The organism is Clostridium perfringens, from assembly GCF_016027375.1.
Taxonomy (GTDB): Bacteria; Bacillota; Clostridia; order Clostridiales; family Clostridiaceae; genus Sarcina; species Sarcina perfringens.
Genome location: NZ_CP065681.1, coordinates 115,343 through 173,013, shown reverse-complemented (window position 1 = coordinate 173,013; position 57,671 = coordinate 115,343). Strand labels below are relative to the sequence as shown.

The window sequence follows — 57,671 nt, the reverse complement described above, 5'->3', positions numbered from 1 at the left end:
TTAGAAATAGAAAACTTAAATATATCAGAATTCTTAAATGCTTGTTCATTAGTTATAATGGAGCACTGTGGTGGAGCATCAGGTCCAATATGGGGATCAGCTTTCAGAGCAGCAAGCAAAAATGTTATAAACAAAGATGAATTAACAGTTAAAGATTTTGCAGAGATGATGCAAGAAGCAGTATTAGGAATTCAAAAAACTGGAGAGCGTTCATTTGGAAGAGGAGCTGTAGTTGGTGATAAAACATTAATAGATGCTTTAGTACCTTGTGCAGATTCTTGGACAAATAGTGCTGAAGAAGGATTAAGTTTCAAAGAAGCATTTAAAAATGGAGCAGAAGCAGCAGTTTTAGGAGCTAAGAAAACAGAAGAAATAGTAGCTCGTATGGGTAGAGCTGGTACAGTAGGTGAAAGAAGTATTGGTTATCCAGATGCAGGAGCATATGGTTTAGGTGTAATCTTCACTGAAATATCAAATGATATTAAATAAATTAAGATATGTTATATAGTTAAATAATTCAAACAGTTTTATAGAGTAAAAGAATGTATTAAAGGATTAAGCTTGTTATGATAAGCATCTCACATTTGCCTTTAATACATTCTTTTTTTTATTTTCTTATTAAGGTAGGCAAGACAAATCTCATAATTTTTATTAAAAATAAATTTATTAGATAATTTATTTTTAATATATATTTTTAAATAAAGTTATGTAAAGAAATATTTATATTAAGTAATTTATTATTTAATAGGGTATTTTTAATATTTTATATATTAAGCTAATTAAGTCATTAATAAAAAAATTAATAAAAGGATATATAATATAGGTAAAATTATGAGAGGAGAATAGTGTATGGAACATGTAGTGAAAAAGGGCGAAAATACACAAGAGGTTAAATATAATAAATGGGCTATATTATTTTGTGTAGTTACTATGACCTTCATGTCTTGCATAGATGGTAGCATAGTAAATGTAGCTTTGCCTAAAATTTCATATGATTTAAATAAGCCTATATTAGATACTCAATGGATTGTAACTACTTATCTTATGGTTATATCAGCCTTAGTATTACTTTGTGGAAGAATTGGTGACATAAAGGGTAAATGTAAGGTTTTTAAAGTCGGCGTTTTAATTTTTACAATAGGTTCATTCTTTAGTGGGTTATCAAAGACATTGCCTCTTCTTATAGTGTCTAGAGCAATTCAAGGGGTTGGAGGCTCCTGTGCAATGGCAACTGGTATGGGAATAATAACAGCTTTCTTTAATGAAAAAGAGAGAGGAAAGGCAATGGGGTTATCAGCTAGTGCAGTAGCTATGGGAGTAATGGTTGGACCTGCATTAGGTGGTATTTTAGTCTCTATAAGATGGGATCTTATATTTTGGATTAATGTACCTATTGGAATAATTGCTTTTTTACTTTCAATGGTTTATCTTCCTAAGATGGAGACAAATTCAAAGGAAAAGATAGATATAAGAGGAACAATAGTATTTGCAATATTTATAGTATCAAGCATGTTATCTATAACAAAAGGGGAAGTTTTAGGTTATACAGATAAATATATAATGTTAGGATTTATAGTATCTATAGTTTCTTTTACAGTATTTATATATTTGCAAAAGACAGTGGAATCACCAGTTTTAGATTTAAATTTATTTAAGACTAAACTATTTTCTCTAAGTATAGTGTGTTCAGCACTTTCATTTTTAGCTATAAGCAGCATGAATATAATAATTCCACTTTATTTAGAACAAGCATTACAAATGAGTTCTTTACATGCAGGATTATTTTTAATGATTTACCCACTATGTCTATCAATAGTTGCTCCACTTAGTAGTTCTCTTTCTGATAGATTTAATGGAAGATTGATTTCATTAATAGGAATATCTTTATTAACAGTAGCTCTTTTCTTTATGGGAAGAATAAATATAAATAGTACTTTAATTTATTTAGGAACTTGCTGTGCTATTATGGGGGTTGGCAATGGAATATTTAAATCAACAAACAACGCTCTTGTTATGGAAAAAGTGCCTAAGCATAGACTAGGTATTGCAGGAAGTGTTAACTCATTAGTTTCAAATTTAGCTATGGCCTATGGGTTTACATTTGCAACAACAATCTTATATGGAAGAATGAGTTATAGACTAGGGTATAAGGTCACAAATTATATACCAGGCCATGAAGAGGCATTTTTATATGGATTAGATTGTGTATTTTTTTCAGCTACAATAATGTGTTTAATCGCATCAGTAGTAGCATTTATTAGATATAGAAGAAAAGATATATAGGTTAAATTAATATATACAGAAGGAATTTTTATAATATTATGTAGAAAAAGCTTTAATCTATTTTTTATTTTAATAATATAAAAAAATAATTAGTTTGTTTTATGTAATTTTATCCATAAAATAGTGATAAATTTTAAGTAGACAATGCTTAAATTGATAAAATAATAATTATTATAAAGAAGTGTTTATTTATCTTTCTAAGAGTGATATAATTAAATTGCAAACAATGTTAACAAAATGTTCATTAATTATGTTTGTTTTTAGGAGGGTTATAAAATGAGTAAAAAAGTAGAAGAATTAAAAAATGAAGTTATGGCTGATGTAGAAAAATCTTGCGTAGAAGACATAAAAGCTCATATGATTGATAAAATAGAAGAGGATGTAAAAGTTCTTGATGAAGATAGCAAAGCTTACAAAGAAGATGAAAAAGAAGCTGCTAAATTAGGAAAAGCTATCAATAAAGAATTAGATAGAGAAATAAAAGAAGAAGCTGAAAATGCTAAAGAATTTGCTAAAGAATTAAAAGCTGATATAGAATCAAGAGAATAATATTTTAAATAATTAAATAAAATTTTCACATTACTTTTGATGTAAAAAGACTGTATGTAATATCCCGAAAGTGCATATAGTCTTTTTATTTTGCTTAATTTTAGTTTTAATAAATAGTAATAAAAAAAGTATAATACAATAAAAATATTGTATTATACTCTTTTTTTATTATTAAAAGGGTTATGTAATTAAGGAATATAAATTTGTTAGCTTTGATGCTAATTAATATTCAAAATTTATTTGAACATTAATTAATTTCAAATACTTAATAAATGTAATGGAAAGTTTAAATAAAAATATTTATTTAAACATTAATTAATCTTAAAGCTTAGAGTATAGTTTGAATTTTTATTTTAAACTTCAGGTGTAAGTAAATTAAAGCTTACACCTGAAAGTTTATGCTAATCTAATTCAGAATTAGCTATATGACCTTTTAAAATTTCGGCTGATTTTATTAGGTTTTCTTTTTCTTCATTTGATATAGGGACATCTAGAATTTGTCTAGCTCCACTTCTATCAACTATAGTAGGCATTGCTAAATAAACATTATCAATTCCGTATTGGCCTTCAAATAGAGAAGAAACAGTTAAAATAGCATTTTCATCACGAAGGATTGCTTCAACTATTCTTGTAACGGCAAGAGCTACAGCATAGTTTGTATATCCTTTGCTATTTATTATTTCATAAGCTGCATTTTTAACTTTTTCAGGAAGTTCCTTTTTAAAGGAGCCATCGCAGTTAGCGCAAACTGTTTTACAATATTCTTCAACATTTGCTCCAGCAATATTAGTTAAGCTCCAAGCTGTTATTTCTGAGTCTCCATGTTCTCCAATTATATATGTGTGAACATTTCTAGCGTCTATATCAAAATGTTCTGAAAGCATATATTTTAATCTTGAAGTATCTAAGACAGTTCCAGATCCAATAACACGTTCTTTAGGGAATCCAGAAAGCTTGTAAGTTATATAAGTTAAAATATCAACTGGGTTTGATACTACTAAAAGTATTGAGTTTGGGCTATATTTAACAACCTCAGGTACTATACTTTGGAAGATTTTTAAGTTTTTATTTATAATATCTAATCTTGTTTCGCCTGGCTTTGGACCAACCCCAGCAGTTATTATAACTATGTCAGAGTCTTTTGTATCTGCATAGTCTCCTGATTTTATATCAACAGATTTAACAAATGCCGCACCTTGTGCTAGGTCCATAGCTTCAGCATGTGCCTTATCCTTATTTATATCAACAATTACTATTTCGGATGCTAATCCATCTTGCATTAATGCGAAGGCTGTTGTTGAACCAACGAATCCTGCACCTATTATTGAGATTTTATTAGTTTTTTCTCTTATCATATATATCATCTCCTAAACTAATTCCTAGTTAATTATATAACAAATAATTATTATTATCAAGTAGTTTTTCTATTATTTTCTATGTTTAGAGTATTTAAGTAGGTATTTATTCTTATAATCTAAAAATCTTTATAAAAATATTCTTTCTAAATAGAAGGATATTTATACTTGTAAGAGAATATAAGTATTGAAGAAAATATATTTAAGAGTGTAAAGATTTGATAATTAATAAGTAATAAATTTGTGGGCTTTAGGATAAAGAAAAATATCTTTAAAAACTTAAATATATTTTATTAGAAATATTATTTATAGGGAAAGAAGAGTTAAATTAAAAAAGAAAATGGGGCTTAAAGTTTTTTATTTAACTCTTATAAGAATTAAGAGGTTGTATCAAAATAATTTATAATATAAAGCTTAAAATTAGTAATTTAATTTATTAATTTTTTTAAAAAATAAGTTTTATATTAAAGTTTTGATGCAACTTCTTAGTTTAAATAAATATTTAAGTGAAAATATATAATTATAAAGTGATATTTTGGGAAAAATAGTATATAATTGAATAGTAATAAAGAGAAATATTATTATTTTAAAGGGGTGAGCATCTTTGATAAAAATAAAAAAAAATATCAATAAAGATGCCGAAAAAAAATATGAATATAGATTTTATAGGTACTTGGGCTTAGTTTTAATTATTCTTTTTTCCTGTATAGTTACTGTAAGTAATTTAATAAATCCAGGAGAAACGAAGAAATTAATTTCAGAGCTAGTTAGAAAGGACTATAGTGATTTTTTTCAGTACGAATTACAAAATAGTGATAAATCACTTCAAGAGATATATGATTCATATTCAAAGAATGAAAATATAGAAGTTTATAAGCTCATGGCCTTAAATACTATATATTTTGGTGGAGATAGAAATAGGTATTTAGAGCCCTATATAAGACCCTACATAGATAAGTATAATTTATCACAAAATGATAGATTGAAATTATATGAAGATGTAAATAAAGAAATAAAAAATATTGAAAATAAGTATATCTTTAAGTTAATTGTTAAGAGATTTTCACCATACATACTTGCTATTGCTTTTGTAACTTTAATAATGGGAAGTGCTTCATTTATTAGAAAGAGAAATAATGTTGAAAGAATTATAATTAATATTTTAATATTTTTAGCTGGAATATATATATGTTATTTATCTAGTATAAGTGTGAAGCATGGAATATGGATTAATTTAGCTATTATGCTGGCTCTAGCAGAGTTTATTATAGAAAATAAAACTAAGTTATTAGAATATATTGGAGGATCTATTATACTAATTATTTTAGTTTTAAGTATATTAGGTAAATTTGAGTATAAGTCAAATGAATTAGATAAATATGATGTAAATAAATTAGTTTTAGTAAATAATTTTCAAGGAGCTAATTTTGCTAATGAAGAGCATGATATTCAAAGAAGTGGACGAGCTTTATATTCTGAAATTAAAAAAGAGAATATGATATTAATAGATAATTCTAATGAAAATATAAATAATTTAATTGAAAATAAAGAGAAAATCATATTTAATAATAAAGAAAATAATAAACCTGTATTTTATATGTGTTTATATAATAATATTCCAGTATATAGATTAGCCTTAGTTAAGGAAGGCCAAATAGTAAAGATATATGAGGGAGTATTAAATCCTTATATGAGAAGTACACTTATGAAGTTAGAAAGAGGAAAAGGGCATAAGAAAAACAAAGTATGCAATATAGAGATGCTTAAAACAATAAATTAAGCTTTAAATTTTATGTGAATTAACATTAAAAAAATCATAATGATATATTAAGAGGAATATTTATATACTAAGGACAAATTTAATTATATTTAGTTCTTAGTATATTTTTTTAGGCAGAATGTTGTTTTATGGAGTGATTTCAGTGGAGTACAAAAAAGAGCAATTCAATGAAAAGGTTTTAACTAATCATATTACTAAGGAACAATGGATTGATATTTTGAAAAATAGTAATTTAATTGGATTAAGAGATATGAAAATATTGCTTAATTTATATGGTAGCAATGGACAGCCCCTTAAGACTTCTTTAATAGGAGAGCATTTAGAATTTGGAGATATTAGTGCTAGAATTCAAAAGATGTGTAAAAGAATAGAAGAAGAATTAGGAATAGGTTTAGATGAAAAAAGCGAAATAGGAAGTTGGAAATATAAATTTAGACATTGGTTTATTATGCTAAATGGATCAAAGATATATGATGAAAAGGAAGAAAAAAATTATTTCACCTGGACATTAAAAAATGAGCTTAAAGAAGCTATAGATTTTTTATTAGGAAAAGAATAGTATGACTTAAAGAAGTATTGTATAAAATAAGATAATAAAACTTATGCTTATTAATAAAGCAAGTTGTTTAAAAGATTAGTGTTTTATTATTTGTTTTTTATACAATACTTTTTTTAAAATTATAAATGCAATTTGAAGAGTTTGACAGTAAGAGCCTTATGAGGTTAATATCTTATTAGCTTAACATAAGAAAGGAGGGAGATAGTATGAATAGAAAAGAGATAAAAAGTATTGCTAAATCTAAGTTAAAGGGAAGATGGTTTAATATTGTCTTATTAACTTTAATCATAGCAATAATTGAATTTGGAGCAAGTGAGATTATTGGAAGAACCGCAGGAATAACTTCTAATATTTTAAACATAGCTAATAACTTTTTATTAATGCCAGCCATAACGGCTTCAGGGATTATATACACAATTAAATTTGTTAAGAGTAATGAAGTAGTAGCTTTAAATTATGCTATTCCAAGCGTTAAAACTTGGGGAAGATTTATAATGAGTATGATAGTTACTATGATCTTTAGTATTCCTATACTTTTAGTTGTGTTTTTAGGAAATATATTTTTAGTGTTATCTATAACATCATTACATAGTGCAATGCTTACTGGCCAAATATCTATGAATCCTATGATAGGAGTTTGGGGAGTAGTATTTTTAATAGTTATATTAGTATTAATTTTAGCTGCTATAGTAGGAATTTTATTATTCCCATTACCATATTTAATGGCTGAAGATACCTGTGGAATATGGGAAGCTGTTAAAAGAAGCTTTAAAATAATGAATGGTCATAAATGGGAACTATTTATTATGGGACTTAGCTTCTTAGGATGGTTAATATTATCAGCATTAACTCTTGGAATAGGATTATTATGGCTTCTACCATATATCCAAGTTACTTTAAGAATATATTATCTTTCAATTACAGGAAGAGAAAGTGAAATAAATTAAAGTTAGGACTGTATCCTCAATGGGTACAGTCATTTTTTTAAGTTTACAGAATTGACATAAATTTGATATGATGTTAATCTTTTATTAAAAATAGAAGGAAGTGATTATTTTATGACCAGAAAAGAAATAAAAAGTTTATCACAAGATAAGCTAAGAGGAAGATGGACAAACTTTCTTTTACTTGTATTAATAGTTTTAGGAGTACAAGGACTAGTTACGTATTTCATATCGAATGTAGAAAGTATAGGGCTAAGTTCAATTTTGAATTTAGGAAATAGCTTTTTATTAGGACCTTTTCTTGAATCTTTACTTGTAGTTTTTGTAATTAAATTAGTTGATAGAGATGATAAGGTTGGATTAAAAGAATCTATTCCTTCATGTAAAGTATGGAGAAATTTTATTAAGAAGTTCCTTGCTTTAATATTATTTGAGCTTCCAATATCACTTATAGCATCAATAATTGCTGTGGTATCATTTATTAGTATAATATCAAATCATTTTTATGAGTATTTATTTATGGCTTCTATGAATTATGAAGATATATTAAGTCAATATATAGGTATCTTTATTATAATAATATTAATAGTAGCTACTTATAATATTATAGTTTCATTATTCTTTTTCCCTGTTAAATATATTATAGTTGAAGAGCCAGAACTTGGTATATGGGAAGCTGTAGGAAAGGCTTTTAAAATGATGAAAGGTCATAAATGGGAGCTTTTCGTATTAATTTTAAGTTTTATAGGATGGGCAATACTAGCTGTTTTACCTATAGTATTAGGAAGTATAATTATTGTTTTAATGAACTTAAGTGTAAAGATATTACCTATTTTCTCTATAGGATTAATATGGTTCTTTGTATATAGAGATACTATATATAGAGTTTATTATCTTTCAATTTCAGAAAGAGCATTAGAAATAGGAAAAGATGAGTTAAATCAGGATATTGAAGTTGAAGAAGAGGACTTCGAATTTAGAGATTAGTTTAAATGCCTAAGAAATACAATTAAATGTGTTTCTTAGGCATTTTTATTTTAGAAAAATATATTACTATTTAATTTTTTAGTGTAATGAATTTACTAATAGAAATTACTTTAACTTAATACTAATTAAAAATATTTACTTAAGGGGCTCCATTACCCTGTCTAAGATATTATTAATTTCTGCAATTGATGTACCAAAGTTTGTTATAGGAACTAAGGCATCATCACATATTCCTATTCTATTCATTATTTCAGCTTTGTTAAACATGCATCCTCCACAATGAATTACAAGGGCATATTCATTAAGATTCTTAGGAAAGTCCTTACCAGAGCAATTATGAACTATTATTCCAGGACAAGTTTCTTCTAACCAAGTAGGTAGTTTTTCTCTTGCTATATCACCTTTTAATTGATGGTGAGTACAAGCTTCTGCTATTAAAACTTTATCACCTGCTTTAAGATTCTTTATTGCTTTGGCTCCTGAATAGAACTTATCTAAATCACCCTTGTATCTAGCCATAAGTATTGAGAAGGAAGTAAGAGGAACACTTCTATCTAATTTTGCATTAACTTGTTTAAATACTTGAGAGTCAGTTATTACTAAGTCAGGCTTACCATTAAAAATTCTTAATCCTTCATCTAATTTATCTAATGTAACCATAGTTGGTATTCCACCATAATCTAATATATCTCTTAATACTTGAACTTGAGGAAGTATAAGTCTTCCTTTAGGAGCTTGTATATCTTGAGGAGCTACTAAAAGAATTTTATCTCCAGCTTTGATTTTATCACCTATTATTGGGCTTTCAGTTATTGAAGAGGGTGATACATTGACAAGTTCTTTTTTTAATTCATTTATGTTTAAATTATTTTTAGCACTTATGGCAACACAAGGTATTCCTAATAATTCACCAATTTCTTTTAAAGAATTATTTAAATTACTATCAACAAAGCAATCTTTATTAGATAAAGTTGTTTTATCAATATCCTTTAAATCAATTTTAGACTCAATTAGTTTATTAGGAACTAAATCACACTTGTTAATAACTAGTATAGCTGGTTTCTTAGCCTTTTTTAATTTATTAAGCCATAATATTTCCTTAGAAAGCATGTCTTTAAATTCTATATTTGATTTTATTGCCTCTAGTATTTCAGAAAGGGAAAGGGTTATAAGAGCCACATCAGTCTTTCCTACAACCTCTTCAGTTTTTTCAACTCTAAGCTTACCTATTTCTCCTTCATCATCAAAACCAGCTGTATCAACGAAAACAACAGGTCCTAGGGGTAAAAGTTCCATTGCCTTATAAACAGGGTCAGTTGTTGTTCCCTTAAAGTCTGATACTAGAGAAATGTTTTGACCTGTTAGGGCATTTATTATGCTAGATTTCCCAGAGTTTGTTTTACCAAAAAGAGAAATATGAATTCTACTTCCTCTAGGAGTTTCATTAAAATTACTCATAAATTTTTCTACTATTGCAAGATGTAAATAGTAGAATTGCACCTCCTTGCATTAATTCTTGTGTGAAAATATTTTCAATTGTGAATAAACCTGTGGATAACTTTTTTAATGAATTTTTACTTTCAAATTCTAGTTAAATAATGAAAATAAGCCTTTAAAAAAGTAAAAAAATTACAGTTAAGAATGGCTTAATATAGCCATTTACAGGAGTTTTTATCTTTTGAAAAAATTACTTTTTTAAATAGTAAACTTTATTAAAAGATAATAGGAAAATAGTATAATTTTTTCGTTTCTAAACAAGTTATCCACATAGGGGTGTGGATAACTTTAAGGTTATTCACAATATATAGTTGTGTAATATTTAAATACATACTAAATATTGATAAGGGAAAAAATGTAATTAAATATATTGAAAATTTTGGGTATAAAAACTATGAATAAAAATTTGTATATAAGTAATAAAAATACAATATTTAGTACAAATAAAGCTTTGTTTCTTTAAATTTAATTTAAAATAAGCTTAATATATAGAAATTTTAGCTTAAAAACAGTATGAAATAATAAAAGAATAATTAATATTTTACTAAAAGCTATTATAAAATCTGTGATTTGGTATATGTTTTTAGTAAATAAAATTATAAAAATTATTCAAGAATAATTATATAATTTTGAGTATGAGATTAGAAGGGTATTTTAATCAAATAATATAAAACTAAAAAAGGACAACTCTTAAGGAAAGAAGTTGTCCATAATAATCAAATTATTAATTTTAGTGATGAGGCACTAAAACTACCTCACTACAATCTTCGAAGTTTAAAGAATTTTCATCTATATCTTTTATAGTTAATAAGAAATCATTAGCATTTATTTTTAATAGTGGATAATCTCCAATATTGTTTTTTGTATCATTGCATCTATAGCCTTCATTTTGAAGGTGAGTTATAACTGCATATTTTAAAGACTCCATAGAAGAAAAGCCTTTCTCTAAAGTTAAAACTATCTTGTGTATATTACAACAAGTTCTTCTTTCTAATGAATTTTGATCTACTGCCATAAAAAAACCTCCCTCACAATAAGTTAAACTCTCAAATCATTCCTAATATTTACATAATGTTTAATTATATTTTACAACCTTTACATTTAATAGTCAAATTTTTAACAATGTATTTTAAGGTGTATTATTATGAAAATATTTAGGAATAGGTTGAAAAAATAAGAAAATAAGAGAAATTTAAAGAAAAAATGATTTTCATTAAAATTTTTAAATTAACAATATGAATATGATAAAGATTGATATGCACAACATTGTAGATAATATAACAGTGTTGTTTATGAGTTTTTCATATTCTGGACAATGTTTACCTAGTTACTACAAATTTAATACTTTTTTTAGTATATTCCTTATTGAACCTTAAGGTGAATCCAATTATAAATATATAAGTTTAACCTAAAGTTTCTAATATAAAAACTATACAAAAAAGAGTAGTATAAGAGGATCCAAAAGATGGTAGCTAAAATTTTCACAAAAAAAGCCAGCTTACGCTGGCTATATATTAATTATAAATTGATTTTTAGTTTTGATTTTGATTGTTAGTTTGTACCCATATGAAAGATATAAATTTTAATATGGAGTTAAAGTCATAATTTTTCATACAGGTTTTGCATGAATAAATAATCATTAACTTTAATTAATTAAAGCTAGTGAATTAATGTGATATAAAAAGTTACAATATATTTAATTAACTAGAATCTTAAATCTCTAGTTCCGTTACTTATCTTATTTATTTTTTCTTCAACAGATTTTCTAAATGATTCATTATCTATTTCATCTATTGATTTTTTAATTAATTTATCTCCGATTTCTCTTGTTCTATCTGTGCCGTAATCATCAATAAATTCTTTTAAAGTTATTAAAGCATTAGCTTCACATATTTTATAAAGTTCACCACTCTTAACGATGTCCATAAATCTTTCGCCAGTTCTACCTTCTCTATAGCAAGCTGTGCAATAACTTGGTATATATCCAGCTTCCATAAGGCTTTCTATCATTTCAACTGGTGATCTATGATCTCCAACTTCAAATTGTGGTTTCTCTTCAGGATCGATGTATGATTCTGAATAACCACCAACACCTGTACATGAACCTGTACTTACTTGAGAAACTCCAAGAGCTATTATTTCATCTCTTAAGCCTGGTTCTTCTCTTGTTGAAAGTATAAGACCTGCATATGGTACTGCTAATCTTAAGATAGCAACAATCTTTTTGAAGTCTTCATCATCAACTAAGTAAGGATAATTTTCTAAGCTAACATTTTCAGCTGGTCTTATTCTTGGAACTGATAGTGTATGAGGACCAACCCCTGTAGTTTCTTCTAAATCCATTGCATGCATAAGCATTGCTAATGTTTCATACTTGTAATCATAAAGTCCATATAGAACTCCCATACCAATATCATCTATACCAGCTTCTCTTGCTCTATGCATAGCTGTTGTATGATAATTATAGTTATGTTTTGGACCACTTACATGTAATTTTTCATAAGTTGGTTTATGGTAAGTTTCTTGGAATAAGATATATGTTCCAATTTCAGCATCTTTAAGTCTCTTATAGTTTTCAACTGTTGTTGCAGCTATATTAACATTGATTCTTCTTATTGACCCATTATCAAATTTAATTGAGTATATTGATTTTATACAATCTAAAATATAATCTAGAGGAGCATTAACTGGATCTTCCCCAGCTTCAAGTGCTATTCTCTTATGACCTAGGCTTTCAAGAACTTTAACTTCTTCAATAAGTTGCTCTTTGTTAAGTTTCTTTCTTTTTAACTCATCATTACAGTGTTTATATCCACAGTAAGTACAGTTATTTACGCAATAGTTACTTACGTATAAAGGTGCAAATACAACAAGTCTTTTTCCATATAATTTTTCCTTAACTTGTCTAGCTGCTTTAAACATTTCTTCAATAAGCTCTTTATCTTCAAGATTAAGAAGAACAGCAGTCTCTTCAGGTGTTAACCCTTCTGCACTTTTACTTTTTTCAATGATTTCTCTAACTAGTTCTTTGTCAGAAACAAGCTCTTTTCCTTTTGCTATAAGACTATTAATTTCATCATCCTTAATAAAATCTAAAGCATTGTACTTTTCGTTATCTTTTAACATAACAAATCTCCTTTAAAATTACTTTTAGGGTATGTCAAAAAATAATATAAACAACTAAAATATACTTATGGGAACTCAATGATTAAGAGGCTTAAAGCGATTAAGCTAAAAGCTAGTTTTAGATATGGCAGCTTTAACGGAAACACCTTTAAGTTTACCGATTTTTCCTGTTATAGCTGAAATTTCATCGGTGGTTCCATCAACTACAATAGATATAACTCTAATGTTCTTTTCTTTGTATGGTAACCCCATTCTTCCAACAATTAATTTGTCGTATTCACTTAAGATAGAATTTACTTCTTTTATATTATCAAGGCTTTCAATAACAATGCCAACAACGGCAATTCTAGTACTCATACTGTCATCAAACCTTTCTAAGATTCAAAAATTTTTTATTACCTTTTTGTTCAGAGAATTCCTTACAATTAGGGATAAAGTATATTTATATTATTTTTTTGACTGGTTTCTCAGTTGAAAGAAGTATTTTTACATATCATCTCGCAACAAAGAAGACACATTATAATTATACTACAAAATTTTCAAAAATATAGATTAAATTTCTAGTAGAGAAAAATATAAGCTTTATACTAAATTAAAACAATTTGTAAACTTTTGAAAATTTATTTTGATATAATCTAAGTAAGATTTAAATTTATTGTATTTTTAGAATAATATTTTATTTAAAATTTGACCTGTCAAAAGGTCATTTAGATAGTAATTAAAGGCTTTAAATAGAGTAATAGGATTTAATATATTTTTGATTAAGCTTTGATATGAATGCTTAGAAAGGAAGAAGGCAAATGAAAAAAAATAAATTAATAACAGCAATGATATTAGCTGGAGCAATAAGTATTGGCTCATTTACAACAGTTTTTGCCGATACTAAGGAAGTAGTAACTTTAGGAGCTAATCTAAATTCAAGTCAAAAACAAGAGATGTTTAAGGAATTCGGAGTTAAACCTAATGATGTTAAGGTTATAACTATGAATGTTAATGAAATAAGAGAGCAACTTGGATTGCCTAAAATAGTAGGAGAATTTAAAGGCAATGCTTACTCAAGTGCTTTTGTTAAACTAGAGGAAAAAGGGTATGGAATAAAGGTAAAAACAAATAATTTAACAGAGGTTACTAAAACTATGCTAAGTAATGCCTTGTTAACATCAGGGGTTACTGATGCTGATGTTATTGCTACATCTCCATTCCCTGTAACTGGGACATCCGCTTTAGCTGGAGTTCTTCAAGCATTTGAAAAGGCCACTGGAGAAAATATACCTGTTGAAAATAAGGAAGTGGCAAGACAAGAATTAAGTATAACAAATAATTTAGCTAAGGCTAAAAATAGCGAAGGACAAGATATTGGAAAAGATGGAGCAAGTGCTATAGTAAATCAGGCTAAAGAAGAGGTAATAAAGGATAAGCCTAAAAATGATAAAGAGGTTGGGGAAATAGTAAATAATATTACAAATAACTATAATATTAAGTTAACTCCAACACAAGAGCAAGAATTAGTTGCTCTTTTAGCCAATATAAATTCTTTAGGATTAGATTATTCTAAATTAAAAGGAGAACTTGATAGCCTTTCTAATAATATACAGGAAGCTTTAAAAGAAAATGGACAAGAACTTAAAGAAAGTGGAACTTTAGATAGAATCTTAAATAAAATTCTAGGAGTTTGTACTGATATAAAAAATTGGTTTGTAGCACACTTTGGAGATGGAGAAGTTACTATAAATGGAGTTACATATGATAAAGATGGTAATATGATAAACAAGGATCAATTAAATAATATAGGAACTTCAATAAGTGATGAGGACAATGACACTAGTAATAATGAAAGTAAAAATAATATAGAAGATAAATCACAAAAGAGTGATTCTAAGGAGAAAGAAACTGATAAGGCTAATAGCAATAAGCAAGAGGATTCTAATTCTGAAGGAGGACAAGAAAGTAAGGGCAATGGTTCTTTAAATAATGATAACAAAAGTAATAAAGAATCTAAAAATAAAGATGCACAGGGAGCTAAAGAGTCAAAAACTAGTAAACCTAATAAAAATAGTGTAAGTTCATCAAAGAATAATTCAAATAAAAATAATAGTGGAAGCAGTAATAATTCAAAGGATAAAGGTAAGGAAACTATAAAGCTTGAGGATGGTACTGTAATTCCTAAGTATAATTCAAAGGGTGAAGAATATAATCCTGTTACTGGTGGATATGGACATATGCAAGAAACTGAAGATGCTGGAAAGGATTCTGATCAAACTATAGATTATATAATAGTTGATGGGAAGAAGGTTCCACTTCATGATGAACAGGGAAGAGAGTATAATCCTGAGACAGGAAGATATGGAGATCCTGATGATAATTAAAAAATAGTCAAATAACTTTACTTAGTATTATAAATATAGAAAAACTGTAATAGAAACAAAAAAATGTTTTTATTACAGTTTTTTTTATTATTTTACAACAGAAATAAAGGGTAAGGAATATTTATATAGTGAAAGGAGTTGATAAATATGGCAAAGGCAATCTTAACAAAGAAAAGCTTAGTATTAAAGTATCAAAAGGGGGTAGATGATAGTGGAAGCCCTAAATTTTCAACACAAAAGTTTTCTAAGATAAAGGTTGATGCAGAGGATGAAAAACTTTATGAGGTGGGAAAAGCATTAGCAGATCTTTTATCATCAAGAGTTAATTCTGTATTAAAAGAAGATGACTTTAAGTTTGTTGATGACACTCAATAATCTAATAAAAATTAGAGGGGTGATCAGCTGATTTTGTAGTATTTAAAAAAATAAAAATGCTTTTAAATTCTACATTAAAGGTAATCAAAAGAATAGAGAGGGTATTAGTTTTTCTAAGAGAAACCTTAGAATTTATAGATAAGAACTTTTAAAGATAAATTATAAGCTAACAAAAAGTATTAAAAGAATTAAAAGAATTAAAAGAATTAAAAGAGATTAATGAGTAAGATATGCGTTTTAGAAGAAGAAGTAGAAGAACAAAAGATGTAACATAATAAATTAATGGTAAAAAGAAAAGGGGGACTTTAAAATGGAAAAGGAATTATATCTTGTATTGTCTTTTAAAAATGCTGGAGGAAGTATAACAAAAATAACTCTTAAAAATATTAAGGAAGATGTAACTGAGGAAGAAGTTCAAAATCTTATGGAAAAAATAGTGACAGCAAATATATTTGTTTCTAAGGGGGGAGATTTAGTTTCTAAAGTTAAGGGTGAAATAGTAGAGAAAACAACAGAAAGCTTTGAAATGTCTTAATTTAGCTATTAAATAATTTATTAAAAATAAAGAAAAGGGGAAAATATCCCCTTTTCTTTATTTTGCAAAACAGTAATTAATTCCGTTAGAGATTCCAGTTGCAATTTTTATATAATTATCTGGATTGCTTAAATATGAATCTTCATTAGGGTTAGAAATAAACCCTAATTCTATAAGTACAATAGGAACTTTTGACCAGTTAAAACCAGTTAAATCATCTCTTACAACAACACCTCTATTTTTTAATCCTGTATATTTTGTATATGCTGTTAGTATTTTTTCTCCATATGAATAGCTTATATCTGATATATCTTTTGTTACATTTCCTTTTGTAGCAGGAACTAGTATAGAAGCACCACAAGCTTTAGGAGAATCAACTCCGTCACAGTGAATTCTTATAATTAAATTTGCATTATTATCATTACCAATAGTGGTTCTTTCTATATTGCTAAGCTGCTTATCGGGACTATCTTTAGTCATAATTACATTATACCCTTCAGAAATAAGAAGTTTTTTTAATTCTTCAGCTACACCATGAGTTATTGTGTATTCTGGGATTTTACTTTGAACTCCTGTAGCACCTAATGTATCCTTTAATTTTCTTTTTTGTGAGCCTGGACATTCAGGTTCTGTTTCATTAGATATTGTACTAGAATGCCCTGGATCAATAACTATAGTTATATCTTTATTAGCTTTATTAGGTTCATTTTCACAATAAGGTTCTACTTCATTTTTTTTATCAGCTTCCTTATCAGTACTAGAATCAATTTTATTTTTTTCTTTCTCTTGGTCTATGTTTCCCTCTTTAGAATCATTTTTTTCTGTATTATTATTTTCATTATTAGAGTTATTTTTTTCTGTCTCATTATTTTCCTCATTGGAATTATTAATACTATTAGAGTCCTTATTAATATTTGGTTTAGTGGAATTTGATCCACAGCCTAATAGCATTAAAGAAGAAATAATTATAATAGATAAAATTCTTAGAAATTTTTTCATACTATCATCCCTTTATTTGGAGTTTTCAACTGATTTTATAGTTTGAACATTTTTTACTTCATAATCATTTAATTCACTGTCATCACCTTTAAAGGATGAATCAGGATGATACCATGATTTTGAATTAAAATATGCCTTAAATGGATTAGTATTAAATACATATCCATGACGTGCGTATATTTCATTTCTCATTAAAGCAAGAGTACTTTTATTATATTTAGAAAGATCTGATGCTGATAAATAAGAAGAATTACTGTATGGCATTATAAAGTCATAAGGATAATCATATATGTTTCCAGAAAATTTTGATGGATTTTCATTTGTGAAACTATATATGTTATCAACTTTATCATTACTTGAAGAATTTTTACTTTCATTAAGTTTTTTTTGTAAATCATCATATTGTGAAAAGTTTTCTTTGTTATATCCATACTTTGTAGCTAGATCTAAATCATAATCACAGTCAGTGTAATTTTTATTTTTAAAATCTACAGTAGCTTTATTTACATATAATTTTGACATTAAATTATCTTTTTCAGATGTATTTAAGTTTGTTAATATTGAAGAATTATCAACAAAATCAGAGTCAGACTTTAAAGTTGTATAAATAGAATTTAATAAATCATCATTTTTAGAGTATTTTAGAGCACTGTTATAATAAGATAATTTTTCAGTAACTGATGAAGATTTAAGTGCAGAGTTATAATAGTATTTATATAATAAAGGTGATCTTAAAAAATAAATAGAAGTACCTATTATTACAAAAGTTACTAAGGTGAAAATGCTTATTAAAATCTTTTTTTTGGTATTAGAATGTTTAAAATTATCAATATCTTCATTATGATAAGATTCATCATTGAAATTTTCATCTAAATTATCATCAAAACTTGCATCTAGATATTCTTCTTTATTATTAAAATTAGAATCATGAAGAGGTTTGAAATTATTCTTAATATTTTCATTAATATTAGTATTAATTTCTTTTTTTATTTTAGGTGCATCTAAGATTATGGTTTTATCAATATTATTTTTAGAGTTAGGAATATCTTTTTTATCTTTTGTATCTTCTGTATCTGAGTTATTTTCAGTATCTTTATCTACAGATTTTACCTTAGCACCACACTTATTGCAAAATTTCATTGAATCAGATAGTTTATTACCACATTTAGTACAAAATTTCATTAAATCACCCCTTAATCTTTTATATCAGTAAGAACTAATGAACCATTAGCTAGTTTTTTGAAGGTATAGGTATTTTTAAATTCTTGACGCTTAGGAACATTAATTCCTTTACCTATAGAATAAATTTCATTACAAGTAACTTCACCAGTATTTGTATCATTATTAAATGTATAATTTAATATTTCAGTGCTTTCAAAGTTTTCCCTAATATCTTTAGAATGTATTTCAGGGACAACCTTCTTTTGCTTTTTATAAATAGGACTGTCAAATTCAAGGTAGTTTTCTATATAATTAAAACTATTTGTATTAACAGCATAAGCAAAGTCACTTGAGTAATTACTTAATAAAACATAAAGATCTTTTTTGAAATTAGCTTCTGAGGCTTTAGCTTCAGCAAAGTTTATATTTATATTGCTTGAAGAATTTACATCATATTTATTACTTATTATTTTTTTATCTCCATCTGTTGATACTCCATAAATAATACTATTAGGATCAATTGGACCAAAGGTTTTAGCATCTTTAATTTTTACTCCAGTATCTTTATTATTTACATATAGTTCAGCATCTGGAATATCGCTAGTAATATTAACTTTAATAAAGTTATCAAATATACTTATTTCTTGGTTAGAAGATTTAAAAGTATTAACCTCTATATTTTCAGATTTGTTTAAATATGAATTTGATATTTCAGATTTAATAGTATAATTTCCAGGCATTAAAGGGCCTAACTCATCTTTTTTTGTTAAATCTCCAAAAGTTTCATCTCCTATTTGAACTTTTGCATCTTTTAAATCAGTTTTTACCTTTATAAAGCTTGGTTTTACAACTACTTTATAAACAGGTATTAAAAAGAAATCTTTTCTAACCTCTTCTATAGATAAAGGGGAGTCTGTGTCCTTATAATTTCCCTTTTTAAAATCGTCGTTTATTGAAGAAAATTTTGATGGATTTTGATTAAAGTAATCTATTAGAATAGTAGAGTTGCTTTTATTTATTGGTAGAGAGCTATCATTACAATAAAGTATTTTACTAAGTTCCTCTGGATTTGAAGAGGAAATTGAATTTGAAAATGAAAGTGCTATTTCTTTTTCAGATTTAACTGTTGATTTTAAGTAAAAGAATACACCAGAAAATATTACAACAATAAAAACTAGGCTTATTATTATAATTTTAGATTTTTTCTTGTTTTTTTTTATTTTTGAGCAATTAGGGCAAATTCCATTTATTAATTTTGAACCACATTTATTACAAAAATTCATTTTAAAACCTCCTTAATAATAATTTTACATCTAAAATATAATTTAACATTTTTTTGAACAATTGACAAATTTGTTAACAAAACGTTATAATTTAACATAGAATAGGAGGCGTTTTATGTTTTGTTCAAAGTGTGGTAAGGAAATACCAAATGAATCAGTTTTTTGTCCAGAGTGTGGAAATAAGTGTAAGGGTTCTAGTAAAAGTATACCTATAGATGTAAATGAGCATAAAGGATATATAATAAAATCTTTATGTCATCCAATAACTTCAGTTAAGGAACATGTCTTTGGAGTATCATCAAAAATACAATTAATTTATATTGCAATAATAACTTTAATAATACCACTAGTTAAAACTCTTTTATTTAAAGCCTTTAGTTTTAACTTAGTAAAAAGTGTAGTAGGCATTATACTAGAATTCTCAAATATTAATACCTGGGATTTTAATAACATGATAAAGGCTAAAAGTCAGTTTGATATGATTATGGAAAATGTATTTCCTACAGGTAATATCTATTTTTTAAATTTAGGAAGCTATATAATTAATTATGCTTTAATATTAGGTATAATTTATATTATATTTAAGTTTTTAGTTAAAGAAGATATAAATAAAGATTCACTTGTAAACATAATGTTTGTAGTATCTATAATAAATGTATTTATATTAATAATATCCTCTATAGCCCTAGTTTTAGGAGGAGCTATTTGGATGATAGTAAGTATATTTAGTTCTATATTATCAGTTGTGTTATTGTATGCTTTATTTAATACTTTAATAAAATCAAAAAATAAATTTATATACATATATTCTTTAACTTGCATGGTTGTTTATTCAATAAACGCATGGTTTGTTTTTAATAATGTATCATCTATAATTTATCAAATTTATTATAATTTAGAGAGATATTTTATTTAATATAGTATATATAAAGAGGCACTTCTTTTTATAAGTGTCTCTTTTGTGTTTTAATAATTATATAGATTGTATATTTTAGAATATGAATAGGAGTTAAATGTATTTATAATTTAAAAGAATTTTTATGGGAGTAGATTAGATGGAAAGCAAAAAGATTTTTATTATAGAAGATGAAGAAAAGATAAGAGAAGAGCTTACTAAATTTTTAGAGAAGTATGGCTACATTGTAGAGTCATCAGAAGACTTTGAAAATATAGTTGATACTTCATTAAGATGTAATCCTAATATGATTTTACTAGATATAAATCTCCCTTATTATGATGGTTACTATATTTGCAGGGAGATAAGGAAGAAAAGCCAAGTTCCAATTATAGTTGTAACTAGTAGACAAAGTGAGATGGATGAGCTTATGAGTATGAATTTAGGGGCTGATGACTTTGTTACTAAGCCTTATAATACTCAAATACTTTTAGCTAGAATTGCATCAATTATGAAAAGGACTTATTCAGGGGTTGAGGGTGAAACAGAAATATTTAATTGTAGAGGATTAAAATATAATATGTCTACTAGTGAGGTTTCATTTAATGATGAGGTGGAGGAGCTTACTAAAAATGAAAGTAAGATTTTAAATATTCTAATAAGAAATAAAGGGAAAATAGTATCAAGGGATAATATTATAAAGGCTTTATGGCAAAGTAATGAGTTTATAGATGATAATACTTTAACTGTTAATGTAAATAGACTTAGAAGAAAGATTGAAGGAATAGGAGCAGAGGGATATTTACAAACTAAGAGGGGGCAAGGGTATATATTATCATGAATTTAAGAGATTTCATAAAAGAAAGAATAGTTTTTATTATTATAAATTCATTAATATTACTTTTTACAGCTCTATTGCTTATGGTTTTAAAAGTTGATAGCTTTGCCATTTTATTTATTGTTATTATAAACGGGGCAGGGATTTTAATTTATCATATTTTTGATTATTTAAGAAAGAAGCAATATTATAATGAGATAAAGGAAAATATGGAGTCTTTAGATAAGAAATATTTAATATCAGAAGTAATAGAAGAGGGAACTTTTACAGAGAGTAAGTTAATATATGATGTTATATGCAAGAGTAATAAGGCTATGAATGATGAAATAGGGGAGTTTAAGAGAGGAATAAATGATTATAGGGAGTATATAGAACTATGGGTTCATGAAATAAAAACTCCCATAGCAACTTGCAAGCTATTAATAGAAAATAATGAATCTCCACTTACAGAGAGTATAGGAGAAGAGGTTTGTAAGCTAGAAAATTATATAGATCAAGCTCTCTTTTATACTAGAAGTAATACCCTTGAGAAGGATTATATAATAAAAGAAATGAGTTTAAGTAGTTGCGTAAACAAGGTTTTAAACAATAATGCAGATTCTTTAATAAAGAAAAGAGTTAAAATAAGTTTAGGTGATTTAGAAAAAATGGTTTATTCAGATAGTAAGTGGATTGAGTTTATTTTAGGGCAAATAATATCAAATTCTATTAAATATATGAATAAGGAACATAAGGAACTAAAGATATATTGCAATGAAAATAGTAAATATGTGATTTTAAATATTGAGGACAATGGTGCTGGAATAAGTGAAAAAGATATTTCTAGGGTTTTTGATAAAGGATTTACAGGAGAAAATGGACGTAAGTTTGGAAAGTCTACAGGTATAGGACTATACCTATGTAAAAAGCTTTGTAAGAAACTTGGGTTAGATATAACATTGATTTCAGAAGAAGGTAAGTTCACAAGAGTTTCAATTATCTTTCCAATAAACAGGATGATGATTTTTGAATAGGTAATACTAGATTTATTCTTATGATGATTTAAATAGTGAGGGGGAGAATAGATGGGTAAAAAATTTTGGGTTGTAGTTATAGTATGTTTTTTTATTAGATGTTTACTTAATTTAATAGAAGCCATTATGTTAAATATTGAATTTTTAAAGAATATAAATTTTTATTATATTAATACCTTTTTTAATGCTTTTTTAGTTATAATTCTTATTGGATCGTATATATATCTTTATAAAAATTATGAAAAATAATTAATGCGATTAATTTAGTTCATGATTTTTATATAAATATATTTTAAAATAAATATTCATATGAAAATTAAGGAGAGGTATTAAAATAAATTTTGATAATAGTAGTGAAAAAAAGGTGGATTCAATTGATGAATCCACCTTTTTATATACCATTATAATATATTTTAATAGGTTAGCTAAATTTTTTATAAAAAGGTTTTAGAACTGTTTGTATGGACTAGGTTTATTATTTAATGGAAACTAAAGTGATAATAGCAAAGTTAAGATAATAAAGTGAATCTAGCACTTTTAGAAGCTGGATAAAAATAGGCTTAAAGACTTAGGTTCAATCTAATTGTTTTCCAGGTTATTCTAATCTTTACATAAGAATATTTTAAAAATCACAATGTGACACTTTTGTTAGTTTAGTGTTATATAGTTCTATGGATTGAAGATTTTATATGAAATAGAATTAAAGTATAGAAAGAAGTGCTTAAATGGAAAGTTTTAATATGATTTAAGCTAGAGTTTTTTAGATAATATAAGTAAGGATAAGGAGTGTAGTCTAATGGGTAAAGAGGTTTTAAAGGTAAGTAATATAGAAAAGTATTATGGTAAAAAAGGAAATGTTACAAAGGCCATTAATGATATTAGTTTTACTGTTTCAGAAGGTGAGTTTGTTGGAATAATGGGTGCTTCAGGAAGTGGTAAAACAACACTTTTAAACTGTATATCAACTATAGATAAGGTAACTAGTGGTCATATATATTTAGAAGGAGAGGAGGTTACAAGCTTTAGTTCAAAAAAGTTAGCTAAGTTTAGAAGAGAAAAAATAGGATTTATATTTCAGGATTTTAATCTTTTAGATACCTTAACAGCTTACGAAAATATAGCCTTAGCTCTTACAATTCAAAGAGTGAATAATAAGGAAATAGATAAAAGAGTAAGAAGTGTTGCAGAAGCTTTAAATATAAGTAATGAGCTTAATAAATATCCTTATGAAATGTCAGGGGGACAAAAGCAAAGGGTGGCATCAGCAAGGGCAATAGTTACTAATCCATCTTTAGTATTAGCTGATGAACCAACAGGAGCCTTAGATTCAAAGGCAGCTACCATGCTTCTTGAAAGCTTAGAAGATTTAAATAAGAATTTAAATGCAACAATTATGATGGTAACTCATGATGCTTTTACAGCAAGTTATGCAAATAGAATTTTATTTATTAAGGATGGAAAGATATTTAATGAACTTATAAAAGGAACTGATTCTAGAAAAGAATTTTTCAATAGAATAATTGAAGTCATAACTCTTCTTGGAGGTGACAGTAATAATGTATTTTAAGTTAGCCTTTAAAAATATAAAAAAGAGTTATAAAAATTATGTAATATATTTTTTAACCTTGATATTTGGAATATGTATATTTTATACTTTTAACTCCATAGAGTCACAAAGTGTAATGATGGAACTTAATGAGCAAAAGCAGTCAGCCTTTATGATGGCAGAACAATTAATAGGATATTTCTCTGTGTTTATAGCTTTTGTCTTAGGATTTTTAATAGTTTATGCAAATAATTATCTAATAAAAAGAAGAAAAAAAGAGTTTGGAATTTATATGACTCTTGGAATGGAAAATGGAAGCTTATCAAAAATGATATTCTTAGAAACTCTATTTATAGGGGCTATATCTTTAGGAATAGGAGTGGTACTAGGAATAATGTTATCTCAAGCACTTTCAGTACTTACAGCCTATATGTTCCAGGTAGACCTTACAAAGTTTCAATTTGTGTTTTCTCCACTTGGATTTAAGAGAACAGTACTTTGTTTTTCAATAATATATCTTGTTGTATTAATTTTTAACTTTATAAGTGTTAGAAAGATTAAATTAATAGATTTATTAACAGCTTCAAAGAGAAATGAAAAGCCTACTATTAAAAATCTTTGGATATCAGTAATATTATTTTTAGTTAGTGTGGGAATCTTAGGGATTGCTTATTATAAGGTCATACATGATGGAATTGCCTTTGCTAGTTTTAATGCTCTTGGATTACCAATTTTACTAGGATGTATTGGAACATTTATATTCTTTTATTCTTTAACAGGATTCTTTTTAAAGGTGATTCAAGGAAATAAAAAGTTCTATTTAAGAGATTTAAACATGTTTGTTATGAAGCAAATAAGCAGTAAAATAAACACAACCTTTGTATCCTTATCATTTATATGCTTAATGTTATTTTTAGCTATTTGTACATTCTCAGGAGGGTTAGGAATAAATAGAGCTATAAATGCTGACTTAAAGGATTTAACTAAATTTGATGTTACCTTTTGGAGTAATAGTGGTGAAAATATAGAAAAACTTTTGAAGGAAAAAAATATTGATATATCTAATATAGCTAAAGAAGATTCAAACATGGTTATGTATGATAGTGGAGTTAAATACAGTAATTTCTTATCAAAAGAGGGAATGACTGCTATGAAAAACTATTTTCCAGTGGCTAATGATAATGATATATTAGTAATTGGTGAAAATGGATACAATAATACATTAAAACTTCTTGGGAAAGAGCCTGTTAATTTAAAGGAAAATCAATACTTAGCAGTTGGAAATATTGATGAAATGAAAAAGTGGGTTAATGAGAGCTTAGAAAATGGAAATATTGATCAAATGAAAAAGTTGGTTAATAAGAGCTCAGAAAATGAAAAGAAGATAAATATTTCAGGAAAAACCTTAGAGCCTGCAAATAAAAAGTATGAAAATATTAATCTATATAATTTTACTATGAAAGGTGATATTTTAATTTTTGTTGTTAAGGATTCTCTTCTTGAAGGATTAAAACCTGTGTCTAGTAGATTTAATATGATGCTAAAGGATAACTCTAATACAAAGGAAGAATTAGAGAATGTAAGAGATCAGTTAGTAGAAAGTCAGGTTTATTCAATAACAAAAAAAGAAATATATGATAATGCAGCTGGCCTAGGTGCAACAATGGCTTACTTAGGAATCTACCTAGGTTTAATATTTATAATAACATCAGCAGTTGTACTTGCTATTCAGCAGCTTACAGAATCTACTGATAATGTAGAAAGATATAGACTACTAAAAGAAATAGGTGTGGATCAAAAGATGATAAATAAAGCTATATTCACTCAAGTAGGAGTATATTTTATGCTTCCTTTATCACTTGCTATAGTACACTCAATAGTTGGTTTAAAGATTTCTTCTACCATAGTAGGGGTATTTGGAAATGCTAGTATAATGCCAAATATAATTATAACAGCAATAATTTTTGTTATAATTTATGGAGGATACTTCTTAGCAACATATTTAGGGGCTAAGAAAAACATAAATGAAAGATCATAGAGAATTAAATATTAAGACATAAGGATTATTAATTTTAAGGGAGTGTATCAAAATATAATAAAAATTATTTTGATACACTCCATTTTTATTTATTATGGTTAAATTTTGAAAGGAAATAACTTTTTATATCATATAAAATAAATTGAAGCTTGATTTTTTCTAATAAGTTCTAATGTGATGAATTATAAAAAATTTATAAAAGTGGGAATAGCATACTGCAAAACCACAACTAAGTAATACCATACCTAAAGAAATTATCAAATCTTGGTTTAAATTTAATTTAGATAAAAATAAACCTAATAAACTACCAACAATTATTAAACCATAGTTAGGATAGTTTTTTAAAATTTTATTTTTATAACTCTTAGAATTATAAAAATTTTTAATATGATTTATTGATAGAATAATTATTAAAATATATATTATGATGAATAAAATAGATAAATTAATAAATTTATTTATAGAAAGAATTTCATTTAATTTGTATAAACCAGATAAAAATAAAAAAGTGAAAAGGATGATAGTGAAAGAGCAGTATATAAGTCTATGAAACTATATAGTTTTTTCATAAATATTAAATTTATTAAAGAAAAAATATTAAATATGAATATATAAGCATAAATAAATATATTAAAGTTATGTATAAATAAAATAAATATAAAAAAGTTTATAAGAAACATTACTGCCAATATAAGTGGGCGATTAGATTCTAAATTTTTTTCTTTTTGTTTAACCATGAAACATCTCCCCTTTCTTATAAATTATAAAATATTGTAACATAGATGTATAAGAATATTAATTATTTTATTAAAAGGAGGTATAGTAAAAATGGAACAGCTTAACAGAAAAGAAATAATAGAATTAGTAAATATTATTAGAAATCCTAAGGAAGAATGGTCGGAAGCTATGATTGATGAACTAATATTTAAATTAAAAAGAAATGTTATTTATCCAAATCCAAGTGATTTAATTTTCTATACTGAATTATCTGCTGAAGAAATTGCAGATAAAATATTAGCTTATAAACCAATACTATTATAAATTTATTAATAAAAGTAGAGCTATAAAATTTTATAGTTCTACTTTTATTTTTATATTACAAAATATAATTCTAAAATTTATGTGTTGAGGTGATAATTTCCTTGACATTTTTATGTAAAAGTTTTAAGATTTAATACGAACATATGTTTGTATTGAATTAGAACAATGCGCAAAAAAATGATTTTATAATAAATTGAATAAGTGGTATGTACATAGAGAGGGAATGTTTAAAAGTAGATTGGAGGATGAGTTTATATGGAGAGTGAAATTTTTAAATTAATAGCTACACAAGGAGGATTTGCAATATTATTTTCTTATTTGTTATTTTATGTTTTAAAAGAAAATAGTAAAAGAGAAGATAATTATCAAAGTATAATACAAGAACTTACAGAACTATTAACAACTATAAAAAAGGATGTAGAAGATATTAAAAGTAATTTGAATAATAAATGAAAAGAAGTTTTAATAGAATATAAATCTAAATGTTACCACAGCAGATTTTTATGTTTAAGATATTTAAATAGAAGTTACTAATAAAAAAGAGCATAGTATTTAAACTATGCTCTTTGTTTAATTAAAGTTTATTTTCTAACTTTTTTTAGTTTTAATGAAAGGAAACAAACTATTGATAAGATTATAATACCTAACATAGTGAAACCTATATTAGTTAATCCTTCTCCAGTTTTAGGTAATTTTAATTCTTTTTTATTTTGATCATAATTATCATGTTTTGTTAAATTAGAATTATTTTTATTAGAAGTACCTTCAGTTGTTGGTGATTTAGGTGTTTCTACTATAAGAGTTTGAGCCTTATCATCTTTGTTTTCATGTTTTACAATTTGTTTTGTATCTAGTATATAGTCATTATTTGTATCAATTAGGTTTTCTACAGACTCAACACTTTCAAAGACAACGTATTTTTCACCAGCTTGAAGTTTTTGATTACCAAAGTCTAACTCCCATTGGCCACTTCCGTTTTCACCGGCTGTAACTTTAGCTGTTTTAGTAGCAATTTCTTCTAAAGATCCATCAGCTTTTACATGCATTAATGTACCTGTTAAAGTATAGTCTTGATTAGCTACTAAACCTTCATAGTTTATAGTGTCTTTAACATCTACACCGTCTTTAGAATCTTCAAAGCTTACTAAAGCCTCTTTTTCAAAAGAACCATTTACACCATCAGCAATTACAGTAGTTTTTAAATTACCATCTTTAACTTCTGGAAGAATAGGTTTTTCAACTACAAGAGTTTGAGCTTTATCATTTTTATCTTCATGTTTAACAACTTGCTTTGTATCTAACTCATAGTTGTTATCTGTGTCAATTAGGTTCTCAACAGATTCAGCATTTTCAAATACAACATATTTTTCGCCAACTTGAAGTTTTTGATTACCGAAGTCTAGCTCCCATTGGCCACTTCCGTTTTCACCGGCTGTTACTTCTGTAGTCTTAGTAGCAACTTCTTCTAATGAACCATCATCTTTTACGTGCATTAGTTTACCAGTAAGATTATATTTTTCATTAGCTACTAGATCTTTATAGTCTATAGTGTCTTTAACATCTACACCATCTTTAGAATTTTCAAAACTTACTAAAGCTTCTTTTTCAGAAGAACCATTTACTCCATCAGCAGCTACAGTAGTTTTTAAAGTACCTTCTTTAACTTCAGGTATGGTATTAGGAAGTTTTTCATTTTCCAACTTAATAAGGTTTGGAGTAATAAATTTTGTTCCAAGTAAATTTTGATAATAAGTATCATCTGGAAGGTATAAATTTAAGACTAAATTATCTGGAATAGCATTCTTTGCATTTATTAATTCATTTAAAGCATCAATTTCTTTTTGAGATAATTTGTCTAAGCTTAAATTACTATCTGTAAAGTTCCAAACAGCTCTTTGAGTAAGCTTTCTAAACTGTCCTTCTGTCAATTGGTATTTTTCTTTAATGCCAAGTGCGTTACTAGGATACCCGTTATATATAACTCTTAAAACTGAATTTTTTAATTCATCCCCTTTAACCCTAGGCTTAATTGCTTTTTCTGTAAAAAGTTTAGAACTACCAAATTGTTCATTATATAAAACTTTTACAACGGAACCTTTAAATGTAGGAGTAGCCTTTGTAACATTAAAACAATAAACAACAGAGCTAGTATCATTATTATCCATATCTTCAATATAAATAGCATCTCTAAAATCATCCTCTTTAGGATATTTATCAAGTAGAGTGTATCCTTTATATTTTGTGCTTGTTTGAAGTCCACCTGTAGGTGAAACAGTAAAAGTAATAGGATCTGCCTTTATATATCCCTTAGGCACAGAAACTTGCACTAAGGTATATGTACCAGCTTCAAGTTTAAACTCTTTAATCTTTCCATCTGACACCCAACTTAATCCATCCACTGGGGGACCCGATGGGTCAGTACCTTTTACAATTTTAAAACTTGCACCTTTTAATTCCGTCTTAGTATTAGATTCAGTATTACTAAATTTAATTAATATTTTAGGATTTTCAGATGCAAAAACAAAGTGAGATCCAAAATTCATAAAAATAAATGTTAGCATTACAATACATGAAATTATTTTTCTTAATTTTGATTTGATAATAATCACATCCTTTTTAATATAATAAAAAATCTATTATTTAAATAAGTAGCTAAATAGCATTAAATTTAATGCTATTTTTAAAAGATATAAAAATATAATTTAAAAAATTTATAGCCAAGTACTTGTCCAACTTTTGTAATTAATTTTATATAAGTGAAATATAAAATTAATAAAAAAATAACGAATAAAAATTAATAAATAAAAAAAGCTACTTAGGATTTTAATAAATAATTAAATGTTATCGTTATCTGTTTATAAAATTTATATATTTTTAATTATATATTAACATAGAAAAGAAAATTTTAACATAATAATTTGTAAAAATTATTAATTAATTATTTAAATTTGATAACATTGTTTACATAAACATAAAAAATATTAAGGAATATCGTTTATACTTGTATTGTTAAATATAACTTTCTTGAATTTAATAATAAGCTTAAAAATCATATTGTTTTATTAAGAAAAAATCAGTGGTATTATAATGCTAATAAATAGAAATTGTTATGGGGATAGTTAGTTATTTGAAGTGGTTTAAGAGTATATTTTAATTTTTAAAATTTTATATGGAGGGAGATAAATTTGAAGATTAAAGAATCAAAAACTAGAAGATACTTAATTAATATTTTATTAGTGACTATGACTATAATAGGTATAATTCTAATATTAAATGATCAAATTAAAGATTATTTTATAAAAAGAAACAGCAGAAAGTATTCTGTAGAAAATTTAGAAATAAATGATATTAAAAAAAATAAGGAAATGCCTGCTTCTTTTGACTTTGATAATGTAAAAGAAATTGATTCTAAATCAGTATTTATGGAGCAGTACAAAAATAAAGAGTTGCCAGCTATAGGGGGAATAGCAATTCCAAGTGAGGGTATAAACTTATCAATTTTTAAAGGGTTGTCTAATGAAGCCTTGATTTATGGTGCAGGCACTATGTCTAAGAATCAAGTTATGGGAAAAGGCAATTATTCATTAGCAAGTCATCATACAAAAAATCCAGAACTTTTATTTGCTCCATTAGAAAAGGTTAAAGTAGGTGAGAAAATTTATTTAACTGACTTAGAAAATATTTATGTTTATGATATTACATCCAATCAAAAAGTATCACCAGATTCAGTACATGTATTAGATGAAATTCCAGGTAAAAATATTGTTACTCTTGTAACCTGTGGAGAAAGTGAAGGTATTACTAGAATAGTGGTTCAAGGGGATCTAATATCAATTACTCCATTAAATAAATCTACACAGGATATGAAGAATGCATTTAATATTGATTCGAAAACATACTAATTTAATTCATTATAGGTTATTGAAAGAAAGTAGGTATTTAATTAAGTACCTACTTTTTTGTATTTATAATTAAATTTTGAGAATATTAATCCATAGATTATTTAAATTTAATAAATATTAGAATAATTTATATGTTAAATTATTAACAAAATCATTGATTTTTGGTAAAATTTTAATATAGGGTATATAAATTGATTATAAGTTAAGAGAATTTGATTACATCTTTACTAATTTATATGTTAGTAATAATATGTTTAGCTTTAAGCAAAAGAAGGGGAGAATTAATATGAGTAAATATATTTATGATGAGAATGTTTTCTTAAAGATAGATAATTTTGATAATATTTATTTTGAAGAGAAAGATTCTGTTTTAAATATAAGGTTGGTCAAAATAGAAGATGGGCTAGTAAAAGAGTTTTTTGAGGATGATTTAAAATTTGATTTATCTAAGTATAATAATACAAAGAAAGAATTAAATAAAAGTTTAGTTTATGAATTAAAAAATGAATTCCTAGATTTTATGGATAATGAAAAAGAAAAGATATTTGATGTAATTATAAATTTAAAAGAACTTAAGGAAGAACTGTGTAGTAAACAAATAAGTTTAGTATAGTTTTTAAGGGTATAAAAATAAGATTAAGATACTTATCTTAATCTTATTTTTGTTTAGATATTAATAATATCCTGAAATTAAAAGGTATACTTTAATCTATCTTTAGCTTAGTAATATAAAGATGATTTATTTTTAAATAATTTAATAAGCTTTAATCCTCCTATTAATAATAAGATAATAGAGATTATCATGAAAACTATATTTGTTATTATTGGTGAGAAACCTTTTAGTGAGGAAGTTATTAATGGAAGTATTAAAATACCAAATAAATTATAAGTTATATGAGATATTATTGATGCATATAAAGAATTTGTATAGTAAAAAAACGCACCTAAGAATAATCCTAATATAAATGCATAAACACCTTGAACTAAATTACCATGAGCTATAGCAAAAATTAATGCTTGTACTATTAAGGCTATTGGGAATTTATAATTATCTCTTAAAAAACCAAAAATAACTCCTCTAAAGAAAATTTCTTCAAATATTGGTATTAAAACTATAACTATTACAAGTGCCAGTATTGAATTATGAGTAGCATTCATAGCATTTCCTACAAGTGAGTAACTTTCAAATATACTAGGGAACAGACTGCCGAAAAATCCCATTAAGAATAATATAAGCATTGTTAATCCAATAGAAAAAATTACTATATAGATTAATGTGTTTCCTTTAACTTTATTAAATCTACAACTTTTAAATAGTTTTTCTTTTGCGCCTAAGTATATTAAAAATAATACAATAAGCATTATTAAATCGGAGATTAAGGATAAATGATACATAACAGGTGTGATAACTTCCATTATATTAAATGAATCTGGACCTACTTTATTTATGACAAAATAAACTAATACATAGGTACCTGAAACTAAATTTGATATAAAAAAATAAAGTAGGGGCAAGCCTATTACGAATCCTAATGTCTTAAAGACTTTTTTCATTTATTTTCCTCCTTTTAGTTTAAAATATTTTAATTATAAATATTAGTATCTTAAAGCAAAATATTTATAAAAAGTAAAAAATATGAAATAATTATTAATATTGTATCAGAAAAAACACACTATGTATACTTTGATACTGGAGTAAAGTATTTAAATATTTATGGCTTTATAAATATTTTTTTGGTATCTATTTAATAAGACTAAAAGTTAATTAATCATTTAATAATAGCAATAAAAAAGAATTCTTGTAATTTAATATGTATTTAAAAGGTAATAGATTTTACTCTATTAAGAAAGCTTAATTGTAATTTTATATATAACTAAATACTTATAATATTTATATAAAATAAGTATTTTTACTTATAAGAGAAAGGGTATATAATAAAATCATCAAGTGAGTAGGAAGTGGTGATTAGATAGATGAAAAAATATTTAGATAAGCTTCAAAACATGCCAATAGGAATTAGTGGAACTTGCTTGGCATTTATAACATTGAGTAATTCATGGAATTTAAAAGGAATAAATTATTTTAAACCAATAGCAATATTTTTAGCAGTTTGTATGCTATCTTTAATGATTTTAAGGCTTATAAGATTCCCAAAGGTTATGTATCAAGAGCTTAAAAACCCAGTAACAGGAACATTTTATCCTACAATGGGTATGGTTGTTTGGTTAGTATCAGGATTCTTTTATCCTTACTTTCCAGTAGTATGTAGTTGGCTTTGGATAGCAGCTGTAATATATCATTATGGAATAGTTATTTTCTATACAATAATCAGAATAAAAGAAAGAAAGTTTGAAAACATAATGCCAACTTGTTTCATAGTTTATACAGGTATGATAACAGGTAGTGTAGCAAGTAAAGGTATGGATGGGGTAATTCCTCAAATCCCTCAAATAGCACATTTTATGCTTATGTTTGGATTTATATTCTATACAATTCTTCTACCATTAGTTTTATATATAGTATTTAAAAGTGAAATATTAGATGATCACAAATTACCAACAGTAGGTATAATTTGTTCACCAGCTCCACTTGGAGTAGTTGGTATATTAACTATAGAACCAAACCCTAACCCATACATGTTAGCTTGGTTAATAATAACAGGATTAATATTACTTGTTGTTGTTTATGGATACATTTTAAAACTATTTAAAGAAGGTTTTAAACCATCATACGCAGCATTTACATTCCCATTAGCAATTGCTACTTTATCAGCATTTAAGTTATCAACTTATTTTACTGGTTTAGGATATGCTAAAATGGCTAACTTATTTAAATTCTTAGGTGATGTTGAAATATTTATAGCAACATATGTAATATTCTTTATGCTACTTAACTTCTTAAATATGTTCTTCAAAGCTATAAGTCCAAAACTTGGAGAATATGTAGAGGAAGAAGAAGAATTAATAGGTGGAACTCTTTATTCAAAATAATTGAATAGAGTTTACATATAAACTTAAGACTTGATTCGCAGTTGAATTTTAGTCGAAAATTTCTAGAATGGGGCTCAACTTCTAGAGATACAAACTCTTATATCTATTATTGTTATAAGATAAGCTTTTAGTTAAACAACATAATAAAAATCTCAATCACTTTACAGTATTTTATAATAAAGATTATGGGTAATTCTTTAATAGTAAGTCAAACTCCCACCGACTTTATAAAATGATAAAATAAACAAATTTAGCCTCTACTCATAATCTTTTTATAAGATGCTCCAAAAATAATGTGTCATGCTGTATTTTCTATTTTTTGGAAAATCTAAAAGATAAGTGGAATGATTTAATAGTCATTCCACTTATCTTTTTTATATAACTAAAAACTTATTATTTATATAATTTTTTAGTATTTTTATTTATATATTTAGGTATGTATAATAATTTCGTAATGCAACTAAAGAGAAAACTTTAGGAGCTTACTTAATATGAGAACAAGAAAGGTAACATATGAGGAATAAAATATTAAAAAAATCTAAGTCCATATTACCTGGACTTTTTATATGCTTAATAATAGGCATTATTGCTGAATTTTTAGGAAAAAGCTTTCCTACTATAGGAGCAGCTACCTTTGCAATATTTATGGGAATATTTTTAGGAAATACACTTTTTAAAAGTGATAAGTATGATGAAGGTACTAAATTTTCAGAAAAAGATCTTTTAAACTATTCAATTGTTTTAATGGGAGCATCTTTAAATATTATTGATATAATGGCTCTAGGATTTAATGGAGTTTTTTATATAGCTATTTTAATGACATTAACAATATGTACAACTTACTTTATAGGAAGAAAGTTAGGCTTTGGAGAAAAGTATTCATTACTCATGTCAGCAGGGAATGCTGTATGTGGTTCATCAGCAATAGGATCAGTATCTCCAGTAATAAAAGCTAAGGATTCAGATAAAGTAATTGCCATAACCATAGTAAATGTAACAGGTACAATATTAATGATACTTTTACCATTAATCACATCTATTTTATATAACAACGATGTTTTGCAGAGTTCTGCATTAATGGGAGGAATATTACAGTCTGTAGGACAAGTTATTGGTTCTGCTAAGTTTATTGGTGACCCAGTTGTAGAACTAGCTACAGTATTTAAGATTATAAGAATAATATTCTTAGTTGTGGTAGTTTTAGTTTTTGCTAAGATAGAGGTTAATGAAGAAAATAAAGAAGAAATAGCTCATCATCACAAACCAACACATAAGGTTCGTATTCCATGGTTTATAATAGGATTTTTTATTATATGTATTTTAAATTCTATTGGAATTATTCCAGGAATACTTGGAAGAACATTTAAGTGGATTAGTTCTAATTTTGAAATCATAGCTTTAGCTGGTATAGGAATGAGAGTAAAAATTGGAGATTTAGTAAAGGAAGGGCCAAAGGCTATGCTTTATGGAGGGCTTGTAGGAGTTTGTCAAATTATATTTGCCCTATCATTGATTAATATATTTATAAAATAAAAATCGTCAAAGAAGTTGGATAAAATATTTAAACAGTATTTTATTCAACTTTTTAATTTTTATATATTTTGATTATGATGTTTTATTAGTTAAATAGTTTTTTCTAAAATATATTGAAAGCTTATATGATAAATTAAAGCATCATTTTATATCTTAAAAATTCATATATCTTAAATGAAGAGTTTATTAGGAGGAATAAAATGATAGGAGAGGTATTAAGTTTTGCATATGATCAATGTGCTAAACTAGGTTATGCTATGGGATTTGGAGCAATGGAAGGATTAGTTATATATCTTGGACTTTTAGCCATAATTGTATTGAAGCTTTTTAATAGTAAAAGCAAAGCTAATTAGTAGGTTAAGAGAGAAGTTTATATGCTTATATCAAATCAATTAAATATATTTAAGAAATAGATTGTATTAGCAGAAATCTTGGGAGTGTTTGTTAGAACAAATAGCTTAAAAATATATAAAAAAATAAAGAATAAACTATATTAATAAGTATATTTGTGAATAAATTTGATTTGAGAAGTGTCAAATACTTTAGTAGTGTAAAACACTAGTTTTTTAGAGCTTATAACATTGATTTTTATAAGATAAAAATTTATAATTAATTGATTTCATTATAAAATAATAATTTTTTATTTTCGACAAAAAGAAAAAGGCTGTGAAGTTATCACAGCTTTTTTCTTTGTTTTAAATAATATTTTTAATCTATAGAAACTAAAGAGCTATCTTCATTTATTTCTTTATTAGAAGTCTTTTTATTTCCTAAAATATTTAAAATTGAAGAGCCAACTATTATTATATATCCTGTAAATGATAAGAAATCTGGAATTTCTTTAAAGAACATAAAGCCGTATATAGCTGCTATAATAAGCCCAATGTAATCATACATTGATATTTCAGATGCTGGAGCATTTTTGTAAGCTATGGTCAAGGCAACTTGTCCTAATGTAAAAGCTATTCCTGCACTAACAAGTAAAAGTATATTTTGTAGTGTTAAATTATCTGTATTCATAAACATTGAAGGTAACATAACAATAGTAGCTATACCAGTAAAGGACAAGATTATTGTCCAGAAGTCTTCTTTGTCACCAAGTACTCTTATCATTGTATATGCCATTCCTGCAAAGGCAGCAGAGGCTACGCCAATAAGAGATGGAATTATAGCAGTACTAAATTGAGGTTTTATTACAAATAAGCTTCCTGCAAAGGCTACTATTAAAAGAGTAAATTGTTTTTTAGTAATTTTTTCGCTAATTAATAAGTAAGAAAAAATTATTGTAAAGAAAGGTGCTAATTTAGTTAGTATTGTTGCATCAGATAAAAACATTTTATCTAAGGCGTAATAGTTTGTTAGTATTGATAGAGTACCTACAACCCCTCTAACTAGCAAATATTTTCTACTTTCTTTTTTTCCAAAAAAAGAGCCTTTTTTATAGGCTATTATAAAGCAAACTATTAAGGTTGCTACAACATTTGTCAAAAAAGTTTTTTGATATGAGTTAACTCCTACAGCTAGCTTACTAAGTAGATTCATAGTAGCAAAGGCTGCTGAGGCAAGTATCATAAAAATAATTCCTTTAAATTTTGAATTCATTTTTTTTCTCCTTAATTTATTTTTATATAGATCTTCAGATTATAGTTTATTCTAGTCAGTATTCATTTCATTGTTTATTAAAACACCCTTAATATTCTATATAAAAATTAAAAGTATTATTATAAATAAACAAAGACTATTATAGAGCTAAGAAAATAAGAGGTCAAATTTAATTGCAAAAATATTTATATAATAATTATGAATAATAGAAAGAATATAAATAAAAACTAGGACATAGAGAAGAAAGTAGAGTAAAATTATTTGTTAGAGGATAATAAATAATTTTGCAGAAATAAAATTATAAATTAAGTTTAAGAAGGTGATTTTTTTGAAAGCTGAAATAATGGCAATAGGAACAGAAATACTTTTAGGCGATATAGTAAATACCAATGCTCAATTTTTAGCTAGAGAGCTAGCTAACTTAGGAATTGGAGTTTATCATCAATCAGTAGTTGGAGATAATTCTGAAAGGATTTTAGAGGCTTTTGACAATGCTTTTAAAAATTGCGATACAATTATTACTACAGGTGGCTTAGGACCTACTAAGGATGATTTAAGCAAGGAACTTGCAGCAAAGTATTTCAATATGGAAATGTGCTTAAGAGAAGAGCTTCTTTGTGATTTGGAGGATTATTTTAAGAAGAATAACCTTGAAATGACAGAGAATAATAAAAAACAATGTTATTTTCCAAAGGAGGCCATAATACTTCCAAACCCTAATGGAACAGCTCCAGGAGCTATTTTAGAAGGAGAAAATAATAAGAGAATAATACTTCTACCAGGACCACCAAGGGAAATGGAGCCAATGGTTACAAACCATGTAGTACCATACTTAAGTAAATTTACTGATAGTGTTTTAGTATCTAAGATTTTAAGAGTTTTTGGTATTGGAGAAAGCAAGATGGAGGATTTAGTATGTGATCTTTTAGATAATGAAAATCCAACAGTTGCTCCTTATGCAAAAAATATAGATGTTATTTTAAGAATTACTGCTAAGGGAAAAGATAAGGAAGAGGCAGAAAAGCTTATTGCTCCTATGGAAAAAGAGATTAGAAAAAGACTTGGAGATAACATCTATGGTGAAGGGGAAGTAACTCTAGAAGAAGTAGTTGGAAAATTATTAGTTGATAAAAAAATGACAGTATCAACAGCTGAATCTTGTACTGGTGGCATGGTTGCAAGCACATTAATAAACTATCCAGGAATATCAGAAGTGTTTATGGAAGGCGCTGTAACTTATTCTAATGAAGCAAAAATGAAGAGACTTGGAGTAAAAAAAGAAACTTTAGAGGACTTTGGCGCAGTTAGTGAAGAGTGTGCTAGAGAGATGGCAAAGGGTATTGCTAAAAATGCAGGAACAAGAATAGGAATTTCTACAACAGGTATAGCAGGTCCTGGTGGTGGAACAGAAGAAAAGCCTGTAGGTCTTGTTTATGCTGGATTATGCATAGATGGAATTACAAAGGTTAAAAAATTTAATTTTAAAGCTGATAGACAAAAAGTTAGAACTAGAACCATGATGAATGTTTTAGATTGGTTAAGAAGAGAGCTTGAAAAAATTGATTAAAGAAAATTAAGTTTTAAAAACCTTAGTTTTATCTTATAAATATAAAGAGAATAAAAAATTACCCATTAAGTAAACTTAATGGGTAATTAATATGTGCTTAGAGTGTCTAATAATTTATTTTAAAAAGCTTAGCTTTTAAATATGTCTTACTTAAAAATTGAGAGAGTATATGAATACTCTCTACTAGAAAAACATGAAGAAAATTTATTACATTATAAGGGTTTTAAGGGGGAGACAGTTTCGTTAGTCCGTACTTTAACGAAACTGTCAGTATAAATAAAATGGGGGAGAGGCTATTATAAGATTGAAGCTTATTGCCTCAGTAAATATTATTAACAGTATTATTTTTTTTATACAGTTAAAACAAAATATTTTTTATATTTATTATTTATTTTTAAGAAAAAAGTTTAAGAAAAAAATTAAGTCTATTATACTTAAAGATGATAGATATAGTTTATTAAAATATTTATAGAATTTATGTGTTTTAAAATTAATATAATAAAAAGTAAGTAAAATAAAAAAGTAATTAATTAGTAATATAAGATAATTGATAAATATGTTATATTTTAAAATGATTAATTATGCTTTAAAATATTAAACTTGGATTTATGTAATTTTTAAATTAATTCTTTATAGAAGGGAGAAATAAGATGAAGCCTATATTTAAAGTAAGTTTATATTTTTTTATAGTATTAGTTTTATCTATAGTAGGGCCAATGTTTGTGACGCCAGTACTATATAAGATAGGATTAGTGCCGCCATTAGTTTTAATGGTAATACACATAATATTTTTCATAGTGCCAGCAATAATATATATAATTGTAACTAAGAGTAATTATAAAAAGGTTTTTAGCTTTAAAAAACCAAAGGGAAAAGATGTGTTCTTTTCTATATTAATAGCAGCTTTAGCGCTTCCAATAATGACATTCTTCTCATATACATCAAGTTTCTTTTATACAAATGATGTAGCCTTAGTTTTAGATCAAATGAGAGCATATCCATTATGGTTAATGATTTTAGTTGTAGGGGTAACACCTGCCATAACAGAAGAAATAACTATAAGAGGTATTGCCTTATCAGGATTTGAATTTAAAAGTAAAAATGTAGCTGCAATAATGACAGGAATAATGTTTGGTATTCTTCATTTAAATGCACATCAATTTTTATATGCTACAGCCATGGGAATAATTTTAGCTTATGTAGTAAGAGCTACAGGAAGTATATTTTTATCAATGTTAATCCATTTTCTAATTAATTCATGGAATTTAATTCAGCAAAGAATAGTTAGTCAAGGAATAACTACAGAGGATTTAGTACATTCTATGGACTCTATAAAAAATATTCCAATGGAATTAAAAATAGGAGTGTTCTTATATTATTTAATTGCTGCAATAGTAGCTGCATTTTTAATTAGTTACTTAATAAGAAAGATGGAAAAGAGAAACTTCGATATAACTTTAGATGAGTTAGATGTTGCAACAAGAGTTTCTTATAAAGAAGAGAGAGTAATAAATGCACCGTTTATAATAAGTGTAATAGTATTTATTGTATATACCTTCTTTATAATGAAGGGGTAATAAAAAGTCGTTGTAATATTATTTGAAAATGGGCTTATTTTTGCATGTATGAGTTTAAAAAAACAGCAAATAAGCTTTAAAAAAGGAACTGTTTGGGAGAACAGTTCCTTTTTCTATTAAATTGTGTGGTTAACTTAAGAGTGTATTAAGCTATTAGTATTATTGACTAATAATTAAAAAAATATACCAATTAATATATTTTAAATTTTTTGCCTAGAATAGTGTTTTTATATTCTAAGGTTGCATCTGTAAAGAAATGAGAAATTTTCTTGTCTGTAACTATTTTAATACCATTATCCATAACCACATCATCATTTTCACGCTGTTCATCCAGAACAACTTCAATATTTAAGCCTGCTCAGCCAGAGGAACAAGCTTTTATTCTAATGGCATCTTTATCACTATTATCAAGCATATCTTTAACTTTATCTAAAGTGTTTGGATGTATTTTAACCTTCATAATAAAAACCTCCTTATAAATTTTAGTGAATTTAATATATAAATTAACTTTATTTATTAAATTATATACTCTTATTAAAAAGGGAGCTATAGTATGTAATTTTAAGTGTGAATAAAAAAATAGTGTTATGATTTTTTTATATATTTGAATAATAATATATGAATTTAGAAACAATATGAATATTTATATGATAAAATAGTTTTATTAACAAAATGTTCAAAAAGTACTTGAAATTTTACCTGAAAGTGATATTATAAGTTATATAAGGAATAACAATTATTAATTAATATGGCTTAAAAATTATTTATTTGGAAAAATAATTTTAATTGTGTTTTTTCAAATAAGTGATTTGTAGGAGGTTTTTTATTATGAAAAGTTTAAAAGGTACTAAAACTGCTGAAAATCTAATGAAATCATTCGCTGGTGAATGCCAAGCAAGAACAAGATATACTTATTTTTCAAGTACAGCTAGAAAAGAAGGTTATGTTCAAATATCAAATATATTTTTAGAAACTGCTGAAAATGAAAAAGAACACGCTAAGAGATTTTATAAATTCTTAAAAGACGATCTTCAAGGAGAAGCTGTAGAAATAAATGCTGCTTACCCAGTAGAATTACCTACAGATACATTAACTAACTTAAAATTTGCTGCTGACGGAGAACATGATGAATTAAGTAATCTTTATCCATCATTTGCTGATGTAGCTGACGAAGAAGGATTCCCAGAAGTAGCTGCTGCTTTCAGAATGATAGCTAAAGCAGAAACTGCTCACTATAATAGATTTATGAAATTAGCTAAAAACATTGAAGAAGGAAAAGTATTCAAAAAAGATGAAGTAGTACTTTGGAAATGTGGAAACTGTGGATTTATTTGGGAAGGTGCAGAAGCTCCATTAAAATGCCCTGCATGCTTACATCCACAAGCTTACTTTGAAGTTTTCAAAGAAACTTATTAAAAAATAGATTTATTCATGCTTAACTCGTATAATTTTATCAATTGAATGTAAATATAATAAACTAAAACTTATTTCAGAGAGAAGAAATTCTCTCTGATTTTTTTTATAAATAAAGAGCGTATATCAAAATAACTTTTGATGTACGCTCTATAAATTTTAAGTGTTAATGTAGTGGATAGCTAAAAACCACCATTTTATTTTCATCATTTATTGGTCTCCAAAATTGAATTTCATCAATTAAAAGCTCTCTATCAAAATTATAATCTTGAAGTTTTGTATAAGCTGACTCAAACTCATCCTCTCCCCATACTCTCTGTGCAAAATATGGGTTAGCTAAGGATACATGAAGCTGCCATGTATCTGGGTTAGAAGTCAATTTAAATCCTTCTTTTGATAAATTCTCATAAAGTTCTCTAGAAAGTTTCTTTATTACTCCACTTTCTTCATCTACTTTTAAATTTACAGACCTATAAGGTTCTCCAAATTTAATCAGTCCATTTAAATGAACTTCAAATTTTTTATATGATTTTAAAGTGTTTTTTACTACTTCATTTAATTTATCCATATCAGGATCTTCAATTACAGCTAAGGTAATATGAAGCATAGGAAGGTTCTCATAAAGTTTATATTCATTTGAAATGGATTCTTGCAATGGCTTTATTATTGCATAGGAAACCTTATCAAATAGTGCCACTAAGTAATATAGCATAGATAAACCCCTTTCTTACTAGTTTGTACAATTTATACCAAGTATTTAATCTATTATATCATATAGAAACTTAGGAAGACTACAAATAGACCTTATTACAATAGGATATACACCCTTAAGAAATTGGTTGATTTTATTTAAATGGACTATTAAGAAAATAATTGATTTTATTTAAAAGTAATATTAAATTTTAAGAACAAATTTTAAAAAGATGTATATATTAGTTTATTGAGGGAATTTATGAGGAATCTAAAAAGCTTTTAGTAAACTGAAAGTAAAAAAGAGATAAATTTTATGGAGAGGAAGAAAAATATATTTGAAAAACTAAAGTTAGATAATATACTATATATAATGTATATTAGAGAGTTTAAAAAGAAGTTTATTTAATATATATTTTAGTTTGAAATTTTTGAAAGGTGGAATAGGGAAATGGTAGAAAGCAGAGTAAGTAGATTAAATAAGAAAAAATCATCTAAGATGTCAGTTCTATATAATATAGTTGGAATTTGCTTTTTAGCTTTAATTTTATTTGTTGGTAGCCAAATGTTTCTTTAAGAATTTACTACTTAGTTGGAGTTTGTTTACGTAGATAGAATTTCTGTATAAAGAAGTAAGAGCTTAATGATAGTTAAGTAAATGATTTTCTTTATATGGATAAAGTGAGTGTAAATAAAAATTCCAGCTTAAAATATTTAGTATTTTACATAATATGAGGTTTAGTTTAGAAAATAAATTTTTTTGTTAAGGGATAGTATTTTGAGTTCATATATTTTATGAGATTATTTTTATAGAGATTTTTAGATAAGGAGATAGAAGTTAAATGAGTATTTTAATAGTTAAAAATATGAATCATGGCTTTGGAGATAGAGCTATATTTGAAGATGTGTCTTTCAGACTTTTAAAGGGGGAGCACGTTGGACTTATAGGAGCAAATGGAGAAGGTAAATCAACTTTCATGAACATAATTACAGGTAAACTTATGCCAGATGAGGGAGATGTTCAATGGAGTAATAAAGTTAGAGTTGGTTACATGGATCAGCATGCTCAGCTTGAGAAAGGCAAAACTATAAGAGAAGTTTTAAGAGAAGCATTCCAATATCTTTTTGATATGGAAGTTGAAATGAATGGTCTTTATGAGAGAATGGGTGAAATGTCAGAGGATGAGATGACTAAAGCCTTAGAAAGAACAGCTACAATTCAAGATATGTTAGATCATAATGGATTTTATATGATAGATGCAAAGGTTGAAGAGGTTGCAGCTGGATTAGGTCTTAGAGATGTAGGATTAGATAAGGATGTTACTGATTTAAGTGGAGGACAAAGAACTAAGGTTTTATTAGCTAAGCTTTTATTAGAAACACCAGATATATTACTTCTAGATGAGCCTACAAACTATCTTGATGAGGAACATATAGCTTGGCTTAAAAACTATTTAATAGGATATGAGAATGCATTTATCTTAATATCACATGATATTCCATTCTTAAATAGTGTAGTAAATGTAATATACCATGTTGAAAATAGAGCATTAACTAGATACACTGGGGATTATAATAATTTTATGAGAGTATATGAAGCTAACAAGAAGCAATTAGAGGCTGCTTATGAAAGACAACAGGCTGAAATAGCTAAACTTGAAGACTTCGTTGCTAGAAATAAGGCTAGGGTTGCTACAACAGGTATGGCAAGAGCTAGACAAAAGAAATTAGATAAAATGGATAGAATTGAGCTTGCTGCTGAGAAACCAAAACCAGAATTTAACTTTAAGCAAGGAAGAACTTCAGGTAAATTAATCTTTGAAGCAAGGAATTTAGTTATAGGATATGATGAGCCATTAAGTAAACCACTTAACATAAGAATGGAAAGAGGACAAAAAATAGCCTTAGTTGGAGCTAACGGACTTGGAAAATCAACACTTCTAAAAAGCTTAATGGGATTAATAAAACCAATAAGTGGAGAGGTTGAAACAGGAGATTACCAAAGCATAGGATACTTCGAGCAAGAAATAAAAGAAGCAAACTATAATTCATGTATAGAAGAAGTATGGCAAGAGTTCCCTGGATACACTCAATACGAAGTAAGAAGTGCCCTAGCTAAATGTGGATTAACAACTAAGCATATAGAAAGCTCAGTAGCAGTATTAAGTGGGGGAGAACAAGCTAAGGTAAGACTTTGTAAGCTAATAAACAAAGAAACAAACATACTTATCCTAGACGAGCCAACAAACCACTTAGACGTTGAAGCTAAAGATGAATTAAAGAGAGCATTAAAAGAATATAAAGGAAGCATACTTTTAGTTTGCCATGAACCTGAATTCTATAGAGATGTAGTAACAGATGTGTGGAATTGCGAAGAATGGACTACTAAGATTGTATAATAAATGATTAAATAAATGAAAGCTATGGTTTAAAAACCATAGCTTTTAATTTTATCATCAAGTAGTTTATTTCTGTTAGTTTTATAGATTTTTAGAATAATGAAAAGTGAACCGTACCATAAATAGGTGCGGTTTCTGATTATTTAAATAAATATAGTAGACTTAAATTTACTATCTATTTAATAGAAATTTTTTGATTTAAAATGTATAATATTTCTATAGTAGTAATAAGGAGTAAAGTATGAAGAATGTTATTATAAAAAATTTTTTAAAACAATTTAAAGAAAAATTTGAGATAGAAGAGAATGATGAAGCGCTAGTATTTGAACAATTTATAAATTACTGTATATTAAATAATCATATTATAGATTCAGAAAAGAATTTTAATGAAATGGATACTGGGACTGCAAAAGCTATAGATGGTGTAGCTATATTAATAAATAATAAAATGATATTAAATGAGGAAGATTTAATGCAGTTAATAGCTAATAAAACTGTATTATCAGTAGATTTTATATTTGTACAAACTAAGTCAGCAGATCATTTTGATGATAAAGAAGTTAATTACTTTTTTAAATACATAAAAAAATTCATAGAGGAAGAAGAGTGTTCTATTAAAGAGTTAGAAAAATTTTGGGAAATCAAAAACATAATATATGAAAATTCTCACTTATTTAGAAAAGGAAATCCGAATTGTATTATGTATTATGCAAATTGTTCAAGTACAACTGAGTTAAGTTCAGATTTAAAAGAAACTATTGAAGAAGGAAAACGAGCAATAGAAAATACAAGTTTAATTTCAGAAAAATTAGAATTTATTCCTTTAGGGATTAAAGAAATTCAAAAGTTGTATAGGAAAATAGATGCAGATTTAGAGGCACAGTTTAATTTCCATAAACACGTTACTTTTTCATATGATGATGATAAAATAACATCAGCATATTTTGGAATAGTGGATATACGAGAGTATGTAAAGTTATTACTAGACTCAGAAACAAAAGGAATAAAAAATGTTTTTGAGGATAATATAAGGGATTATTTAGGGGTAGAAAATAATGATGTTAACAGAAATATGAAAGAAAGACTACTAGGAGAAGAATCACAACTTTTTGGTATTTTAAATAATGGTGTTACAATTGTTGCAGATGAAATTAAACCTGTTGGAGAGAAATTTAATCTTATCAATTATCAAGTCGTTAATGGATGTCAAACTAGTAACGTAATTTTTGAAAATATTGGAGATTTAGAGGATAAAAATATAGCTATTCCATTAAAAATAATAGCTACGAAAGATGAAGCTACAAAAAATGAAATAATTAAATCTACTAATAGTCAGACTGGATTAAAGCCAGAACAATTAGATGCACTTAATAGTTTTCATAGAATGCTAGAAGATTTTTATTATTCAAAAAATAATTTGATAAAAGGAAATAAAAATAAGATAAAGTTATATTATGAAAGAAGATTGAATCAATATAGAAATGAAGATATTCCTCAGACAAAAATTATAAATATATCTAAACAAATCAAGTCGGTTGCATCTATGTTTTTAGATAATCCACATGGTGTATCAGGTCATTATGGTACAGTTATTAAAAAAGTTAAAGATAATATTTTTAAAGAGAATGATAAGCCGGAGGTATATTATGTAAGTGCCTTATTGTTATATTATGTAGAGTCATTCTTTAGAAAAAATAGAGAATATAAATCGATGTCTCGAATGAAATGGCATATTTTAATGACAATAAAACATATGCATGAAAAAAAAGATTTTTCGGATAAATTAAATAGTAAAGAAGTTGTTAAGCTTTGTAAATCTATTGAAAAAGAATTAAGTAATGAAGAGTCAGCTAATATGTTAATAATGAATGCTATAAATATAATAAATGATATGATTAAGGAAAAAGACTTAGATATAAATGATAGGAAAATTTTTGAAAGAAAAGAAACCACAGAATACTTAAAGGAGTTTCTCTTTAAGATAGAAAGTTTTCAATTAAGAATTAGTCTTTAAAAAAGTAATTTAGATGTAAATGTATTGGAGATAAAAAATCTACATATTGGAATATTATAAAATTAGTTGTTAGATATTATAATATTAAACGGTAAGATAAAGAAATAAGTTATGTGAACACAAAAAGATAATCTAAAAATATTAATTTAAATAATTTTATATGAGGAGATAAAACTTATGTAATATGTATTTAATGTTATAGAAAAGAATGAAGATATTTATAAGTTTGGAGCGAAAATTATACTAAATGACGAAATAATATTTCAAAATATATTGACAGTTAAATATGATAAAAATGAAGAAATGGTTTATTTGAACTTAATGAAAATTAATGGGTTAATAAGGGATAAGTCTATTAGAGCTTATTTTATTAATAATCTAAAAAGCTTTATTAAAAGTTATTAATAATAAATAAATTAATTTGAAGATTAAGAGAAAATAATAGTTATTTGAGTGTCATATATAGTCTAGATAGAAATAATAATTCTAAATTATTTGAAATATTTTAGTAGTAAAGAAAAACCTCACTTAATATTGATATGAAGAACCATACCATAAATAAGTATGGTTTTTACTAAAATTGGATAATGAAAAAGTAGTTATAAGTAATTAAGCTGTTGTAAAATAACAACTTGATATATTTATTTAAAATGGAATAATACGTAATAATAAAAATATTAACTAATAAATAAATGTATTATATATGAATTAATAATTTTTCTGATAATATATAGATAAATGGGAATTTGATGAAATAATGGAGAGTACATAAATGGTTTTATTAGTCGTTGATACACAAAAATTATTAGTAAATAGTAAATTATATAATTTTGAAAATTTTATTACAAATATTAGGGAATTAATTAATACATCAAGAAAAAATAACATTGAAGTATTATATGTAATACATGATGATGGAGTAGAAAGTGATTTAACAAAAGGAAAAGATGGATTTGAAGTTTACGAAGAATTTAAGCCTATGGAACAAGAAAAAGTGTTTGTAAAAAATGTAAATAGTTCATTTAGAGGAACTGGTTTGTTAGAATATTTAAGAGAAAAGGGTGAAAAAGATATAATTGTTGTTGGACTTCAAACTGATAAATGTATTGATGCTACCATAAAGTGTGGTTTTGAACATGGATTTAATATGATTGTACCAAGCTATGCTAACTCAACTGTTGATAATGAGTTCTTTAGTGGAGAGCAAAGTTATAAGTATTATAATGAATTTATGTGGAATGATAGATATGCTAAATGTATTTCTATTAATACGGTATTTAATATGTTGGAACGCTAAATAGAGTATATTTAATGAATAATTTTAATCTATTACAAAATAAATCTAAAATATAAATATATATTATAGTTAAGAATAATATATTTAATAAGATATTACTTACAATAAACTTCTATGTGTAATTAGATTACATATAGAAGTTTTTATATTTTAGGGAGGATTAATGATGTAGTAAAAGAAGGACAAGTACCTATTAAGGGTATTCCTTCTTCTTTTATGTTGAGAAATGTTGGGTTAAAGGTATTAAATTTATATATTGTGTTATAGAGGAATAGTAGCAATGAAAAGATTATAATATTTAGGTTCGTATATTGGGTATATAGTATAATTTTATTATACATATGTAATATGTAAATTTTAATTTGTATAGAGAATAGTTAAGAAATTAATTATTTGAGAAGGAGTAAAAGATGGATTATAAATATTATGAACGCAAAATTAATGATGTAATATTGAAATGTCCTATCGAGGCTGGGGTTGAGATACTTGTTTATAATGTGATTGATAGTACCATAAAATCAGACAAGCTGTCACTTGTAGATATTAACCGTCTTCGTAAAGATAGAGATGAAAGATTAACAACGGATGCAGGTATTCCAGATATGGCAGTTTTATCTGAAGATTTTAAGTATCGTATGGATATTGGAAAAGTATATGGTTTTATAGAAGTAAAAGCAACAAATAAGTCTCTTTCTGAAACAATTCAAGTAGAAGAACAGAAAAAAGGGATTTCACATTATTTGTACACAAATGGATTAGTTTGGAAGTATTTTAAAGATGGAAATTATAAATGGGAAGTAATATTGGCATATTCAGAAAGTAAAGAATGCAGAACAGCTCACTCACAAGCTATATCTATAAATAAGAATAGATTTAATACACTTATAGATAAACTAGAAGATATTAATTGGGTATAATAAATAGATTTAAGGTTTTATCAAATTTAACTAATAGTTGAATTTGATAAAACCTTATTTAATACCAATACAGAGACCGTACCATAAATAACTGAGATTTTTGCTAAAATTATAAATAAAAATATGGTTATAAGATATTAAGATTAGTACTTAATTTTTATTTTCTAGCGATTTTTCAGTAGTGGTTATAGCTGACAAAGAAGTTTCTAGGTTAGTACTAATCTTTAAATTACATATTAAGTGGGTAAAATATTTAAATTTTGCTTATATTTTATAATATAAAAGAGCTATTATTTTAATATTTTATCCTTTAGTGACGGAGTTGTGACGTATTTTTGACGGAGTTGAAACCTGAGTTTTTCTAGTGATATCAATGGTTTTGACGGAAGTGACGGACTTTTTCCTTTTCTGTAGTATACAGAAAAAAATAAAAAAATATATAGATAAAAAAATATATAGTATACATGTATACATAGAAATAGAAAAAAGTCCGTCAAAGTCCGTCATAGGTCCTTCTAAGTAAGTTATATCAAGGGTTTAAGGCATGTGACGGATTTATAAAAGTCTGGTACAAGTCTGTCACAATACTTTTAGAGATTAAATTTACATGGGCTAAGCAGTAAAAAAGATTCTATTTATGATAGAATTTTCTTATTAAGAAGAGAATCCTATGAATAATGTAAAATTTATTTTTGGAGATAATTTTGTTATTCTTTATTAGGATAAGTTAGAAATATCATAGGAGAGTAAGGGGATTGGTGGAATGAAAAATAATGATTCAAAGATAAGTAAATACATAAGTTTAATACTAAGACATAAGCCAGAAGAAATAGGATTAAAACTAGATGAGCATGGATATTTAGGTGTATTAGATTTGATAGAGGGGCTAAATAAGTCCTATGAAGGATTTAGCATGGATGATTTAGAAAGAATAGTTAGAGAAGATTCAAAGGGTAGATATTCTTTCAATGAGGATAAGAGCAAAATAAGAGCTAATCAAGGTCATTCAATTAAAGTAGATCTAGGCTTAGAGCCTATTAAGCCACCAAAGGTTCTATATCATGGTACTGGAAGAAAATATTTAGAGTCAATTTTGAAAAATGGACTTATAAAGAAGGAAAGAAATTATGTTCATTTATCAAAGGATATAGAAACTGCAAGTATTGTTGGAAAAAGACATGGTGATTTAGTTATTTTAGAAGTAGATTCAGAGAGTATGTTTAATGATGGAATTAAGTTTTATTTATCTAAAAATAATGTATGGCTTTGTAATTATGTTCCAAAAAAATATATTAAGGAATTAAATTTAGAGGAAGTTTTTTAAGGATATTTTAAATTTAAAATATAAAATTAGCGTTAAAACCTTGATAAAACCCTATATTAAAAGTATAAAAAAATCAAAATTTATTTATTAAATTAATAAAATATATATGCAAAATATATTGTTTTAAAAATAAAAACTTAATATAATTAACAAATAATATTTGCTGTAAAAAATGTTTTTTGACAGTTTTTTTAAAATACTGTAACATACAAATACAAATTGAAAATTAAGTGTTAAAAAGTAATGAATTTTAAGAAATAATTAGTAAATATTAAAATGTTATAGAAACGTTGATGTATATTCTGTATTTGGGCATCTGGAATATGCTGAGTTAGTGATGCAACCGACTATATTTATAAAAAGTTATAAATATAGTCGGTTTTTTATTTTCCATTTTTTAAGAGAGGAGGGCTTATTTTATGAAGAATAGTAAAAATTTCAATATATTTACCTTATGGTCAGTTGTTATTTCTATGATAGTAATTATGATCTTCCCTGGAAGCATTGTTTTAGGAGAAGAATCAAAATCAGTTCAAAATGATGGGGCTGTTGAAATTACAAGCACTACTTTTGAGAGTAATACTGTGGCTAAAGACATAAGCAATAATTTAAGAATTGACTATAAGATTTTGAATAAAGATAAGCTTAAAGATGGTGATAAAATTGTTATCAGTTTGCCAGATATATTTAAAGACATAGAGCCTAAATGTCCTGATCAGCATTTTAAGGATTTTGATGTTAAGGATGGAGTGGTAACTTTAACCTTTAATGAAAATGTAGAAAAAGCTGTAACAGGATATATGATTATAAGATTTGTGGGAAATAGCAATATTAGAAAGGGAGTAAGTTACCCAATTAGTATTGATTTAAATGGAAAGCCAAGCACTGTTTATATAACAGGAGAAGAATATTCCCATCCTAGTTCTGGTGGACAATACCCTCTTATGTATAAGACTGCTGATTTACCAACAGCTGCTACAGATAAGGAGCAAGGAAGAGAGTATTATGGAGAGATAGTAGACAGGAATAAACCTATAAAATATTTTGTGGAAATAAATTTAGGTGATGGAGTAAATCCAAATACAAGAAGTTATTTAAGTAATGCTGATTTTTTTGATAATATTCCAAAGGGCATGGCTTTAGATGTAAATAGTATATGCATAAAAAGAATGGGTTACTATGATGAAAGAAGTAGTGATGTTACCAAGGACTTTTGGGAGAGTAATAGAATAAAGGCTGATACCAAACATTTAGAAATAAATTTTGGTGACATAAGATATGAGAGATATACAGTTATTTATGAAACTCGTATTACTTCTACTGAAAGTGGATATTTAAATGATGCTAAATTATATTATGATGATGATAAAGAGTTGCCTTCAAAGCATTATTCAAAGTTATCAAAGGATGCAGGAGCATTAAATGTTTATAAATATGTTGATAAGACAAAAGTTAAAAATAATCCTAATGACCAAAAAATTAAATATGATATTAAGTTTGATTCCTATGGATACTTTTTTAAGGATACTTTAAATATTATTGATAAATTAGATCCTAGACTAAGTGATATTAAGATTACGGCTACAGATCAATTTATAACTGATTTTGATGAAAACACAAAGGAATTAGTTATTAAAAATAGTAATGGAGATATAGATGCTAAAAAGCCAGCATATATCACCATAGAAGCAAGTATGAAAAATGTAGGGCCAGGGGAAGTAGTAAAAAATATTGCATATGTAAATGGAAATCCAACTAATGAGGTTTCAACTAGAAAGAATCCTATAGTGGAATTTATTCTATCTGCTGAGTATGATGATCCAAGCTTACTTGAAGGAGCAGTTTTTAAGTTAACAACTAAAGAAGGGGAAACTGTTAGGGATATTTACAATGAAGAAATAAAAACGTTTACATTTGAAAATGGAGAGCCTGTAAGCTTTGAATTACCTGATGGAGTGTACAATTTAGAACAAATAAAAGCGCCAGAGGGATATGAGCTAAACAAAACTCCTATTCAGTTTATTGTAAATGAGGATAGTAAGGTGGTTAAGGTGCCATGGGAAGGAAATCCTATAAAGACTACTGTAAACTTAGCAATACATAAAATAAATGAAAAGGGAGTGCCTATTTTAGGTGCTAACTTTAAACTATTTAAAGAGGAAAATCCAAAAAAACCAATAAAATTTGCTTATAATAAAAATTTAAAAGTTTATGAATTAGATCCAATGGGGGGCGGAAAGTTAATACCATCAAAAGATGGTGCCTCTTTTAAAATCAACAATTTGCCTTATGGAAAATACATATTAAAAGAGGTTAAGGCTCCTAAGGGATATAAATTAAGTGATGATATTTATATAACTCTAGATTTTGAAGAAAGTTTTTATAGAGTTGGAAAAGAAGGTAAAAAAATAATTTTAAATAAAAATACAGAAACAAATACATATGATATTTCAGTTGAAAATGTTCCAAGAATAATACTACCTGAAACAGGGGGCAGTGGAACTTCTAAGTTTTCATTCATTGGAATTACACTTTTAGCAGCTGTATTAAGCCTAGTTAGTACTACAGAATTTGTTTTAAAAGAAAGGGAGAATTAATAAATGAAAAATAATATATTAAAAAAGTTTAGTTTTATAATGGTGTTTATATTTGTTTTTATTACAACATCAATACCTGTATTTGCGGCTACGCCATCAATTTCTAAAGATGCTCCTATTAAGGGAAGTATCACAATATCAAAAAAAGGTGCTACCTTTACTGCATATAAGTTATTAGATGCAACTAAAAGTGGGGATGCATATGAATACTCAGTAAATAGTGATTTAAAAGACTTCTTTAATAATTCTAATTATGGTTCTTATAGCCAAGAATCAATTCAAAAATTAAATGGAGAAGAAGTAAAAGAGTTTGCTGTTAACTTACATAAATATATTCTTGATAACAAAAAGAGTGGACAAGAACTTACAGATGGACAAAAAAATACTGTTGACTTAGGTTATTACCTAGTTACAGAAACTTCAAGTGATTCAGAGGGGGCAGCAGTTGCTTCAACACCTATAATAGTTTCAGTTCCTCAAGTTTCAGGAGATTCATGGAATTATGATGTAACTATTAATCCAAAGGATAACACTCCTATATTAGAAAAAAACATAGTTAAAGAGAATCAAAGAGTTAAAACTTCATCTGAGAATATTGGAGATGTTGTTAAATACGAAGTAAAAGCTTCTATACCAGTTTATCAAAAGAATGCACAGAATATAATGTACAAATTTACTGACACTATGAGCAAGGGATTAACATATGATGAGAAAACTGGCTTTAAGGTGACTTCAGGAGATAAAGTTTTTGCTAAGGATACAGATTATACTGTAGATGTAAAAAAACAAGAAGATGGATCAACAGTTATTACAATAAACTTTGTATATGAGAATATAAAAGCTTATGCAGAGACTGGAATAACTTTAAATTACCAAGCTACATTAAATAAGGATGCAGTTATTAGTAATAAAGAAAACTTAGGAAATACTAACAACATACAATTAGACTATACAAATAACCCACATGTTAAGGATAGTTATAAAAAATTAACTGATAAGGTTACTACTTATACTTTTGGATTTGGAATTACAAAGGTTGATTCAGAGCTTAATTCTAAGCTTTTACAAGGTGCTGAGTTTTCAGTAAAAGATGCAGGTGGAAAGACTGTAGCTAAATATACATATGATGAAAAAGGACAAGTGGTTTCTTTAAGTGGAAATGGGGTAACTAACTCAAAGGGAATTACAACATTTGTAGGCTTAAAAGAAGGAAAGTACCTTATTACAGAGGAAGTAGCTCCATCTGGATATAGCTTATTAAAAAATCCAGTAGAAGTGACAATTACAGCTAATAAAGATGAGTCTGGAAATTACACAGGAGCTGCAACTATAGAAATTTCTAATGGAAATAAAGCAGGACAAATAATAAATGATATTTCAGAGAATGATGGAAATATATTATTTAATGTTCAAATAGAAAACCACGCTGGATTTTCTCTTCCATCAACAGGGGGATTAGGAAATACAGGATTTATAAAAATAGCTATTATCTTATTAAGTATAGTTTGTGTTTTAGCTATCTTAGGACTTGGCTACACTAAATTTGAAAATAGCAGAAAAACTAAGAACTAAACTTAAAAATTAAATACAGAGTATATAAATAAAAACTTCTTTTTAATTTAAATTATAAAAAGAAGTTTTTTTATGACATGAGGATTTTCGTCTTTTAGGTTAATTAAACTTTAGGAGGTGAGTTGGTGCATATCAAAATAACCTATAATTAATGAACTTTGATATAGCACTAGATTTTTTGAAAAGGCTAAAAAGAATATATTTTTCTATTTTAATTTTGATTACACTTATTGCTCTAGGATTTTTGTTATACCCTAGTTTTTCTAATTACATAAATAATAAATTTGCAGTTTCTACAATTTCTGATTATACAGAGAAGATAAATAATGTTAAGGATGAAGAAGTTGATGATTTAATAAAAAATATTAATAAGTATAATTATGATTTATTTAATGGAACTGCTGAGAATGAATTGCCAGATTGCTTAAATATTCATGAAGGGGATGTCTTAGGGTACATAGAAATTCCTAGTATAAATATTAAATTACCTATATACTATGGAACTTCAGTTGATATTTTAAAAAAAGGCGTTGGAGTTTTAGAGGGGACATCACTTCCTGTAGGAGGGGAAAATACTCATTCAGTTTTATCAGCTCATACTGGATTAGCCAATCAAAAGCTCTTTACTGATATAGACAAGCTAAAAGATGGAGATGTTTTTTATTTACACATTTTAAAAAAGGATCTTGCTTATAAAGTGAATCAAATAAAAGTTATTCACCCAGATGAAATTGATGAACTAAAAATATCAGATGACAAGGACTATGTAACTTTACTAACTTGTTATCCTTATGGAATTAATACTGAACGTTTATTAGTAAGGGGAGAGAGAACTGATTTAAGTCCAAGTAATGTAGAGCAGGTTCAAAAGGAAATAAGCACTTTTAATCATTCAAATGAAAATTTAATACTAATAGTTATAATATTAATTTCAGTACTAATAATTATTTTCTTATTGTTTTTAATTATGAAATTTAAAGGGAAAAATAAGAGTAGATAACTATGCACTTAAGAACACAATTATTCCTTTAAGAGTATAATATATAAAAAATTAAATTGGAGAATATTATGATATCTAGAGAAAAATATGTTACCTCATCATTAGAATTACATCTTTTTTTTATGAGGGTTATGAAAGAACATGCCATATTTTTAGAGGCAGGACTAGGACCTAAAAATTCAAAACTCGCTAAGGAACTTGATAAGTGCAAGGGAAATCTTGAAAAACTTTTATTTGATGTAGTTAAACTAAGTAAGGGAAGGGTTAGACAATCCATAGTAGATTCAGGAGAAGTCTTTACAGATTATACTTTAGAGACAGAAAAGAAAACAGAGCATTATACAGGAATTAATATTAATTCTAAAATAACAACAATGGAAAAAGATTTAATGTGTGCTCCTAAAAAGGGTATTGATTCTAAAGTGGCAAGCTGTGTAAAAGATATTAACAATAAGGCTATTAAATTAATAGATGAATTAATAGATCTTAAGATGAAAATTTTAGATGATGTATTATGTTGCAAGATTTTCACAAGTAATTATCCATCACTTGTTGAACATACCATAGAAGAAGCTAAATTATATCGTTCATATATAGATGATATTGAGTGCAATAGAGATATAGATGAGGTGAATATTAGCAAGACAGAAGCTTTTTGGAATGAAATTATGATGGAACATTCACTGTTTATAAGAGGGTTACTAGATCCAAGTGAATATGAATTAATAAATACTGCTCATGAGTTTGCCTTTGAGTTTAATGAATTAATTCAACAACTAAATAATGTTACCAATGTGACAATAGATAATGTTACTCATGAAACCTTAAAGGAAACAACTAGGTTAAGAGATTTTAAGGAAGAGGGTACAAAGGGAATAATGAACTGCAATATAAAATCCTTAATTTTACCACTTCTTTCTGATCATGTTTTAAGGGAGGCAAATCATTATATAAGAATATTAAGATGCTATGAAAAGTAGATTTGATTTTTTATAGTAAAATTTTATGATTTAAAGAATTTAAAGTTTTTTATATATTTAAATAAAATTATTAGAAGATGTATCAAAAGTTAAAATAAAACTTACAGTAATATTGAGCTATAGGGTTCTATAAATATTTTTGTAGGTTTTATTAAAAGATATTTTGATATATCTTCTTTTTTTTATGATAATTTACTATTAAATAAGAATGTAATGTAAATTTAAGATTATTATAATATATAAGTTTAAGATTATGGGTTATAATGTATGTAAAAAATTGCAAGTGATTTACATAAAAAAGAGTTAATATGGTTAAATTTAGATTATATATAATTTTAATTAATATTAACTTTAGACAGTAATTTTATTTTAAATAGTTCTTTGTTTTAGAAAATAATAGATAGAATAAATACTTATTTAAAATAGAATTAAAAATTAGTTAAGGAGGAAAATTTAAGATTTAAGTTTATTTATGAAGAAGAAGAGTTTAATAATTTTAAGTATAATAGTTTTAATATTTGTATGTATAACTCTTTATTTAACTAGAGAGCATATAATGGTTTTTTATAAATTAATTACTAATGGTGAAGTTGTAAAGAGTTATCTTGAAAGGTTTGGTCCTTGGGCAGCAGTAATATTTTTTGTATTTCAAATATTACAGGTTGTTATATTCTTTATTCCAGGAGAGGTTATACAAGCTGCTGGGGGATATATATTTGGTGCCTTAGGAGGGACTTTACTTTCATTTTTCGGCATAGCAGTTGGATCTGCAATATTATTTTACATATGTCAAAAGTTCGGAAAGAAGCTAGTACAAAGATTTGTACCTAAGGATATGTATGATAAATTAGAAAAGATTTTAAATAGCCCTAAGTTTAAGCTTATATTGGTAATACTATTCTTTTTACCAGGGGCACCTAAGGATTCACTTATTATGGTTTGTGCCTTAAGTAACATAACAATAGGACACTTTATAATATTCTCTATGATAGGAAGAATACCAGCCTTAGTTGCATCCTCTTTTATGGGAGCAAACTTAGCAGAGGGTAATATTGTAGGAGTAATAATTATTGGTGTAATAGCCTTAATAGCTTGTGCTTTAGGGGTTATATTCAGAAAAGATGTC

49 protein-coding genes and 1 riboswitch (2 of these 50 running past the window's edge) are annotated in these 57,671 nt (G+C 26.2%); of the genes, 37 read left to right on the top strand and 12 right to left on the bottom strand.

Annotated elements, in window-relative coordinates; genetic code table 11:
• The 3 genes from dhaK to I6G60_RS00975 form a co-directional block, all read left to right on the top strand.
• A protein-coding gene (dhaK, locus tag I6G60_RS00985; protein WP_003470051.1) for a dihydroxyacetone kinase subunit DhaK crosses the window boundary here: on the top strand, positions 1–489 show its 3' end. It extends 1,260 nt beyond the left edge of the window; the window shows 489 of its 1,749 coding nt (coding positions 1,261–1,749); its start codon lies beyond the left edge, outside the window; its stop codon occupies positions 487–489.
• 360 nt (positions 490–849) lie between these two features.
• Positions 850–2,283: an MFS transporter gene (locus I6G60_RS00980; protein WP_096071762.1), complete on the top strand. Its 1,434-nt coding sequence runs from the start codon at positions 850–852 to the stop codon at positions 2,281–2,283.
• Between the two features lie 276 nt (positions 2,284–2,559).
• Positions 2,560–2,832 (top strand): hypothetical protein, encoded by a 273-nt coding sequence (locus I6G60_RS00975; protein WP_003448587.1) that lies wholly within the window; start codon positions 2,560–2,562, stop codon positions 2,830–2,832.
• A 401-nt stretch (positions 2,833–3,233) separates the two neighbouring features.
• Here the strand turns inward: I6G60_RS00975 and I6G60_RS00970 are convergent, their stop codons facing one another.
• A complete protein-coding gene (locus I6G60_RS00970; RefSeq protein WP_003448546.1) occupies positions 3,234–4,187 on the bottom strand; it encodes an L-lactate dehydrogenase in 954 nt (317 codons plus the stop codon).
• A 604-nt stretch (positions 4,188–4,791) separates the two neighbouring features.
• Here I6G60_RS00970 and I6G60_RS00965 point away from each other — a divergent pair.
• The 4 genes from I6G60_RS00965 to I6G60_RS00950 all read left to right on the top strand — a co-directional run bounded on the left by I6G60_RS00965 (position 4,792) and on the right by I6G60_RS00950 (position 8,457).
• A complete protein-coding gene (locus I6G60_RS00965) occupies positions 4,792–5,967 on the top strand; it encodes a hypothetical protein (protein WP_011009615.1) in 1,176 nt (391 codons plus the stop codon).
• Positions 5,968–6,109: 142 nt separating this feature from the next.
• A complete protein-coding gene (locus tag I6G60_RS00960; protein ID WP_025648282.1) occupies positions 6,110–6,526 on the top strand; it encodes a hypothetical protein in 417 nt (138 codons plus the stop codon).
• Between the two features lie 206 nt (positions 6,527–6,732).
• On the top strand, positions 6,733–7,473 hold the full coding sequence (locus tag I6G60_RS00955; protein WP_197925545.1) for a DUF975 family protein: 741 nt from the start codon (positions 6,733–6,735) through the stop codon (positions 7,471–7,473).
• 111 nt (positions 7,474–7,584) lie between these two features.
• Complete coding sequence (locus I6G60_RS00950) at positions 7,585–8,457, top strand: DUF975 family protein (RefSeq protein ID WP_060669431.1); 873 nt, start codon at positions 7,585–7,587, stop codon at positions 8,455–8,457.
• A gap of 135 nt (positions 8,458–8,592) precedes the next feature.
• Here the strand turns inward: I6G60_RS00950 and I6G60_RS00945 are convergent, their stop codons facing one another.
• The 4 genes from I6G60_RS00945 to I6G60_RS00930 form a co-directional block, all read right to left on the bottom strand.
• Positions 8,593–9,915 (bottom strand): GTP-binding protein, encoded by a 1,323-nt coding sequence (locus tag I6G60_RS00945; protein ID WP_041707605.1) that lies wholly within the window; start codon positions 9,913–9,915, stop codon positions 8,593–8,595.
• A 769-nt stretch (positions 9,916–10,684) separates the two neighbouring features.
• The gene (locus I6G60_RS00940) at positions 10,685–10,969 is read right to left on the bottom strand and encodes a hypothetical protein (RefSeq protein WP_003448604.1); all 285 of its coding nucleotides are present in this window, start codon (positions 10,967–10,969) and stop codon (positions 10,685–10,687) included.
• A gap of 689 nt (positions 10,970–11,658) precedes the next feature.
• Positions 11,659–13,080, bottom strand: a complete 1,422-nt coding sequence (gene hydG / locus I6G60_RS00935) for a [FeFe] hydrogenase H-cluster radical SAM maturase HydG (RefSeq protein WP_049039940.1) — start codon at positions 13,078–13,080, stop codon at positions 11,659–11,661.
• 105 nt (positions 13,081–13,185) lie between these two features.
• Complete coding sequence (locus I6G60_RS00930; RefSeq protein WP_003448558.1) at positions 13,186–13,437, bottom strand: TM1266 family iron-only hydrogenase system putative regulator; 252 nt, start codon at positions 13,435–13,437, stop codon at positions 13,186–13,188.
• 443 nt (positions 13,438–13,880) lie between these two features.
• Between I6G60_RS00930 and I6G60_RS00925 the strand changes: the two genes are divergently transcribed.
• The 3 genes from I6G60_RS00925 (at position 13,881) to I6G60_RS00915 (ending at position 16,356) form a co-directional block, all read left to right on the top strand.
• The gene (locus I6G60_RS00925) at positions 13,881–15,446 is read left to right on the top strand and encodes a DUF1002 domain-containing protein (protein ID WP_197925543.1); all 1,566 of its coding nucleotides are present in this window, start codon (positions 13,881–13,883) and stop codon (positions 15,444–15,446) included.
• A gap of 147 nt (positions 15,447–15,593) precedes the next feature.
• Entirely contained in the window at positions 15,594–15,821 is a 228-nt protein-coding gene (locus I6G60_RS00920; RefSeq protein WP_003448542.1) for a DUF1659 domain-containing protein, read from the top strand.
• A 310-nt stretch (positions 15,822–16,131) separates the two neighbouring features.
• On the top strand, positions 16,132–16,356 hold the full coding sequence (locus I6G60_RS00915) for a DUF2922 domain-containing protein (protein ID WP_003448590.1): 225 nt from the start codon (positions 16,132–16,134) through the stop codon (positions 16,354–16,356).
• Positions 16,357–16,413: 57 nt separating this feature from the next.
• Here the strand turns inward: I6G60_RS00915 and I6G60_RS00910 are convergent, their stop codons facing one another.
• The 3 genes from I6G60_RS00910 to I6G60_RS00900 are packed head-to-tail and all read right to left on the bottom strand — an operon-like array spanning position 16,414 to position 19,799.
• Positions 16,414–17,355 carry an N-acetylmuramoyl-L-alanine amidase gene (locus I6G60_RS00910; protein WP_057230358.1) on the bottom strand — a complete coding sequence of 314 codons (942 nt, stop codon included), beginning with the start codon at positions 17,353–17,355 and terminating at the stop codon, positions 16,414–16,416.
• A gap of 12 nt (positions 17,356–17,367) precedes the next feature.
• Positions 17,368–18,537: a YARHG domain-containing protein gene (locus I6G60_RS00905; protein ID WP_110027090.1), complete on the bottom strand. Its 1,170-nt coding sequence runs from the start codon at positions 18,535–18,537 to the stop codon at positions 17,368–17,370.
• Positions 18,538–18,548: 11 nt separating this feature from the next.
• Positions 18,549–19,799, bottom strand: coding sequence for a zinc ribbon domain-containing protein (locus I6G60_RS00900; protein WP_197925541.1), 1,251 nt, complete (start codon positions 19,797–19,799; stop codon positions 18,549–18,551).
• Positions 19,800–19,914: 115 nt separating this feature from the next.
• Between I6G60_RS00900 and I6G60_RS00895 the strand changes: the two genes are divergently transcribed.
• From I6G60_RS00895 to I6G60_RS00865, 8 genes are all read left to right on the top strand, one after another.
• Positions 19,915–20,715: a zinc ribbon domain-containing protein gene (locus I6G60_RS00895; protein ID WP_003479487.1), complete on the top strand. Its 801-nt coding sequence runs from the start codon at positions 19,915–19,917 to the stop codon at positions 20,713–20,715.
• Between the two features lie 139 nt (positions 20,716–20,854).
• Positions 20,855–21,535: a response regulator transcription factor gene (locus I6G60_RS00890; RefSeq protein ID WP_197925539.1), complete on the top strand. Its 681-nt coding sequence runs from the start codon at positions 20,855–20,857 to the stop codon at positions 21,533–21,535.
• Complete coding sequence (locus I6G60_RS00885; protein ID WP_197925537.1) at positions 21,532–22,545, top strand: ATP-binding protein; 1,014 nt, start codon at positions 21,532–21,534, stop codon at positions 22,543–22,545. The genes I6G60_RS00890 and I6G60_RS00885 overlap by 4 nt, the downstream gene beginning before the upstream one ends.
• Before the next feature lie 51 nt (positions 22,546–22,596).
• Positions 22,597–22,794 (top strand): hypothetical protein, encoded by a 198-nt coding sequence (locus tag I6G60_RS15430; RefSeq protein WP_004456348.1) that lies wholly within the window; start codon positions 22,597–22,599, stop codon positions 22,792–22,794.
• A 547-nt stretch (positions 22,795–23,341) separates the two neighbouring features.
• Complete coding sequence (locus tag I6G60_RS00880) at positions 23,342–24,112, top strand: ABC transporter ATP-binding protein (RefSeq protein WP_004456351.1); 771 nt, start codon at positions 23,342–23,344, stop codon at positions 24,110–24,112.
• Positions 24,102–26,129 carry an ABC transporter permease gene (locus tag I6G60_RS00875; protein WP_164805143.1) on the top strand — a complete coding sequence of 676 codons (2,028 nt, stop codon included), beginning with the start codon at positions 24,102–24,104 and terminating at the stop codon, positions 26,127–26,129. Before I6G60_RS00880 ends, I6G60_RS00875 begins: the two co-directional genes overlap by 11 nt.
• A gap of 828 nt (positions 26,130–26,957) precedes the next feature.
• A complete protein-coding gene (locus I6G60_RS00870; protein ID WP_003467733.1) occupies positions 26,958–27,170 on the top strand; it encodes a bacteriocin immunity protein in 213 nt (70 codons plus the stop codon).
• A 255-nt stretch (positions 27,171–27,425) separates the two neighbouring features.
• Positions 27,426–27,623 (top strand): BhlA/UviB family holin-like peptide, encoded by a 198-nt coding sequence (locus I6G60_RS00865; protein WP_003474210.1) that lies wholly within the window; start codon positions 27,426–27,428, stop codon positions 27,621–27,623.
• 128 nt (positions 27,624–27,751) lie between these two features.
• Here I6G60_RS00865 and I6G60_RS00860 read toward each other — a convergent pair whose 3' ends face one another.
• A complete protein-coding gene (locus tag I6G60_RS00860) occupies positions 27,752–29,713 on the bottom strand; it encodes a VaFE repeat-containing surface-anchored protein (protein ID WP_197925535.1) in 1,962 nt (653 codons plus the stop codon).
• 642 nt (positions 29,714–30,355) lie between these two features.
• Here I6G60_RS00860 and I6G60_RS00855 point away from each other — a divergent pair.
• Positions 30,356–31,072: a class A sortase gene (locus I6G60_RS00855; protein ID WP_197925534.1), complete on the top strand. Its 717-nt coding sequence runs from the start codon at positions 30,356–30,358 to the stop codon at positions 31,070–31,072.
• Positions 31,073–31,358: 286 nt separating this feature from the next.
• Positions 31,359–31,685 carry a hypothetical protein gene (locus I6G60_RS00850; RefSeq protein WP_003448594.1) on the top strand — a complete coding sequence of 109 codons (327 nt, stop codon included), beginning with the start codon at positions 31,359–31,361 and terminating at the stop codon, positions 31,683–31,685.
• A gap of 107 nt (positions 31,686–31,792) precedes the next feature.
• Here the strand turns inward: I6G60_RS00850 and I6G60_RS00845 are convergent, their stop codons facing one another.
• Complete coding sequence (locus I6G60_RS00845; RefSeq protein WP_003457470.1) at positions 31,793–32,626, bottom strand: CPBP family intramembrane glutamic endopeptidase; 834 nt, start codon at positions 32,624–32,626, stop codon at positions 31,793–31,795.
• Between the two features lie 420 nt (positions 32,627–33,046).
• On the opposite strand from I6G60_RS00845, the gene I6G60_RS00840 reads away from it, so the two are divergent.
• From I6G60_RS00840 to I6G60_RS00830, 3 genes are all read left to right on the top strand, one after another.
• Positions 33,047–34,063, top strand: a complete 1,017-nt coding sequence (locus tag I6G60_RS00840; protein WP_197925532.1) for a TDT family transporter — start codon at positions 33,047–33,049, stop codon at positions 34,061–34,063.
• Between the two features lie 513 nt (positions 34,064–34,576).
• Positions 34,577–35,596 carry a YeiH family protein gene (locus tag I6G60_RS00835; protein ID WP_003457548.1) on the top strand — a complete coding sequence of 340 codons (1,020 nt, stop codon included), beginning with the start codon at positions 34,577–34,579 and terminating at the stop codon, positions 35,594–35,596.
• Between the two features lie 200 nt (positions 35,597–35,796).
• Entirely contained in the window at positions 35,797–35,949 is a 153-nt protein-coding gene (locus I6G60_RS00830) for a hypothetical protein (protein WP_003462888.1), read from the top strand.
• Between the two features lie 355 nt (positions 35,950–36,304).
• Here the strand turns inward: I6G60_RS00830 and I6G60_RS00825 are convergent, their stop codons facing one another.
• The gene (locus I6G60_RS00825) at positions 36,305–37,198 is read right to left on the bottom strand and encodes a DMT family transporter (RefSeq protein WP_197925530.1); all 894 of its coding nucleotides are present in this window, start codon (positions 37,196–37,198) and stop codon (positions 36,305–36,307) included.
• 328 nt (positions 37,199–37,526) lie between these two features.
• Between I6G60_RS00825 and I6G60_RS00820 the strand changes: the two genes are divergently transcribed.
• From I6G60_RS00820 to rbr, 3 genes are all read left to right on the top strand, one after another.
• Entirely contained in the window at positions 37,527–38,765 is a 1,239-nt protein-coding gene (locus tag I6G60_RS00820) for a competence/damage-inducible protein A (protein WP_197925528.1), read from the top strand.
• 650 nt (positions 38,766–39,415) lie between these two features.
• Complete coding sequence (locus tag I6G60_RS00815; protein WP_197925526.1) at positions 39,416–40,342, top strand: CPBP family intramembrane glutamic endopeptidase; 927 nt, start codon at positions 39,416–39,418, stop codon at positions 40,340–40,342.
• A gap of 828 nt (positions 40,343–41,170) precedes the next feature.
• The gene (rbr, locus tag I6G60_RS00810; protein ID WP_003448599.1) at positions 41,171–41,758 is read left to right on the top strand and encodes a rubrerythrin; all 588 of its coding nucleotides are present in this window, start codon (positions 41,171–41,173) and stop codon (positions 41,756–41,758) included.
• A 163-nt stretch (positions 41,759–41,921) separates the two neighbouring features.
• Here the strand turns inward: rbr and I6G60_RS00805 are convergent, their stop codons facing one another.
• Positions 41,922–42,467 (bottom strand): 2'-5' RNA ligase family protein, encoded by a 546-nt coding sequence (locus I6G60_RS00805; protein ID WP_003457557.1) that lies wholly within the window; start codon positions 42,465–42,467, stop codon positions 41,922–41,924.
• A 429-nt stretch (positions 42,468–42,896) separates the two neighbouring features.
• Here I6G60_RS00805 and I6G60_RS15380 point away from each other — a divergent pair, with 429 nt between their 5' ends.
• The 11 genes from I6G60_RS15380 to I6G60_RS00755 all read left to right on the top strand — a co-directional run.
• Complete coding sequence (locus I6G60_RS15380) at positions 42,897–43,022, top strand: hypothetical protein (protein ID WP_003448566.1); 126 nt, start codon at positions 42,897–42,899, stop codon at positions 43,020–43,022.
• A gap of 265 nt (positions 43,023–43,287) precedes the next feature.
• Positions 43,288–44,844, top strand: coding sequence for an ABC-F family ATP-binding cassette domain-containing protein (locus I6G60_RS00800; RefSeq protein WP_057230373.1), 1,557 nt, complete (start codon positions 43,288–43,290; stop codon positions 44,842–44,844).
• A 241-nt stretch (positions 44,845–45,085) separates the two neighbouring features.
• Positions 45,086–46,858 (top strand): AIPR family protein, encoded by a 1,773-nt coding sequence (locus tag I6G60_RS00795; RefSeq protein ID WP_197925524.1) that lies wholly within the window; start codon positions 45,086–45,088, stop codon positions 46,856–46,858.
• A 772-nt stretch (positions 46,859–47,630) separates the two neighbouring features.
• Entirely contained in the window at positions 47,631–48,155 is a 525-nt protein-coding gene (locus tag I6G60_RS00790) for a cysteine hydrolase family protein (protein ID WP_096071754.1), read from the top strand.
• A gap of 452 nt (positions 48,156–48,607) precedes the next feature.
• The gene (locus I6G60_RS00785; protein WP_124231059.1) at positions 48,608–49,072 is read left to right on the top strand and encodes a hypothetical protein; all 465 of its coding nucleotides are present in this window, start codon (positions 48,608–48,610) and stop codon (positions 49,070–49,072) included.
• Positions 49,073–49,835: 763 nt separating this feature from the next.
• On the top strand, positions 49,836–50,396 hold the full coding sequence (locus I6G60_RS00780) for an RNA 2'-phosphotransferase (RefSeq protein ID WP_011590083.1): 561 nt from the start codon (positions 49,836–49,838) through the stop codon (positions 50,394–50,396).
• Positions 50,397–50,670: 274 nt separating this feature from the next.
• A riboswitch (cyclic di-GMP riboswitch) is annotated at positions 50,671–50,754 on the top strand.
• Positions 50,755–50,815: 61 nt separating this feature from the next.
• Positions 50,816–52,993, top strand: coding sequence for a SpaA isopeptide-forming pilin-related protein (locus I6G60_RS00775; protein ID WP_110078034.1), 2,178 nt, complete (start codon positions 50,816–50,818; stop codon positions 52,991–52,993).
• A gap of 3 nt (positions 52,994–52,996) precedes the next feature.
• Positions 52,997–54,565 carry a SpaH/EbpB family LPXTG-anchored major pilin gene (locus I6G60_RS00770; RefSeq protein WP_003457584.1) on the top strand — a complete coding sequence of 523 codons (1,569 nt, stop codon included), beginning with the start codon at positions 52,997–52,999 and terminating at the stop codon, positions 54,563–54,565.
• Positions 54,566–54,809: 244 nt separating this feature from the next.
• On the top strand, positions 54,810–55,565 hold the full coding sequence (locus I6G60_RS00765) for a class C sortase (protein ID WP_236901813.1): 756 nt from the start codon (positions 54,810–54,812) through the stop codon (positions 55,563–55,565).
• A gap of 68 nt (positions 55,566–55,633) precedes the next feature.
• Positions 55,634–56,545 carry a DUF2935 domain-containing protein gene (locus I6G60_RS00760; protein WP_003457567.1) on the top strand — a complete coding sequence of 304 codons (912 nt, stop codon included), beginning with the start codon at positions 55,634–55,636 and terminating at the stop codon, positions 56,543–56,545.
• A 472-nt stretch (positions 56,546–57,017) separates the two neighbouring features.
• Positions 57,018–57,671, top strand: partial view of a TVP38/TMEM64 family protein gene (locus I6G60_RS00755; RefSeq protein WP_003452651.1) — the 5' portion only. The gene runs 24 nt beyond the window's last position; the window shows 654 of its 678 coding nt (coding positions 1–654); its start codon is at positions 57,018–57,020; its stop codon lies off the right edge, out of view.

Coding starts and splice junctions, on each gene's coding strand:
- I6G60_RS00980 (WP_096071762.1), top strand. CDS start 850: ATGGAACATGTAGTGAAAAAGGGCGAAAATACACAAGAGGTTAAATAT.
- I6G60_RS00975 (WP_003448587.1), top strand. CDS start 2,560: ATGAGTAAAAAAGTAGAAGAATTAAAAAATGAAGTTATGGCTGATGTA.
- I6G60_RS00970 (WP_003448546.1), bottom strand. CDS start 4,187: ATGATAAGAGAAAAAACTAATAAAATCTCAATAATAGGTGCAGGATTC.
- I6G60_RS00955 (WP_197925545.1), top strand. CDS start 6,733: ATGAATAGAAAAGAGATAAAAAGTATTGCTAAATCTAAGTTAAAGGGA.
- I6G60_RS00950 (WP_060669431.1), top strand. CDS start 7,585: ATGACCAGAAAAGAAATAAAAAGTTTATCACAAGATAAGCTAAGAGGA.
- I6G60_RS00945 (WP_041707605.1), bottom strand. CDS start 9,915: ATGAGTAATTTTAATGAAACTCCTAGAGGAAGTAGAATTCATATTTCT.
- I6G60_RS00940 (WP_003448604.1), bottom strand. CDS start 10,969: ATGGCAGTAGATCAAAATTCATTAGAAAGAAGAACTTGTTGTAATATA.
- hydG (WP_049039940.1), bottom strand. CDS start 13,080: ATGTTAAAAGATAACGAAAAGTACAATGCTTTAGATTTTATTAAGGAT.
- I6G60_RS00930 (WP_003448558.1), bottom strand. CDS start 13,437: ATGAGTACTAGAATTGCCGTTGTTGGCATTGTTATTGAAAGCCTTGAT.
- I6G60_RS00925 (WP_197925543.1), top strand. CDS start 13,881: ATGAAAAAAAATAAATTAATAACAGCAATGATATTAGCTGGAGCAATA.
- I6G60_RS00920 (WP_003448542.1), top strand. CDS start 15,594: ATGGCAAAGGCAATCTTAACAAAGAAAAGCTTAGTATTAAAGTATCAA.
- I6G60_RS00915 (WP_003448590.1), top strand. CDS start 16,132: ATGGAAAAGGAATTATATCTTGTATTGTCTTTTAAAAATGCTGGAGGA.
- I6G60_RS00910 (WP_057230358.1), bottom strand. CDS start 17,355: ATGAAAAAATTTCTAAGAATTTTATCTATTATAATTATTTCTTCTTTA.
- I6G60_RS00905 (WP_110027090.1), bottom strand. CDS start 18,537: ATGAAATTTTGTACTAAATGTGGTAATAAACTATCTGATTCAATGAAA.
- I6G60_RS00900 (WP_197925541.1), bottom strand. CDS start 19,799: ATGAATTTTTGTAATAAATGTGGTTCAAAATTAATAAATGGAATTTGC.
- I6G60_RS00895 (WP_003479487.1), top strand. CDS start 19,915: ATGTTTTGTTCAAAGTGTGGTAAGGAAATACCAAATGAATCAGTTTTT.
- I6G60_RS00890 (WP_197925539.1), top strand. CDS start 20,855: ATGGAAAGCAAAAAGATTTTTATTATAGAAGATGAAGAAAAGATAAGA.
- I6G60_RS00885 (WP_197925537.1), top strand. CDS start 21,532: ATGAATTTAAGAGATTTCATAAAAGAAAGAATAGTTTTTATTATTATA.
- I6G60_RS15430 (WP_004456348.1), top strand. CDS start 22,597: ATGGGTAAAAAATTTTGGGTTGTAGTTATAGTATGTTTTTTTATTAGA.
- I6G60_RS00880 (WP_004456351.1), top strand. CDS start 23,342: ATGGGTAAAGAGGTTTTAAAGGTAAGTAATATAGAAAAGTATTATGGT.
- I6G60_RS00875 (WP_164805143.1), top strand. CDS start 24,102: ATGTATTTTAAGTTAGCCTTTAAAAATATAAAAAAGAGTTATAAAAAT.
- I6G60_RS00870 (WP_003467733.1), top strand. CDS start 26,958: ATGGAACAGCTTAACAGAAAAGAAATAATAGAATTAGTAAATATTATT.
- I6G60_RS00865 (WP_003474210.1), top strand. CDS start 27,426: ATGGAGAGTGAAATTTTTAAATTAATAGCTACACAAGGAGGATTTGCA.
- I6G60_RS00860 (WP_197925535.1), bottom strand. CDS start 29,713: ATGAATTTTGGATCTCACTTTGTTTTTGCATCTGAAAATCCTAAAATA.
- I6G60_RS00850 (WP_003448594.1), top strand. CDS start 31,359: ATGAGTAAATATATTTATGATGAGAATGTTTTCTTAAAGATAGATAAT.
- I6G60_RS00845 (WP_003457470.1), bottom strand. CDS start 32,626: ATGAAAAAAGTCTTTAAGACATTAGGATTCGTAATAGGCTTGCCCCTA.
- I6G60_RS00840 (WP_197925532.1), top strand. CDS start 33,047: ATGAAAAAATATTTAGATAAGCTTCAAAACATGCCAATAGGAATTAGT.
- I6G60_RS00835 (WP_003457548.1), top strand. CDS start 34,577: ATGAGGAATAAAATATTAAAAAAATCTAAGTCCATATTACCTGGACTT.
- I6G60_RS00830 (WP_003462888.1), top strand. CDS start 35,797: ATGATAGGAGAGGTATTAAGTTTTGCATATGATCAATGTGCTAAACTA.
- I6G60_RS00825 (WP_197925530.1), bottom strand. CDS start 37,198: ATGAATTCAAAATTTAAAGGAATTATTTTTATGATACTTGCCTCAGCA.
- I6G60_RS00815 (WP_197925526.1), top strand. CDS start 39,416: ATGAAGCCTATATTTAAAGTAAGTTTATATTTTTTTATAGTATTAGTT.
- rbr (WP_003448599.1), top strand. CDS start 41,171: ATGAAAAGTTTAAAAGGTACTAAAACTGCTGAAAATCTAATGAAATCA.
- I6G60_RS00805 (WP_003457557.1), bottom strand. CDS start 42,467: ATGCTATATTACTTAGTGGCACTATTTGATAAGGTTTCCTATGCAATA.
- I6G60_RS15380 (WP_003448566.1), top strand. CDS start 42,897: ATGGTAGAAAGCAGAGTAAGTAGATTAAATAAGAAAAAATCATCTAAG.
- I6G60_RS00800 (WP_057230373.1), top strand. CDS start 43,288: ATGAGTATTTTAATAGTTAAAAATATGAATCATGGCTTTGGAGATAGA.
- I6G60_RS00795 (WP_197925524.1), top strand. CDS start 45,086: ATGAAGAATGTTATTATAAAAAATTTTTTAAAACAATTTAAAGAAAAA.
- I6G60_RS00790 (WP_096071754.1), top strand. CDS start 47,631: ATGGTTTTATTAGTCGTTGATACACAAAAATTATTAGTAAATAGTAAA.
- I6G60_RS00780 (WP_011590083.1), top strand. CDS start 49,836: ATGAAAAATAATGATTCAAAGATAAGTAAATACATAAGTTTAATACTA.
- I6G60_RS00775 (WP_110078034.1), top strand. CDS start 50,816: ATGAAGAATAGTAAAAATTTCAATATATTTACCTTATGGTCAGTTGTT.
- I6G60_RS00770 (WP_003457584.1), top strand. CDS start 52,997: ATGAAAAATAATATATTAAAAAAGTTTAGTTTTATAATGGTGTTTATA.
- I6G60_RS00760 (WP_003457567.1), top strand. CDS start 55,634: ATGATATCTAGAGAAAAATATGTTACCTCATCATTAGAATTACATCTT.